Below are 56,449 nucleotides of genomic sequence, written 5' to 3'. Positions count from 1 at the left end.
AGCTCCGGGTCGACCGCGTCGAGCTTCATGGGCGCCTCTCCTCGCATCCGGTCCGCAGCACGCGTCCCGCATCTGGTAAAACGTATTACCACCTGCCTGCGGTACGGTATCCAGCACGTTCCGCACCGCACAAGCCCCCGACCAGACCGCACGCAGGAGACCCGGCCGCCGGGCCCCCGTTCCGAGGAGCGAGAGAGTGAGCAGGTCCACGCGCGCGACAGCCAAGGACGTCGCCCGGGCCAGCGGGGTCTCGCAGACCACGGTGAGCTTCGTTCTCAACGGTGCGGCCGGGCACGTCTCCGAGGAGACACGGGAACGGGTACGGCAGGCCGCGCGCGAACTCGGCTACGTCCCCAACGGCTCGGCGCAGGCGCTGCGCAAGGGGGCGTCCCGCATCGTCCTGCTCAACATCGAGGGAGTCCCCACCGGCAGCAGCCTCGGCAGCTACATCCGGGGTCTCGACGCCGAACTCGCCGTACACCAGCACGTGTTGCTGGTGCTGCACGGCCATCTCTCCTCGCAGGCACTCTCCGACGTGGCGCAGGCCGTCTCCGCCCGCGCGGTGATCGACCTGGGAGACGCGGGCCGCGCGGACGACATCGTCGCCGACGCCGAGACGTCCCTCGACGCGTTCTCCGCACAGGCCGACGTCCCGGTCCGATATCTGGTCGACCGAGGTCACCGGCACCTCGCCACCGTCATGCCGGACACCCCGGAACTCCAGGCCCTGGCCGGTCTGCGAGGGCGGCTCATCCGACAGGCCACGCACGCCGCGGGCCTGCCCGCCTGCCCGGCGCTCGTCCTGCCCGGCGATCTCGACACCGCCGAGGAACGGCTCCGGGCCTTCCGCACCGACCACCCGGACGTCACGGCCGTACTCGCCTACAACGACGACCTCGCGCTCGTCACGCTTGCCGCGATGAGGCGCCTCGGGCTGCACGCACCACAGGACCTCGCCGTCGTCGGGTTCGACGACACCCCGCACGGAGCGCTGTTCTCGCCCGCCCTGACCACCGTGCACATCGACGCGGAGGCCATCGGCCGCGGCGCCGCACGCACCGCGCTGGGCCTGCCGGCGGCGGACACCGCGTCACGACCGGCTCGGGTGATCGTCCGCGAGTCCGCCTAGGGCCTGTTGTGAGGGCCCGGCTTGATCCGTTGTCGCCCAGGGCGTCAAGCCGGGCCGTCCGCCGGCGTGGACGCGACGGCAGTTGACGGACGGCATCCGGTGGCGGACCCGTACCGGTGTCCCCTGGCGTGATGTGCCGGAACGCCACGGGGCCCGGATCGGGTCTACGACCTGTTCCGGCGTCGGCGGTGCGATGGCACCTGGGCCAGGATCGTCACTCGGCTCCCAGCTCGGGCGGACGCGAAGGGCGTGATCACCTGGGACGGCCGACCACGGTCTCGGACGCTCCCGATGCGGTCCGACCACCAACTCCCAGCCATTCCTAGTCGACTCTGACCACGTACTTGCCCCGCACCCCGCCCGCCTCCAGCGCCCGGTGTGCCGCCGCTGTCTCTTCCAGCGGGAAGACCGTGTCCACCACCGGCCGCAGCTTCCCCTCTGTCACCTGGCGGGCGAGGTCGTCGAAGAGCGCACGTTCGGGGTTGCCGCTGAAGAAGCGCACCCGGCCGCGTCCGTGGACGGCGCTGGCCGCGATGTAGCCCAGCGAGGCGGCGGGCCGCGTCAGGTCGAAGGCGATGGCGACCATGCGTCCGCCGGGCTTCAGCATCCGCCGTACGGTACGCAGGTCGGTGCCCGCCGTGTCGAGGACCACGTCGAACAGTCCCAGTTCCGCGGGCAACACCGTCCGCTGGTCGACGGCGTGATGGGCACCGAGCGTCCGGACGAAGTCGAGGTTGGCAGCGCGGGCCAGAGCCGTGACCTCGGCGCCGTACGCCCGTCCGAGCTGGACGGCGGCGTTGCCGACGCCGCCCGCCGCGCCCCGTACGAGCAGCCGTTCGCCGGCGCGCAGTGCGGCCTTGTCGCGGAGGGCAGTGACGGCCGTGGTGGCCACCGGCAGCGCGGCGGCGGCCACGAGGTCCAGTCCGTCCGGGACCCGGCCGAGCCGCTCGGGCCGTACCGTCACGTACTCGGCGGCGCTGCCGAATCCGGAGGTGCGGCCAAGGATGCCCCACACCTGGTCGCCGACCGCTACGCCGGTCGCGCCGGTGCCGAGTGCGGCGATCTCGCCGGTGAAGTCCAGCCCGATGCGCTGCGGGAACTTCCGGCCGGTGAGGAGGCGGGCCCGACCGGAACGGGCCGCCAGTTCGCCGCCGTTCACGCTGAACGCGCGTACGCGCACGAGGACCTCGCCGGGTGCCGGTCCGGGACGTGGCACCCGGCCCACATACAGCACCTCGGGGCCGCCGAAGCGGTCGAACAGTACGGCTTTCATCGTGCGGTCGTCCATCGTTGCGTTCTCACCTTCGCCACCAGTGACCGTGCGGGGGGATCGTGGCGCCGAGCGTAGGCTGGCAAACGGACGAGATCGTCCACTTGGTCGGAGGTGAGAGACAGCGGTGGGGGATTCCTCTCGGATCGCGGGGCAGGACAGTCTGCGGGCGGACGCCCGGCGCAACCAGCGGCGCATCATCGAGGCTGCCCGTATGGTCTTCGCCGAGCACGGCATCGACGCGCCCATGGCGACCGTGGCCCGACGGGCGGGGGTCGGCGTGGCGACGCTGTACCGGCGTTTCCCGACGCGGGACGCCCTGGTGCGGGCCGCGTTCGCGCACCAGATGGACACCTGTGCTCGGGCGCTCACCGAGGCGCTGGCCGACCCCGATCCGTGGCAGGGCTTCCAGCGACTGGTCGAGACGGTCTGCGAACTGCAACGGGAGGAACGGGGCTTCCCGGCCGCGTTCGTCGCGGCCTTTCCGGACAGCACGCGAGAACACGCGCGGGTACGGGAACAGGCCGAGCGGGACTTCATGACCCTGGTCCGCAGGGCTCAGGCAGCGGGCACACTGCGGGCCGACTTCCACCCCTCCGACCTTGCCGTGGCCCTGTTGTCCCACTGCGGGCTGGTCACCGCACTGCCGGGTGACCGTGCGGCGTCCCGGCGTCTGGTGGCGTACTTGCTCCAGTCGTTCCGCGCCGAGGCGGCCCACGGAGCGCTGCCGGCGCCGAGTTCACTGTCGCTGCGCAGTCTTCCGCTCGCGGTCGACGGCCCGCGGGGACAGCGGCCCTCCAGAGCCTGAAACGGAGCGGCGCCTGCCATGTGAGCCGCCCTTCTTCGGGCGGCCGCGCCACTTTCGAACAGGCCCTAGACGTCCTCGTCGAGATGCCGGCGCAGTTCCGCCGTGACGGCCGGGATCTCCCGGCGGAACGCGGCCTGGTCCAGGCCCTCGTCCGCGACCACGGCGAGCAGCGCCCGCTCTCCTACGGCCGTCACGATCACGTGGCCCGTGCTGCAGCGCGCGCTGATCTCGCGGAGGTGGCCGGTGCCGCCCTGATCGGAGAGGCGGTGGCCCAGAGCGAGGGTCGCCGCCGCGACCGCGGCCATGGACTCGGGGTGGGTCTTGGTCGTGTCGCTCGCCACGACGAGCCCGTCGCTGGTGGCCAGCGTGGTCTCGGTGACTCCCATCACGTTGTCCCGCAGGGCGATGAGGAGGTCGGTCACGGGGTCGCTCATGGCGTCTTCTTCCTGTTTGCGTGCAGGCGGTGGGAGAACGAGGCAGGAGGGGAGCCCGGTGGGGACGTGGCTGCGGGAGCGGGAAGGGCGGTTCAGTCGTGGGGCCGGTGGGCCGGCGCGGAGTTGCGGCCGGGGAGGCGACGCGGGAGTGACGCGGAGTCGAGTGCGGAGGTCGGTGCCATGGCGGAAGGGGCTGTCGCGGACGGTGCGATGCGCGCGGCCGTGCTCGGCCGGCCGTTCGGCGAGGGGGTGTGCGGGCGGACGAGACCGAGGTACAGCAGGTGCCGTAGGTCGATCATGACGGCGAAGAGACCCCGGCCGAGGGCGAAGGCGATGTCCCTCGCCGTCCGGCGTCCGTCCGTGGCGGCCAGGACGGCTCGGTGCCGGGCCGGAAGGCTGTCGACGGGTTCGGGGAGGTGCGCGGTGGACGCCGGCTGCATACGGGTGCGGGCCAGAGCGGCGACCGAACCGGGCTCCCCGGCAAGGAAGTTGACACGTCGGGACACTTCGCCGAGGAGCCGCTCGGGGGTGACGCCGGCATTGCGGTACAACGCCGGTACGGGGTCGGTGACTTCCCAGTTGTCGGGTACGGCGAGGGAGAGCGCGAAGGCGGCGTCGAAGAGCGCGCCGAGGCTGATGACCTCCAGCTCGCCGGCGCCCACGAGCCCCCGGTCCACGAGTTCGGCGGCGAGGTGTTCATGGGTGGTGTCGCTGGCGCGGACCGCTGACCACGCCTGCTCATCGATCCGGCCCGATCTGAGCAGCAGTCCCTCGATGCCCGGTGCGCCAGGGGTCTCCATGGCCACCACGAGGCCGTCGCGCACGTGGATCGAGCCGCCGGGGGTGCCGGTCACGACCACGGTGCAGGATCGCTGTTGGGCGCGGAGTGTCGCCAACAGGGCGGGAACGTTGCGGGAGTCGGCGAGCGGTTCCTCGGTACCTTGCGTCATGCCAGCAACTCGTCGGCGTGCAGCCTCAGTTCGCGCAGCGCCGAGCTGAGGTTCGTGCGGTCGCGGTCGACGGTCGCGCACAGCAGCAGGGGATCGCCCTGCCGCGGGAGCCGGATCGTCACGAGATGCCGGGTGGAGGTCGTCACGATGATGCTCTCCAACTCCCCTGACGCGCCTGCCCGAACGAGGCGGGTGCGGGCCAATTCCGCTATTTCGCAGGAGTCCTGACCGGCACTCATATCCCCCGACTCCGCATAGGAGAGGCCGGTGACGGCATCGAGTACCGCGGCTCCGCTGATGCCGGGCGTGGTCAGGGCGCGGCCCAGTGCGGCGTCGAGCGATGACAAAGGTCCCCCCTTCAGTCACTCCGGCGAGCAGACTACTTTATTTGCCAACTATCGCAACTCTGACCAAAGATGGTGTTGTCTGATACCCGCACGGCTCGCATTGAGACCGTTTTCGTGGCGAGATGCCGAATCTCGCCGGGGTGAGGGGAACGAGGCACCACGTGAACATTGAGGCGACACTCAAGGAAGCGATGACTATCGACGGGGCCCTGGGGGCGTCCCTGGTCGACTACGAGAGCGGCATGACGCTGGGGGCGCTGGGCGGCGGGCCGCATCTGGACCTGGAGGTCGCGGGGGCGGGCAACACCGAGGTCGTGCGGGCCAAGCAGCGCACGCTGAAGGCCATCAACGTCGACGACCGGATCGAGGACATCCTGATAACCCTCGGCCAGCAGTACCACCTGATCAGGCCGCTGTCGAGCACACGCGGCTCGCTCTTCCTGTATCTCGCGCTGGACCGCGAGCGCAGCAATCTGGCGCTGGCGAGGCATAACCTCAAGCGGCTCGAGTCCAGCCTGGAGGTATAAACGCCTTGAGGCATATGACAATTGAGTAGTTGTGACGTCGGTCCGGTCTCGGTTGGGCAATATGCACCGAGACCGGCCGGCTCTTGGGGGTGCCGTATTCCCGGACATCAGGTGGCGGTTGAAGCGGCTTAATTGTCTAGTCCACTCATGTCTAGTCCATTATCGAGCTCTCGCTCGGCCGAGCCGTCTTTCCGTTTCGCCGGGCGGACCGGCAGAAGTACCGCGGACGGGTGTTCCGGGTCGTGGAACACCTCCTGGTTCCCGGCGCGGAGAGTCGTGGCCGTCGCCCTGGGTTCGCCGGTGCCCGGATTGCGGTTGTAGCGGGGGAAGGCACCGCTGGACACCTGGACCCGGATGCGGTGACCGCGCCGGAAGCAGTGGGCCGTCGGCCACAGCCGTACCGTCGCGCGGGAGGTCCGGTCGGCGCCGGTCAGACCGACCAGGCCGTCGCACACGTTCGTCGAGCGGCCCCTGGCGTCCACGTCGCACAGCCGGACGAACACATCCGCGTGGGCCAGGCTGGAGCGGAACCAGATCTCGGCGCCGACCTCACCGATCACCTCGACATCCGTGTCCAGTACGGGAGTTGTGTAGGTCAGCACGTCCGGCCGGGCTTCGAGTCCGACGTTGTCGACGGGGCCGCCCTTCACGCCGAGGGCCAGGCGTACCCCGCCGACGGCCGGAGTCGGGTCCGCCGGGTCGTAGCGGTAGCCGTCCGGGGCGGACTCGTCCGGCGGGTCGCTGGACAGGGCGCCGCCCGGGTGGAGGTGGAAGCGCCGCGGTGTGTACCCGGGCGGCGGCCAGGAGGGGAAGTCGCGCCAGGCCTCCTCGCCCATCACGAACAGGCGGACCGGGGCGCGCTCCGCCGGCTGCTCGCCGCGGGCGTGGGCGAGACCGAAGCCGAGGGCCTCGCCGACTGCCGTGACACCCACGCCCCGGGAGGTGTGCGTCCACGGGCCGACCGTGAGCCGGGCCTGTCGTCCGGCCGCCTGGAGGGCCTGGTGGTCCCGGAGTTGGCCGGGCAGGCAGATGTCGTACCAGCCGCCGACCGAACTCACCGGTACGGCGACTTCGGCCACCCGGTGACTGTGGTCGAGCCGCGCCCATCGCGGCGTACCGGCGTCGTGGGCGAGAACGTCCTGGATGTAGGCGGACCGCTGCCCCATGGCGGCGACATCGGCCTCGCCGAGCGGCAGCGTCGACATGGCGCGGCGCACCCGTCCCGCCCCCAGGAGCTGGCGCGGTATCGCCCACCGGCGCTCCTGTCCTGCGACCAGGACGCCCCAGCCGAACGGTGTCTCCAGGGAGAACCCGTCCTCGCGGAGGAACTCCAGGCTGAGCGCCGACTCCGACACCGCCGGGATCATCGCCCTTACCTGCGGCGGCAGTTGGTCGGCCATGGCCCACTGGACGAAGCCGAGGTAGCTCATGCCGTACAGCACCATCGCCCCGCCGAACCAGGGCTGCCCGATCACCCAGTCCACGGTGTCGAGCCCGTCCTCGCGCTCGCCCCGCATCGGGTCGAAGGTGCCGCCGGAGCCGAACGTCCCGCGTGTGCTCTGGATCAGCACCTGGAACCCCCGCTCGGCCAACGGCCGGACCATCGGCCCCGCGGCCATGCCCGCCCTGCCGTAGGGGATCCGCAGGAGCGCGGTCGGCAGGCCGTCGCCACCGGACCTCGGCCTCCAGCGGTCGGCCAGCAGGACGGCCCCGTCCCGCATCGGCACCCGTAGATCGTGGTCGACGGCCACGTCACGGGTGAGGGGCGGGGGAAGACGCAGGAGGCGCTGAGTGAGGTGACTGCCCAGGTTCATAGGTGTCTCCTCCGTCAACTCCGGTGCAGGAGGTCGATGTTACGGCGGGTCAGATCAGTCCGGCCCGTATGGCGTACGAGACGGCGTGCGCGCGATTGCGTGCCCGCAGGCGTTTCATCGCGCCGTAGAGGATGTAGCGCACCGTGCGCTCGGAGTAGGAGAGTTCCGTCGCGATCTCGTCGCACTGTCTTCCCTCGGCTATCAGACGCAGGACGGCCACTTCGCGCGTGCTCAGGGGCGCCCGGTTCCGGGAAGGGGCGGCGGTCTGTGTGGCGTGTGCTGCGTTCCCGTTCTCGCCCGCCACGGCACGCACCGTGCGGACGAAGACGTCCGGGCTGCAGAAGTCCCACCACACCACGGCGCGAACGCCCCGGTGCCGGGCCGCCGACACGTCGGCCTGCCACCGCTCGCTGACGACCACCAGGAAGCGTGCGCCCGGTTGGTCGCTCAGGCTGGGGAGCAGGTCCAGGACGGAGGCGTCCGCCACCTCCACGGCGACCACGATCGCGTCGGCCTCCCGGATCCTGTCCCGCGGCACCTCGCGCAGCCGCGGCTCCATGGCGACGAAGCCGGCCAGTCCGGCGCGGATCAGGGGAGCGGGGGCGTGGATCGCCACGCGCAGGCTCCCGCCGAGTACTTGCTGAGGCATGTGCCCCCCAACTCGCGACTGAGGTCGTCCATGTGGTTCGGGAGGACGATGGTGTCACCGGCGAAGATCACGCATGCGCGCCAGCGGCCCGGCGCGCGTGAGCGGAGGGAAACCTGGCGCGAGTTGCCGAGGCGACCCGAGCGTCACGACGGCTTCGGGCGGAAGATCCCCCCCAACTCCCTGTACGGACCGGCAAGGTTGGCGGTTTCGCCTTTCACCGGAAACAGCGGGCGGGCGACGATGCCGGGGGAAGCGCGTTTTCGCGCCCTTCGGACACCGGTCCGCTTCGCCGTCGGCGTTCCACGCCGACGGCCGGCGCCCCCATGGGCCGGTGCCTGTCTCTGACAACTTCTAGCAACAAAGGTGGCCGCATGATCGCGTCCATTGCCCTGTGCGTGGGGCTCGGCCTGTTCCTGATCGGGGCCGCGCTCTTCCGGCGGAGGCGCAACTCCTCCTCGGCACAGGCCCGTTCAGGGGTGTCGGGCTCCAGCCGCAAGGCGCTCGAAACGGTCGCGCTGGGCCTGCGGGCCGTGGCCGCGGGGCGTCCGCGGGGCGAGCGCCCGCTGCCGGACATCCACGTCGTCGTCCACTCGGGGCAGAAACTGACCCTACGGCTCGCCGAGGCGGACGACGACGCTCCGGCCCCCTGGACCGCGGACGTCTCCGGGAAGGAGTGGTCCGTCGACGCGGCTCGGCTGCGGCGTGGAGCCAACGCGGGAGACGGGCTCGTCCATCCGTACTCCCTGACCGTCACCCTCGGCCTCCACCGGGGCGAGCGCATGCTGGTCGACCTCTCCCGGCTGAGCGGGCCGATCGCCCTGACCGGAGACGACAACGATGTCCTCCTCCTGGCGCAGGCCCTCATCTCCGAAGTGGTCTCGGGGCCGGTCGGGACCCACGCCACGGTCGTCCTGGTGGGCTCGGCGGCGACCCCCTCGGTGACCGACGGACTGGCCGCGCGATCGGCCCGCCTGCACACCGCGACCACCCGGGGCGAGGCACTGGCCGTGGGGGAGAACATGGTGCCCGGACAGCGCGGGGGACCGTCGGCCCTGCAGACCCTGCACATGGGCAGGGACCGCGGCACCGCCGACTCCCGGACCTGCGCCCGCCGGCTCTTCGTGGTCACCGCGGCCCAGTACCGCAACGAGCGGTGGGGCGACACTCCGCTGCGCGGGACCGACGCGCTGCTGGTGCTCGGCTACATCCCCGCCCTGGAATGGAACCTTCAGGTGAAGCCCGACGGCTCCCTGCTCACCGGCCGGCTCGGTGTACCCGTCGACACGCACGCTGCCCGCCTCGACTGACCCGGCGGACAACGCCCTTGGGCCGGCGGCCCGCTCCGTCACGGCCGCCGCGCTCCGCCCGGACCCGGCACGGGACCGCCCGCCCTGGAGGGCGTACCGTTCGGCACCACAACGCGGCGGGCGAGGCTGCCGTCCAGCCAGGCCGCGGCCAGTTCCACCCGGGAGCGGCACCCGGTACGGCGGAAGAGCCCGCTGAGCCGCCGCTCCACGGTCTTCTCGCTCCACGCGAGCCGCGCCGCGATCTGCCGGTTGGTCGCCCCCTCGCTGACCAGCGCGGTCAGCCGGACGTCCTCGTCGCCGAACTCGTCCTTGGCCGGACGCGTCCTCGGCAGGCCGAAGGTCCGCCGACGCGTCATGTGACCGAGCGTCGTACGGGTGGCGCGCCCGATCCCCAGCGACTGCGCGATCCGCGAGGCCTCGGCCAGCCACGGTCCGGACTCGTCGCCGATCTCCATCAGGCACAGACAGCAGAGCAGGCACAGGTACGCGTCGCCCCGTCGGCGTACCGACCGCAGGGCCGCCAGCGCGCTGTCCGCGTCGCCGTGCACCAGGCCGCGCCCGATGAGCACCGCCTCGTGCGTCATGGGGGAACCCACCACCGCGTGCAGCGCCTCCAGTTCGTCCAGCGCCTGGGGCATGGCCTGCGGCAGGCCCGCCACCAGGGCGAAGGAGATGTACCGCAGCAGCACCTTCTCCGTGCCCGCGTGCAGACCCTGCTCGCGAGCCCGTCGTACGTCCCTGAGAGCCGCCGCCAGCGCCTCCTCCCGCTGACCCGACCAGTACCGCACGCCCAGCCTGGCCCAGGCGACCAGCGGATGCGACACGGCCTCCGGAATCAGCTCGATCCAGAACCGGGCGAGGCCCAACTCCCCGCGCGTGCAATGGATTTCGGCGGCGAGGGCCCGGGCGGGCTGTGCCGCGCCGACCGTCGTGTCCCGGGTCCGGCCGCGCGCCTCGATCCGGCGGGCCGACACCAGGGCCTGGTCCCAGTCACCGTCGAGGTAGTCGCGGAGCATGGCGTGGTACCAGGCGGCGGTGCTGTTCCCCGCCCCGGTGTACCGGTCACCGAGCACGGCGGCCAGGGCACCGGCGAGGTCCGCGTGGACGGCCGCGTTCCGCAGCCGGTCCAGGTCCGGTGGGCCGGCCGCATCGGGTGGCAGGGTGCGCAGAGCGGCCGAGAGCCCGTCGTGGCTGCCCGCGGCGGCTGCCAGCAGCCGTACTTCCGGGCCGGACGGCAGCGGCCCGGAGCCCTTCCGCCGCCCGGCGGCCGACGCCCGGTGCGTCTCACCCCGCGGCGGGGACGGCAGTGGACCGAGCCCGAACGGACCGGCCAGTTCCGCGAGTTCGGCCATGGCGGGCAGCGGATCCCGGACGGCGTCGAGGTACGGCAACCGGTGTTCGTGCAGCGTCGCCAGGGCCCATACCTCGGCCACGAAGTCCAGCGAGTCCCGGTCCTGCGCCCCGGCCGGTGCCGTGGTCAGGCGGGCGAGCAGCGGTTCGCCCAGCGCCAGCGCACCGGAGTGGTCGGTGTGACGCAGGCTCAACTCGGCAGACTCGCGCAGCACTTGGGGTGTCCGGTGGTCGTACGGCGGCAGGCGTCGCAGCGCGGACGCGTAGGCGCGCACCGATCGGGGCCAGTCCGTCCTGGCATCCGCACGGGCCGCCGCGAGCAGCACGTCCACCGCGAGGACGTCGTCCAACTCGGCCCCGGCGGCCGTCACATGGTCGGCCAGCCGGGGATAGCAGCTGCCCGCCGTGTCCGCGCCCAGCCGATCCGTCAACGACCTGGTGATCAGGGCGTGCAGCGACGACACGTCATGGTGGGTGGGCAGGGCGCGCAGTGCCGCCGCGAGCGCCGGCACGGCGAACGCCATCCGGCCGTCCTTGTCCACGGTCAGCGTCCCGTCCCTGACCAGCGGGGTGACCGCTCGGTCGACGAGGCCGGCCCGGCGCGGGCCCCCCGGCTTCAGCCGGAGCAGATCGTCCAGCCGCACCTCGGCCTGTAGGACACTGCGGGCCACCGCCGCCGCGGCATCCAGACCGTCGGCGTCCGGCGGGGAACCGGGCCAGCAGAGCCGGCTCAACTCCCTTGCGTCCGTGGCGAGTCGCAGCGCGCGCTCCGGCTCCGTCAGGCACACATGGCCGTCCAGTTCCAGGAGGTCGCCGTGCTCGTCCATCGCGTCGAGCAGCGACAGTACGGCCGCGGGGGTGCCCGCCATCGGGCCCAGCGCGGCCAGCACCGCTGTCACGAGGGCCGGCTCGACCGGGCGGCCGAGCCGCCGTACGACGAGGGCCTCGATGTCCTCGGGCCGCAGCGGCGGGAGTTCGAGCAGCCGGTCGGCCGCGGCCGTCAGCGGGGAGGCGCCGTCGGCGGCGGGGCGGACCGGTCGGCCGGCCATCACCATCGGTACCCCGGCCGGGCGGAAGACGCGCAGCAGCAGGCCGAGGGCGGACGCCGTCGGGCGCGGCATCCGTTCGACGTCGTCGACCACCACCGCGAAGGGGATGCGGGCCGCCGCGTCCGTAAGAATCTCGCTCAGGACGGACAGCAGGGCCAACTCGCCGTCCTGGCCGGTTGATTGGAGCCGGATCCGGCGGACGGCGCCGACCCGGACCGGGCTGCGGCGGTCGTGGAACTTGGCGAGCACCGAATGGACGCCGTCGGCCAGCGCCTCCGCGCCGGGCGCGCTCTCCCCGTCGTGACAGCGCAGCCGTAGGACATGGGCGCCTTCCTCGGCCGCCGCTCGCCGGGCCTGTTCCAACAGGGTGGTCTTGCCCGTCCCCGGACCACCGACGATCAGGAGGGTGCGGGCCGGGGCGCCGGTGGACAACAACGTCCGCGTCATGTCGCGGAGTTCGCTGTCCCTGCCAATGACGAGGTCTCCTTCCTGCACGTCCACTTCCTTCCGGGGTCGGTGTTCCGTGCGTGAACTGCCAACGGGAGCACGCGAGTTGGTGATGGTGTGGGGGGTCGACCGTGTGACGGAAGCGGTCATGTGAATGTGATCATAATGTGGATGCGGGGCTGGTTTCCGAACGTACGGCCGACCGGAGACGCCAGGAACACCCGGGCCGGGTCGATGAAGAGAGCGCGGTGGACCATGACCGTTCCGTCCGGGAACCCGTGGCTCGTGCGCGGTCGGACGGCTGTCGGTGATTGTCCGGTCGGCCGCGAGCGGGAGTTGGACGAGGGCCACGGCCTGCTGACGGACAAGGGAGGGCCGCGACTTGTCCTGGTCCGGGGCGAACGAGGCACCGGGCGCACCGTGTTCATGAACACGATCGCTCAACGACTGCGCGGGAACGGGGAGTTGGTGCGCTCCGTGAGCTGCGTTCCCGGTGACGGCGCGCGGCCCTTCCTGTTGGCGCTGCGGCTCGTCATGGTGCTGGAGGAGCGCCGGCCCGCGGAGGCGTTGCGTGCGGCCGGGCGGCGCGACGAGGTGACGATGGCCGCACTGCTGCGCGCCGCTCTGGCGCGGGCCGTGTCGGTGGTCGTGGTGCTGGACGACCTCCAGTACGCCGACCCCGACTCGCTGGCCCTGCTCGGCAGGATCGACCTCACCGGGGTGGCGTCCGGTGTCCGGCTGTTGGCCTCGGCCGTGGGGTGCGGCGGGAGTGCATCCGGTGCGGGGCGGGTCGTAGACGAGAGCCAGGTCTTACGGCGGGACCGTGTCGGCGGAACCGTGGATGAACTGGCCGCCGCTCAGGGGGCCCGCACCATCGTGCTGACCCGCCTCGGGCCCGAGCAGATCGTCGCCATGGTGGCGCGGCGGTTGGGGGCGACTCCCGACACCGGTCTCGTCCGGCGCGTGCGCGCCCTCACCCACGGGCTGCCCGGGGCGGTCGACGCCCTGCTCACCGGGTGGACACGGCAAGGGGCGATCAAGGTCGCGGACGGCCACGCCTTCGTCGGGGCGCGGACGTCGACGCCGGTGCTGCCGGACGGCGACCGGTTCATGCGGGCGCTGGACGTGCTGGGCGAACCGTGCCGCACGGTGGCGGGCGCCCTCAGTGTCCTGTGCCCCCTCGGCGCGCGGGTCGTGGTGCTGATCGCGGGGTCGGTCGGGCTGTCCGTCAGCGAAGTCCGGGCCGCCGTAAGGGACTTGGCCGGTGCGGGGATCGTCGAGGAGCTGTCCGGGACCGACGGTGGTATGGCAGAGGGGTGGACGTTCGGGGTTCCGCTGGTGGCACATGCCCTCCGTGAGCGGCTCGGGCCGCTGGAGCGCAGTCGGCTGTCGGCGTCCGCCGTGGAGACACTGTGGGCGGACGAGGACGCGGGGGCGAAACCGCCGACGATCGTCGGACTCGACGAGGCGGACGCGGTGGCCTACCGGGCGGACCGGATCGCGGAAGCGGGGACTCTGGTCGAACGGGACCGTGCGGTAAGGGAGTTGACGGCCGCGGCGGAGCGTCTGCATCCCGACTCCGAGGGCAGGGGAGTGCTCCGCTGGTGCCAGGCGGCGGGCCACCTCGTCGAGCGTCCCGCCGACCGGGTCCCGGCCCTTCAGCGGTACGCCGTCGCCGCCTACTTCGCCGGGGACTTCCGGACCGCGCGGACCATCGCCGAGTCGATCCTGCGCGACCGCCCGGACATCCTCGGCCGGCTCGAACTCCAGGAGACCGCGACCCTGTTCACCGTGGCGACGGCCAACGACCTCGACTGGCGGGCACTTTCGCGACTGGCCACGGAACAGTGGTGGGACGAACTGCGATTGCCGATCCTGGCCGCCATCACCGGCCGGGCACTGGCCCTGTGTCTGCTGGCGAGATGGCGTGAGGCGCTTGATCTCCTGGTACGGACCGAACCGGTGTGGAACACCGACGTCCGTGCCGCCGCCAACCCCCGCAGTTTCCGGGCCGCGGCGGAACTGGCGCTGGGCCGGCCGGAGCGGTTCAGACGCTCACTGGCCCTTCCGGAAGCGCCGCACATCGGCCCCGACCACGCTTACACACTGACCGTCGCCAAGTTCGACGAGTTGCTCAACGGCGGTGACCTGCACGCGGGCGAGGCCCTTCTGGCGGCTCAGGGCCTGTCCCCCCAACTCCTGCCCCGACACAGCCAGTTCCTCCGGCACCACCTCCGGGGCGAGTGGGGCGAGGCGCTGGAACCGGCCCGCTGGATGCTGGCGAACAACGGGATCCACACGGCGGCGATCGACCACTACGTGGTTCCCGCGCGGACCGCGGCGATCCTCCTCGCCCGGGGCCGCGTCACGAGCGCCCGCCGCCTGATCGACAGCGTGCGCGCCGAGGGGGAGGGCCCGCCGGAGTACTCACTGGACTCATGTGAAGCGGAGCTGCTGCGGACCCTCGGTGATCCGGCCGGTGCCGAGAAGACACTGCGGCGCGGACTGGAGGCGGCGGAGGCACACGGGCAGATCGCCGGTACCGACGAACTCTGGGCTTGCCTCGCCGAGTTGCTTGCGGACTCGGGGCGCACGGCCGAGGCGGTCACGTGCCTTCAACGCCTGGAACGGATCTCCGACCGGACGGGCTCCGGACAGACACGGCTCAGGTATCTCACGGCATCGGCCCGGGTCCTGCGGCCGGACAGTCCCGTCACCGCCGGGGAGAACGCGCGGGAGGCCGTCGGACTGGCACGCTCGCGCAGTCAGCCGTTCGAGACGGCGGTGACCCTCGTCGCCGCCGTCGGCGCGGGCGGCGGCCCACCCGCACTGCTGCGGGAGGCGTACGAACTCTTCGGTGAGAGCGGTGCCGTACTGGAGCGTTTCCACACCCGGGCCGCCCTGCGCGCGGCCGGGATCACCGTGCCCGGCCGCAGACAAGCCACCGTCGAGAGCGAGCAGTTGCTCGCGACCCTGATCGCCGAAGGCCTGACCAACCGTCAGATCGCCACGGTGCTGCGGCTCACCGAGGACGCGGTCGCCAACCGGCTGTCCCGGCTGTTCGCCCGCACCGGACTGCGGTCCCGCACCGAAGTGGTCACGGCCGTCCTCACCGGCTACGGCGCTGGGCTCGGCACCGAGGCGTAGGCTCCGGCGCTCGGTCGGGCGTGACGCGGAAGCGCGGGAGATCGTACGTCCCCCGCGCTTGGGCAGGAGCCTCACGCACGGTGTCGGGCCGTGGCCGGCTTGCGGCGGTTCGCCATGAGGCCGCCCGCCGCGCCCAGCGAGACCAGGCCCATGCCGGTTGCGGTTGCGAGGCCCTTCACCCCGTCCATGGTCAAGTAACAGACCACGGCCACACCGCCGTTGAACAGGAACAGGAACCACAGTGTCGAGGACTTCGACAGGAACGCCTTGATCTTCGGCTTCTTCGCGATGCGGGAGCCCGCCAGCATCGAGACGGCGATCCCGGCGTAGGTGGCCACGCTCTTCTGCGTGCCGTCGAGGACGGCACCGGAGGCGGTGCTCGCGACGAGGCCGCCCACGAAGAACGACCAGAGCAGCAGATCGGCGACGGCCGACCTCGCGGCGGTGAGCTGGGGCTTCACGGGATTTTCCTTCGTGGTGGGGGACGGTGCGGGACTCTTTCGATCTCTACGGACCACGATTCCGTCGCCCGCCCGCCGTCACGATGGACCGGCCTCCCGAACCCGGGGTGGAGCCCGCTACACGCTTACTCCGGCTGGATGATCGACACGGTCTTGTAGCGCAGGAACTCGTCGATGCCGGCTCGGCCGCCCTCCTTGCCGTATCCGCTGAGGCCCAGACCGCCGAAGGGGGTGTGCGGGAGGTTCTGCCGGGCGCCGTTGACATAGACGCCACCGGCCTTCAGTCGCTCGGCCACCCGGTGGACGCGGGTGAGATTCGTCGACTGGATGTTGGCGCCGAGTCCGTAGGGTGTGCTGTTGGCGAGGGCGACCGCCTCGTCCTCGGTGGAGAACTTGAAGACCAGCAGTACGGGGCCGAAGACTTCCGTCTGTGCGATCTCGTGCTCCGGGTCGACGTCGACGATGATCGTGGGCTCGACGAAGTTCTTGTCGGCGAGGTCGCCGCCGGCCCGGTTGCCGCCGAGGGTGATGCGTCCGGCCCTGTCTCGCCGGGCACGGTCGAGCATCCCGCAGACCCGCTCGACGGCGGCGGCGTTGATGAGCGGCCCCACTTTGACCTCGGGATCGAACGGATCCCCCATTCTGTACGTCGCGGCGACGTCAGTGACCCGCTCGACGATCTCGTCGTAGATGTCCTCGTGCACGATCAGTCGCGTCGGCACCACACAGCCCTGCCCGGCCAGCACCCCGATGCTGTCCCGTACGGCGCGGCTCGCCACCGCCTCCAGGTCTCCGGCGTCCGGGAAGACGATGCTGCCGGTCTTGCCGCCCAACTCCAGTACTGCGGGCTTGAGTTGATCGGCGCAGGCGTGCATGATCCGGCGGGCTGCCACGGGGCCACCGGTGAAACTCACCTTCTCCACCTTGGGGTGGCGCACCAGTGCCTCGCCCGCCTCCGCGCCGCCGCTGAGGATGCTGCACACGCCGTCCGGTACGCCTGCTTCGCGCAGGAGTTGGGCGTACAGGTGCGGTGCGAAGGGGGTGAACTCCGAGGGCTTGACCACCACGCAGTTCCCGGCCGCCAGCGCCGGGATCACCTTCATGCCCAGGGAGACGACGGGGCCGTTCCAGGTGACGATGATCCCGATGACACCGTAGGGCTCGGGTGTCGTGTAGGAGAAGTAGCCGCGGGTGTCGAGCGTCGAGATCAGCTCGCCGGAGAGTTTGTCGCACCAACCGGCGTAGTAGCGCGTCCAGTTGATCGAGTTGTCGACGATCCGCAGGCCGAAGTGGGTCGGGGTACCGCCGTCGAGTGCCTGGAGGTCGACGAACTCCTGACGGTGTTCATCCAGCAGCCCGGCGAACCGTGTCAGGACGTCGCGCCGCGCCTCCGGCGTCCAGCGGCGCCAGGACTCCGCCTGCGCGGCGGCCAGTTCGACGGCCTCGTCGATCTCGGCGGCGCCGGCCAGCGGGATCGCCGCCTGCACCTCGCCCGTGTAGGGGTTGCGATGTTCGAAGACTCCGCCGGATCCGGAGTGAAGAACCTTGTCGCCGTAGCGGAGTTGAACGTGCGGAGCGGTCACGGTCATGGGTGGTGTCTCCCGGGGAACTCTTGGCCGGTAGGTGCGGTGCGGTACCACAGGGCTCAGCGGACGGCGAAGCCCGCGTCGAGGGGCAGTTGGATCCCGGTGATGTAGGCGGCTTCGTCGGACACCAGCCACGCGACCGCGTTGGCGATGTCCTCGGCCCGGAGGATGTCGATCGGCAGGGCGTTCTGCATCTGGCTGATCGGGTTCTTCTCGCCCCTGGCGGCCTGCGCGTGAAGCTCCTCCATGGCCGGGTTCAGCGTCATCCCCGACAACACACCTGTGGGGTGAATGGTGTTGACCCGGATCCGCTCGCCCGCGTACTCGTTGGCGAGCACCTGCATCAGGCCCACCAGGCCCCGTTTCGCCGCCGTGTAGGCCTGGCCGCCAGCCTTGTCGTTCGCGCCGCCCTTGAGCCCGGCCACCGAACTCGTGATGACGATCGAGCCGCCACGTTCTCCGGCCCGGATCGCCGGCAGTACCACCTCGATGGTGCGCCAGACGCCCGTCAGGTTCACCTCGATGACGTCGGTCCAGGTACGGTCGCGGTCGCCGCCGGGGGAGAGCCGGATGATGCCGGCGTTCGCGAGCAGCACGTCGACCCGTCCGAAGCGTTCGACGCCGTGGTCCAGGACCCGGCGCAGATCGTCGTAACTGCGCACGTCTCCCTTCTCTGCGACGATCGCCCCGCCTGCCTCCTCGACGGCTTTCACGGTAGCCCGGAGGTCGTCCTCGGTGGCGTTCGGGTAATCCATCGACTCGATGTCCGCGCAGATGTCGAGTCCGATGATGTCCATGCCCCGGGAGGCGAGTTTCACCGCGTGCGCGCGGCCCTGACCGCGGGCGACACCGGTGATGAAAGCGACCTTCCTGCCTGACTCCATGTCAGCCCCTATCTGTAGGTGACGAGTTGAGGGGGCAGGTGGGAGTGCTCGTTGAAGGTGACGAGCGTGCTGCCCCGGCTGCCCACGACGACCTTCGTGACACCGCTGTTGACCGCCACGCGGTTCAGTGCGGACCACTGCGGCTCACCGCCGCCCAGCAGCGACGCGGCGACCCAACCGATCACTCCGGCACTGGTGAAGACGACGGCGCTCTCGCCCGAGGCCAACTCGGCGACCAGTGTGCGCAAAGCGTTCTCGACCCGCTTGGTGAACGCGGGGAAGGGCTCCGTGTAGTCATGGTCGTGCAGTCCCGAGGACCATCGGGGAATGGCCCGGTCGAGCGGTTTGGCATCAGGTGTGTCCACCGTCCGACGCGCCGCGACGACGTCCTCGTGGTCGAACTCGTTCCACGCTTCGTCGACCTCCGCGGACGTCGACCATTTCGCGGCGCCACGTGTGGAACGGGCGGTCTGCTGTTGTCGGTCGAGACGTCCGGTCAGAATGCGTGTCGCGGAAACACCGTGCCGGGAGAATGCCGTCCCGAGCGTCTCGGACTGGAGTCTGCCGGTGCCGGACAGCCCGTGGTCCGCTTGGCCCGACGCCTGGCCGTGCCGGACGAGGAGGATCACGGCCATGACGGCATCCCCGCCCTGGATGTATGGAGCCGGGCAAGCCGCAGCCCCTCGGCCTGAGTTGATGCCTCGACGTTCCACACGCCACACGAACACCAGCACCGATAGTGATCGCCGTCGGGAACGACGGCCTGGCCGTCGCAGGAACCTCCGCTGTTCGCCACGCTCGCCAGGAATTCGAGCGGCTTCTCCTCCAGCGCACTCTCGTAGTCGTCGTCCATGTTTCACACCTCCTCGGCGGCCATACGGAACACGGGCAGCAGCCAGCCGTCGGTGATGGGATGGAAGTCGACGGTCAACGCCAACCCGATCCGTACGTCCGCCGTTTCGACCCCGACCACATTGGTGACCAGCCGCGCCCCGGGAGCGTCCGGCATCTCCACGACGGCGGGGACCAGGGTCAGATTCGGGAGCCCGGGATAGCCGTGGACCACGGCGAAGCTGTAGACGGTCGCGCGGCCCGACAGCTGGGGCCAGTCGAGCGCGGTCGACTGGCATTCCGGGCAGAAGGGGGTGGGCGGCAGCCGGAAGGTTCCGCAGTCGCCGCACTGGGGTACCACGAGCCGCCGTTGCTTCGCGGCCTGCCAGAACGGTTCGGTCACGGCGTCCGTAGCGATCCGGACGGCGTTCGACGGCAGGGCCGTCGCGAGGCGAGCCCCGGTCACCGGTCGCGTCCCAGGATCAGGCCGCTGACCGGCAGGCTGGCCGGACCGCCGGTGCACAGGGCGAACTCGGCGTCGGCGACCTGGTTGATCGCGGTGCCGCGCATCTGCTCGACGCCCTCGACGATGTGGGTCATCCCGATGACGTACGCCTCGGAGAGCTGGCCGCCGTGCGGGTTCACCGCGACGGTTCCGGGTTTCCGGCGGGGGGAGTAGCGGATCGCGCCACTCTCGACGAACGGGCCGCCGTCGCCCTTGGCGCAGAAGCCGTAGTCCTCCAGTTGCATGAGCACCATCGGCGTGAAGTGGTCGTAGATCAGGGCCACATCGATGTCCTGGGGTGTGATGCCCGCCTGTTTGTAGAGGCGTCCGGCGATCGGCTGGTGACCGGACGAGGTGAAAGTTTCGTCCGGCATGCCGTACCAGGAGAAGGCGCGCCCCCAGTCCCGGGTGCCGCCGTGGGCGACGGCCACCACGGGGACCGGGTTCTGGCGCAGGTCGCGGGCGCGGTCGGTCGAGGTGGTGATGACGGCGACCGCTCCCTCCGTCTCCAGGCAGAAGTCGTAGACGCAGAGCGGTTCGGCGATCATCCGCCCGCTGAAGTACTCCTCGCGGGTGAGGGGAGTCTTCTGGATCGCCTTGGGCCGGTTGAGGGCGTTCTGGCGGGTGGAGATGGCGATCTCGGCGAACGCGTCCCGGGTGGTGCCGTACTGGTGCATGTGACGGCGGGCCAGGACCGACATCAGATGGCCCGGGCCCGCCAGTCCGGACGGCTGGAGGAAGGAGCTGATCGGGGTCACCGGCTTGGCCGCTATCACCGTGCCGAGTCGGTGCTTCTGCTGTTGCAGGGCCATGACCGTGACGACGATCGAGGCGTCACCAGCGACGATGGCCGCGCGGGCGAGACCTATCGCGCCCGCCGAGCCGCCGCCGCCGTTCGTGAGGGACGCCGAGAAGCGGACCTCGGGGATTCCGAGGGTCTCCATGAAGTCGACGGACTCCATCTTGTCGCCGTAGCCGGCACCGGCGCCCGAGTAGAAGGCGAAGCCGTCGATCTCCTTGACGGAGAGTCCGGCGTCGGCGCAGGCGCCGAGGATGGCCTCGCCGGCGAGGTGAGTGATGCTCTTGCCCGCCGACTCGCCCCGCCGGTAGTAGGGCGTGGCGCCGACGCCCACGATCGCGACGTCACGCGGTCCCGAATCCTGCGGCATCGGCTCAGACCTCGCTCGTGGGGACGGGCGGCACCTGCGGGAAGAGGTCGAAGAACGCGCCCTGGGTGATCCGCAGCCGGGTCTCGGCCGAGACCCCGTCGAACAGCGACTTGAGGGTGTCCTGCGTGTGCCCGAAGGTGCCTTCCATGTGTGGGTAGTCGGAGCCGAACATGACGTTCCTGTAGCCCATGGCCTCGAACGCGGCGACCGCCGTCTCGTCGTGCTGGAAGGATGCGTACACCTGGGTCATCAGGGTTTCCTTCGGGTCCCGTTCGAGTTTGGGACGGACCGCCATGTGGTGTTGGCGGTAGCCCTCCAGCATGCGATCGCCCAGGAACGGGATCCAGGTGGCGCCGCCCTCGGAGATGAGCACCTTCAGATCTGGGTGCCGGTCGAGGGCGCCGGAGGCCACCAGTTTCATCGCGGCGCGCTGACCGGAGAAGGTCGTCTCCGCGTAGTTCATGACCGCGCCGCCGGGGCCGCGGTAGACCAGGCCGGCGCCGCCGGTCGTCATGTCCACCGGGTCGGTGCCGATGTGGAAGGCGAGGACCATCCGGGCGCGTTCGGCGGCGTCCCAGAACGGCTCCCAGTCGGTCCGGTGCCAGTCCGGTGCGCTGGGGTGTGGAGTGGTGGGCAGGAAGACGGCGTGGAAGCCCTGCTCTGCGGCCCACTCCAGTTCGCCGATCGCGTCCTCCACGACCAGCGTCGACACCTGGGCGGTAACGACGTAGCGGTCCGAGACCGCCGCGATCTCCTCCAGCGCCCACTCGTTGCTCGCGCGCATGCACGCCTTGAGCAGTTCGGGCGTTCGGAAGGTGGAGGCCCACATGCCCAGCGACGGGAAGATCACCTCGCCCCAGACGCCCTCCTGATCGAGATCACGCAGACGTGCCCGGGCGTCGCGGATGCCCTGCGCCTTCCGGCTCTCCTCCAGGAACTCCCTGGCCACCGAGGTCGGCAGCTTCCGCCGGAACGACTGCCCGTCGACATGCACCGTCTCGTATTCCCCGTCCGGGTCCTTCTCGGACTTCGGAGTCAGGTCGGCAAGCCGTTTGGGCAACCGTGACTCCCATAGATCGCTCGGTTCGAGGAAGTGGGAGTCGCCGGAGTTGGTCCAGATCTTCGGCATCGTGAGTAGTCCTCCGGAAGTAGGGAGGGATGAGGCCTGCGTTGCCAGGTCCGCGCATCGAACTGTTCCATCGACGGGGTCACCTGTCCATACTTTCTAATACATCTCCATTAGTTTTGACGTTGCGTGTGCCGCGCCGCTTCTACGAACATGAGGGCCATGGCACTGGATGAGAAGGCCGCGGGGCGCAGGCGTCGGCACACGACGGGGGAGGCGACCCGTGAGTTGTTGATGACGACGGCTGAGCGGCTCTTCGCTGCCCGTGGGGTCGAGGGCGTGACTCTGCGGGAGATCCAGATGGAGTCGGGTCAGTCGAACTCGTCGGTGATCACGTATCACTTCGGCTCGAAGGCGGGCCTGGTCCGTGATCTGATCGCCTTCCGCTATCGGACCATCGACGCGCGCCGGGCCGTGCTGCTGGAGGAGGCTCGTGCCGATGGTGTGGTCGAGGATCCCCTGGCGGCGGTGTGGCTGGTGGTGCGCCCGCTGATTGAGAGCATCGAGGCCGGCGAGATGTTCGTACCGTTCCTGGCCAGACTGGCACCCGCCACCTCGGACGCGGAGTACTGGCCGCGCCAGATCGAGGACGCCACCGACGTCCTCCAGGAGTTGGTGCCCGAACTGCTCGGCGCGCTGCCCGACCGGGTACGGCGGGGCCGCGAGGTACAGCTCTACAACAGCGTCCTCAACCTCCTGGGCGACCACGCGCGCAACCGGCACCCGATCAGCGACGCACAGCTCAACAACTACATCGACGGCTGGGTGGGCATGCTCACCGCGCCCGTCTCGGCGGTGACGCACGACCTCATGGAGGACGAGGCACGGGCGAGGCACCGACGCGGCTGACCGCGTGTCGCCGGGCCCTTGCCGTGGTCACTCGCACACAACCCGCCACCGGCAGCTGTGCGGCCTGTCCTGGATCCGTCACAGTCCCCATGGCACCCCGCCCGGTTGGAACGAGCCGTCTGACGGGGCGCTGTCGTGTTTCCGACGTGTCTCCACCCGAGAGCCTCAGGCCGATCGCGGCCTGCGACGTCCACTTCGCCCCACGGCGGTCCTTGCCGGGGCGAGCGTGGTCAGGAAGTCACACGACCCGGACACGCCGAGACTCGTCCGCGACTCCTGCGCTCGCCGCCCGGGCAGGTCGAGGCCCGCTCCGACCGCAGCAGCGGAACGGACCTCGGAGACGCTCCTCAAGAGGCTTGCCGCGTCAGTGCGGCGTAGGGGTCCGCAGTCCGTCAGCCGAGGCTGCGGCGTCCGACGACCAGACGACTCGGCTGGTAGGGGACGAAGGCCGCGCCGTCGAGGTCGAGTGCGTCGGCGCTGCGCTGGAGGGCGCCGGGCGTGGCGAGCGTGCCCCAACTGCCCGTGGTGACGCGCTGGTCGATGGCATGGACACCGGCGACGATCTCGGCGGCTGTGAAGTTGCAGTGACCCTGGCGGGCGACGTAGGCCTGCCGTAGCAACGCACCGTCCCCTGCTGACCGTACGCGCGCGGCGAAGGCGGATTCCTGCTGGACGGGGACGAGCTGGTCGGAGGTGGTGTGCAGGTCGAGCAGGGGGACGCCGAGATGCTGGCCGGCGGTGGACGTGGCTTGAAGGTGGGCTACCGCGGCGGGATCGGCGTGCAGGTCGGCGCCTTGGGTGAGGGTGCTCAGGTCGGTGTGGAGGTCGAGCCCGGCCTCGCTGTAGAGCGTGGCCACCTCGGCGGCGTGTTCGGAGTCGTGCAGGAGAGCGGCGTAGTCGACGCCCGCGTTCCCGGAGGCGTTGCCTCCTGCGGACTGCTCGACGGAATAGGGGCCGGTCATGTAGAAGTCCAGCATGCCCTGGGCGAGCCAGGCGTACTGCTGGGCTTCCTGGCCGGCGGCGTCGTCCGTGGCGGGCGGGTCCTGGGCCGGCGCCCAGTCGGGGAGGTTGAGGTAGGCGGCGGCGAGAGCTATGCGTGCGCGGCCCTGCGGGGTGGTTTGGGCAGCCGCGACGGCGGTGTCGAGCTGCTGGGCGGAGAGATAGCCGTCGGCCATGCCGGTGAAGCCGGTGAGTTCGACCTGCTCGTCGGGCAACAGCAGTGAAGCGAGGGCGTATTCGGCGTCGTACTGGTAGTTCCCCAGGTCGACACCACCGGCGACCAGACCGCACAACCCGAGAGCGCCATCGATGAGTCCGGTTCCGTCGCGCGCGATCTGGGCGTTGACCAGCCCACCCATGGACAGCCCGACGGACAGGGTGCGCTCCGGTCGCTGACCTGCTGTCGCGGAGAACGCTCCGATCGTGGCGAACTGGTCGCGCTCGGCGCTGTCCAGGGCCCACCAGGATCCGGCCGGGTCGATGAGGATCCGGCCGTCGCGAAACCCTCGGCGAGCAGTTCCGTGCGAGTGGCGTCCGACGCGGTGGGGGCGTTGTAGCCGTGGCTGAAGAGCAGCAGGGTGCCGTTCCAGTTGTTCGGCACATCGGCGACCCAGGTCGCGCCGTCGGCGAGCGTGCCGGTGAGATGCGCCGCGGCGGCGGGGGTCGTGGCGGCCTTAGCGGCTGGGGCGGCGGTGGAGACAGCGGTGACGCCACAGACCAGGGCGGTGACGCCCATCGTGGCGATGTGCCGCAGGCTGTGCGACATGCGGGTGCTCCCTTTGTGGTGGGGGTACGGGAATCACCAAGCGCTTGGCCGGACCGAACGTAGGGCACTTGTCCGACCACCGTTAAGAAACTGCCCGATGAAGTCGCGGGCATCCCGCACCCGGCACCAAGGTGCGCCGCGTCGCTGTTGCGGCGCCTGCCACCGTGTTGATCCCACGCACCGCCACGGCCGACCGCCTCGACGCAGGCGAGCCGTCGACCCCGGCGCTCCTCCAGAGGCTCATCAGAAGAGCCCCGACCGAATGCAGCCGGCCGGGGCTGGAGAGCCGCGGGAAGTTCTCCGAAAGCGGGCGGTTCGGGCCTGGGGCTGGTCCGCGGCCGTGGTGGGCTTGCGGCGGTTGGCGAGGAGGCCGGCGGCCGCGCCGAGGGAGACGAGGCCCATGCCCGCGGCGGTGGCGATGCCCTTGACGCCGTCCATGGTGAGGTAGCAGAACGCGGCCACGCCGCCGTTGAAGAGGAACAGGAACCAGAGTGTGGAGGACTTCGACAGAAACGCCTTGATCTTCGGCTTCTTCGCGATGCGCGAGCCGGCCAACATCGAGACGGCGATGCCGGCGAAGGTGGCCACGTTCTTCTGCGTGCCGTCCAGGACGGCACCGGAGGCGGTGCCCCGCTCGACGAGTACGCTCACGTGATCACGCGGGCGCTCGTCGTGCGGTCCTCCTCCGCCCACGAAGACACCGAGGACTCCTCCATGGCGGGGCGTTTCGACTCAGTGCTGGACGTGCGTGGCTGGGACGACTTCACCGCCGCCGTACAGACGGTGCTGGACTCCGCACGTCGGGTCCAGATCCTGCGTCCGTCCACCGACATGGCTGTGGACGACGGGATGGCCGTGCTGGTGCAACCCATGCTGCGCGCCGCCATCGGCGGTGTGCTGTTCAGCGCGGACCCGGTGGCGGGCCGCCGCGACCGGATGCTGGTCAGCGCGGTACGCGGTGGCCCGGACCAACTGGCCGACGGCAGTACGCAAGGCGTGCGCTACCAACTGACCCGCTTCGCCCGGCTGGTGCGGACCGAATCCACAGAACCGCCGGGCGCGCGGCTGCTCAGCCGTCGGCACCTCACCCGGCTGGTCGCGCTGGCCAAGAAGACCGAGCGGATCTTCGGCGGCCCGCAGGACATGGAGTTCGGCTCTGGCGCTGATCTTGTGACGGCGTCGGATCAGGGCAGGGGCACGGCAAAGTCGTAATTCCGGAGCGGTTACGTCGCCGATGCGGGCGGTTCGATCAGTGCGGCGATGCACGCAGTGAGCAGGCTCCGCATCTGGTCTTGTTCGCTGGCATCCAGATTGGCCAGCATGTCTTGCTCGACGCGGCGAACCGCGGCGCTGGCCACCTTGAGCTGGCGGCGCCCGCGGGCGGTCAGCTCGGTGGGCAGGACCCTGCCGACGGGTGCCTGTGCCGGGCGGACGACGAGTCCCTGGCGTTCGAGGGCCTGCAGAAGCACGTTCATCGACTGCCGGGTGACGAAGGTGCCGCGGGCAAGCTCGGAGTTGGACAGACCCGGTCGCTGGGCAAGCAGCTCCAGGCAGGAGTAGTGGGTGATCGTCATGCCCAACGGCCTCAGCACGGCCTCCAGGGCTGAGTGCAGGGCGCTCGCGGCCGCCTTCAGCATGTACCCCAGTGATGTGTCCAGCTCGATTCCGGGCTCGCCTTGACTCATGTCAGTAGTCTGACATACATTCCGGCGTGTCAGAAGACTGACATGTCTTGAGGAGGTAAGAATCGTGACCGTTACCGGACCCGACTTCATTTCACTGCAGGTGCGCGACCTGGAGCGCTCTGCCGTTTTCTACGAGCAGTACCTGGGGCTGAAGCGCTCTGACGCAGGACCGCCGCACGCTGTCGTGTTCGACACCAAGCCGATCGCGTTCGCCGTCCGCGACGTCGTCGCGGGCGTCAACCTGGACGCGATCACGCAGCCGGGCCAGGGAATGGCGCTGTGGCTGCACGCCCCCGACGCGCAGGACATCCACGACGCCCTCGCCGCCGCCGGCACGACGATCGTCTCAGCGCCCGTCGACGGGCCGTTCGGCCGCACTTTCACGTTCGCGGACCCCGACGGCTACCAGGTGACCCTCCACGACCGCGGCTGAGACTGGCGTCCTGGTCTTCGGCGCGGCAGGCGCTCCGAGCGGGCTTCTCACAACGGCAGTTATGACACCTGTCACGGCCTACTTCATGACTTTGCCGGGCCCCTGCGGGTCAGGGCGTGAGGAGTACGCGTTTGCGCAGGAAGTCGAGGTTGGCTCGTCCATACCCTTGTCTTTTGAGGAGTTTCGTCCTTGTAACCTGCCCTTCGACCTGGCCTGAGCTCCAGGGGGTGGAGAGCCCGGCGGTGACGGCGTCGATGTCGCGGCTCAGCCCGATGATCAGGGAGTGCAGGGCGGGCAGGTCATCGGCGAGGGCGCGCTCCATCCAGGCGGGCAGTTGATCGCCCCGCAGGTCACGCATCATGGCGGCGAAGTCGCGGACGTGGTGGGTGACGGCGTCGAGTTCGCGACAGCCGGTCCGGATCTCCTTGAGGTCGGCGGCATCATCGGCGGTCAGGTTTCCGGGGTCGGCCATGATCCAGCGGACGATGCGGCGGGGCCGTGGAGCCGAGCGGCGCGCGGGTGGCCCAACGGTGGCGGTCTTGAACGGGCGGAGGTAGCGGCGGACGGTCTGGAGGCTTCCGGCGAAACCAAGGGCCACGATCTCCTGGTGGAGTTGGGCACTGCTGTGACAGCCCTCGATCCACCGCTGGTGCAGGTAGGGCTTGTACTCGTCCAGGATGGTGGAGCGGTTCGTCGCTTTGACCAGCAGCTCGTCGATACTGGTGGCGCGGGCGAAGCGGCGCACGGTGGACCGGTCCAGCTGCAGTGTCCGGCAGATGTCCTCCAGCGTGCTGCCGTCGTCCAGGAGCTGTCGCACGGCTGTGTGGCGTTCCCTGGTCCGGGTCACCAGTCGGCGTTCCCGTCGCCGAACTCCCGCCGGGCCGAGGAGACTCGGGCGACGGCCAGGGCGCCGGGGGCGGTTTCGGCAGTGGCACGGCCTGGGACGGCCGTGGCGAACGTCCCGAGCGCGCTGTCCTGGTGGTTCGCTCCCTCGATCCGGCCCTGGCCCCGCTGCTGCCGGGCCTCGCCGGACTCGTGGCCGAGACCGGCAGCGCGCTGTCCCATCTCGCCGTACTGGCCCGCGAGTTCAAGGTCCCCACCGCTGTCGGCGTGCCTGGCGCGTTGGACCGCTTCCCGGCCGGCGTCCCGCTCACCGTGGACGGCGCCACCGGTGCGGTCACCGCGGGGGACCTCGACGACCCCACGTCCCGCCCCACCGAGAACGAAGAGGAGCCGGCGGCATGAAGAGCGTCCGACTCGTCGGCTACACCTTCGGCGGGCTGTCCGCCGCCTACGCCGGCTACTACATGGTGCTGTACCTCACGCGCTGGGAGTGGCAGCGCGCCCTGATGTCCGGAGTAGTCCTCCTGCTCGTCGTGGAGGTGCTCCTCGCGACGGTCGTCCTGCTGACGCGCTTCTCCCGGATGGAGGACCGGCTGGAAGAGTCCGACGCCCGGGTGGACGAAGTACGGCGGCGCCTGGAGCAGACCCGTACCCCACACCCGAACCAGTTGCGCTGGGTCCGCTCGGTGGACATGCAGGAACTGGACGGCACCCAGCGCACATTCGTGTTCGTGCCCGTGCTGATGGCAGCCGGAGCAGCGCTCTCGGGCATTGCGATGGTCATCCAGAAACTCGCTGGTGCCACCGCCCGGCCGGGCGCGGAACGCCGGCTGGCCGGACGGCTGGCGGCCCTGACGGCCCCGGAACTCGGTCCGCGCGCCGCCCGGAGCGCGCTGGAGGACCGCCCCGCCGTCACCCCGGCGCGCACCGGCCGGAAGGTGGGCGCCGTCACGGCAGCCGTCGGCGGTCTGCTCCTCGCCCCCGTACTGTGGTCCGCTCTGGCCGACGCGACACAGACCCGGCCCGAAGAGGGACCGGGCGCGGAGGCCACGGCCCTGGTCTTCCGGGTGGAGTTCAAGGGCGACGGCGGGGACAAGGCGGTCCAACTCGCGGCCCGGGATCTCTGGGAGACCTGCCGCCGTTCCACCGCGGCCCTGAACGACAAGGCCACCTTGAGTCACCTGGACGGCGGTGTCTACAGCGCGGTGATCAGTCCGGCCCTGCCCCCTCACGACCTGATGCGGTTGCGCGGCTGCATCGAGGACGCGAGTACCAACCGCACCACCGCGACCGTCCTCGGCGAGGGACACGCGAAAACCCGGCGGTGAACTCGGGGACCGGGAGGCCGGCGGCGGGCACGATCCGGCGGAGCCGTAACTCCGGAAGCCACCTGCCGCACCGTGCCCGGTCCGCTGTGTCGAAGCGCCCCGAGGTGGGCCGTGCATCGCACCACGGGCCGGTCCGTCACCGATCGCGGGAGGAAACGCCACGCCCTATCGGCCATCTCAGCTGACCCGCAACCGGATTTCGGCAAGGAGGTCTTCCTCGGAACCGTAGTAATACAGCGTTCTTGGCTGGCCTGCCTGCCCGGCTGTCCGGGGGAAAGGCCGACTTCGGGAGAGCACCCTGTCCGCCCGACCAAGCGGTACGTTGGAGCGCGAAGAGTGGGCTGCACGGGGGCGGTACACCACGCGGCCCGCCCCGACATCCCTGAGCGCGGGAGACTCGTCTCACGGCAGGTCTCTCCAGTGAGGAGCAGTGCATGACCGCGGTAGGGGTCGCCACCGGTGTCGGTCAGGGGACAGGTGAGGCATGCGCGCGACACCTCGCCGACACGGTCGACGTGTTGTTGCTCGCCGACCGGAACGAGGCGGCGGCAGCCGCGGTCGCGAAGGATCTGGCGGGCTCCGGGAAGCGAGCCGTCGTCGAAGCGATCGGCGTGGATGTCACCGACCGCGACTGTTTCGTTCGGTTGGCCGAACGGGTCCGAGAGTTCGGCACGCTGCGGGCCGTCGCCCATGCCGAGTGCGTGGCGCCGGAGGACGCGGACTGGCGCGGGATCATCGAGGTCGACTTCGTCGGGACCGCCCTGCTCGCCGAGGCGCTGGGCCCCCTGGCCACCGCGGGCACGGCCTTCGTGTACTGCGCCTCGGTGTCTCCTCTGATCGCTCACGTCGAACCCGATCCGGTGGCCGAGGCCGTCCTGGAGAACCCGACGCAAGAGGGATTCCTCGATCGGATCCGTGAAGCGATCGGCCCGGCCGTCGAGGATCCGGCGTGGGCATACCCATGGGCCATGTACGGAGTGCAGCGCCTGGCCCGCACGGAGGCGGTGCGGCTCGGGCCGCTGGGTGCACGCGCCTGCTCCGTTTCGCCCGGCGCGATCGACTCCCCGCAGATGCGACTGGAGGCGGCACGGCACGAATCGGTACGGCAACTCATCCAGGCCACACCTCTGGGCCGTACCGGTCGCTATGAGGAGGTCGCCGCCGTCGTCGCGTTCCTGTTGTCGGACGGGGCGAGCTTCGTGACAGGTGTCGACATCAGCGTCGACGGTGGCCTGTTGGCATCCGCGCAGGCCGATTGAGACGGTCGCAGCCCGCGGCGGCCGATCATTGGGGTGGTTGTCACCCGACGGAACACACGGAACACACGGAGGCCGATGTTCCGTGCCTCGGTGCCTGAACGCGGCAGAGCGTCTTACCGGCCCGGCGGTACAAGGGGGTTGCACACTCGGGCGAGTGCGCCCTCGTCGTGCCACTCCGTTTGCGCAATTCACGTTCGTCAGCGAGATGTCCGATGCGTCGCCGGCCGTCTTGTCGCTGGATCGCGGAATCCTGTCCGGGTGTCGCACCGGCTGTCCGACAGACGCCTCGGCTTCATTGGACGGGCCTGAATGGAATGAATAGACCGCTCGGTCATATGTCAGCTGCGTGTCAGCCCCAGGGGACGAATCTGCCAGGCGTTCTATTGTCGAATTATTGACTAGACCGGTCGGTACAGATAACTTGGGGGTCAGCTGGGGGTCGGCCTTCTGGCTACGGACGACGGAGTTCGAAGAGAGGTACCGCCTGTGTTCAAGGAATTTGTCGTGTCCGGCGATTCGCACATCATCGAGCCGGTCGATCTGTTCAAGACCCGCTTGCCCAGGCAGCTGCGTGAGCGCGCGCTGTGGGAAGAGGAGTTCACCCTCGACGAGCCGATCGTGCCGGGCGGGCACACGGAGTTCAAGAAGCTCCACACCATCGGGTTCGACGGCTGGACCATCTCCAAGTACCGCCAGACCGGTGGGGAGACGCCGGACGGCGATCCCGACCACATCATCCGGGACATGGACTTCGACGGCGTCGACGCCTCGGTCATGTTCCCCAACCTCTCGCTGTTCGTCCTGTTCACGGACGACCACGAGCTGTCGATGGCGCACGCGCGCGTGTGGAACGACTACCTCGTCGAGCGCTACCTCCCCTACAAGGACCGGCTGCGTCCCACGGCCGCGATCCCGATCACGGACGTCCCCGCTGCCGTGGCGGAGATCGAGCGGGTCGCGGGGCTGGGACTCGGTGCGATCCTGCTGCCGGAGATCCCGCCGCTGCCGTACTACGCGCGGGAGTACGACCCGATCTGGGCGGCCGCTCAGGCGCACGGTCTGCCGGTCTTCATCCATGTGGCGACCGGCGGGGTGAAGGTCAAGCAGGAGGTCTCCGGGACGGCGCAGACCGTCCGGGGTCTGATGACGTCCATGAACATGGGCAAGGGGAATCTGACGGACGACATGGTGGCGGGCCGGACCATGGGCTTCGCGGCGGGCGCCGGCGTGGCGGGTCCGCAGGGCATCATCGCCAGCCTGGTGGGCGGCGGGGTGTGCGAGCGTTTCCCCGACCTGCACTTCAATCTGATCGAGTACACGGCCGGCTGGCTGGTCTCCTTCATGGGTTACATGGACAAGGCCTGGAAGACGGGGACCGGCCAGGACCCCGACTGGTGGCTCGGTTTCTGGGACGACAACCGTCCGGCGACCGAACAGCCCTCCATGGGGCGGCTGTTCGCGATCAACGACAAGTGGCCCTACCCGCTCAAGCCCACGGAGTACGTCCGGCGGCAGATTCATGTGCAGTTCGCGGACGACCCCACGGCCGTCAAGGCCCGCCACATCACCGGTCTGTCGACGGTGATGTGGGGCAATGACTACCCGCACGCGGAGGGCACCTTCCGCAGCAGCGCGGAGTGCATCGCGGAGAACTTCGAGGGTGTGAACGACGAGGACCGTGCGGCCATCCTGGGCGGCACCCTCGCCGGCGTCGTGCACTTCGACAAGAGCCGGAAACTCGCCCCGGTCACCGAGAACGCCTGACCGCGGCCGAGCCGTCAGTCGTCGTCTTCTCCCGACAGACCCTGCCGACACCGGTGTGTCCGGCGAAGGCGTCGTCAGACGCAAGGTCGAGTGAGGGGACGGGGGCGGGCTCGATTGCGGAGATCGTGGGGCCTGCGGCGATTCGAAGAGTCCGCGCCCCAAGCGGATGGAGACAGGGAGCTGGGGAGCGTCTTGGCCCATGACCTAGGCATGCTGGTGATCCGCTTGGCTCTCGGGCTGATGCTGATAGCCCACGGGACGAACAAGGCCTTCGGGTCCGGCGGACTGAGCGGCACGACCGCATGGTTCGCTTCGCTCGGGCTGCGCCCGGCGTGGCTGCACGCACGGCTCGCCGCAGGCACGGAGATAGTCGCAGGAGTGCTGCTCGGCTTCGGTCTCCTGACGGGTGTGGCCTGTACCGCCTATGTGGGTCTGATGCTCGTCGCCGCCCTCACCGACCACCGAGGCAAGGGCTACTTCGTCTTCAAGGGCGGCTGCGAGTACGTGCTGCTCGTCGGGCTCGTGGCCGTAGGTGTCGCTTCGGTCGGCCCGGGTGCGTGGTCGCTGGACAACGTGCTGGGACTCGACAGTGCTGGTGTGTGGTGGTCCGCGGGTGCGGTGGTGGTGGGCACGGGTGCCGCGCTGGGTCTCCTCGCCACGTTCTACCGGCCGGCCGACAGTGCGGAAGGGCAGACCGACTGAACCCTGCCCCTCTGTCGGTCCGACGCGGCTCGGAGCCAACGCGAGAATTCCTCAACCTGCTTGTTCTGAAGGAGAATTCGATGCCCAAGGGATACGTCGTCCTGACCGAAGCCATCAAGGACAGTGAGGGGATGGCCGCGTACAGCCAGGCCGCGGCGCCCTCCATGGCCCACAGCGGTGCCAGCCCGCTGGTCGTCGACGGACAACCCCGGGTGTTGGAAGGCGAATGGCACGGAAACCGCACCGTCATCCTCGAATTCGAGTCGGTCGAAGCGGCCCAGGCCTGGTACGACTCCGATTCCTACGCCGCGGCCAGGCCCTTGCGGCAGGCCGCGGCCGAGTCGAACGCGGTACTGCTGAGCGGTTTCGAGATGCCTCGTGGCTGAGTTCGAGCTGTCGTGCGGGCTGCCGCCGGGACCTGACTTCGCCGATCTCGCGGTGCTGGCCGAACAACTCGGATACACGCGGGTGTGGATCTACGACTCGGCGCCCCTGTGGGAAGACCCGTTCGTCCACTTGGCGCTCGCCGCTCAACGAACCAGCCGTATCGGGCTGGGTACCGCCGTGCTCATCCCGACGCAACGCGACGTGATGGCGATGGCCTCGGCGATCGCCACCATCGCTCGCCTGTCCGGCGGGCGCTTCCGGCCCTGCTTCGGCACCGGCTTCACCGCCCGCCTGACGGTCGGACAACCGCCCATGAAACTTGGCGAGTTGGGCGACTACGTGCGCGCGCTGCGCCGACTCCTGGCGGGCGGGACGACGCTCGTGAACGGCAAGAGTGTGCGTATGCTCCACGCGGACGGGCTCACGCAGTCGCGCCCTGTGAACGCTCCGCTGTGGCTCAGCGTGTTCGGGCCACGCGGTGCCAAGCTGGCGGCCGAAATCGCCGACGGGATCATAGGACCCTTCCACCCCGACCTCCCCACGGCGACCCTGGTGTCCGGCACCGTCCTGGACATGGGTGAAAACCCGGGCAGCGACCGGGTGCGCCACGCGATCGGACCGTGGCGGGTCCTCGACTGGCACAACGCCTACGCCTACGGCGGTGCCGAGGCCGTGGACGCCCTGCCCGGCGGCCGGCAGTGGCGGGACACGGTGGAGGCGCTCGAACCGGCCGAGTCACGCCATCTGCTGACCTTCGAGGGCCATGTGACTCACCTGCCCGAACGCGACCGCGCTTTGCTGGAGCACATCGATCACACCACCGTGGTCGGTGACCTTCACAGCATCCGACGCGGCGTCGCGCACCTCGTCGGCGAGGGCTTCAGCGAGGTCATCTACACGCCCAGCGGGCCGGACACCGTTCGTGAACTGACGGCCTTCGCCGCCGTCGGAAGCGCGTCCTGACAGCGAAGTCCCCGATGTGCGTGAGCCGGTGGCGGCCGGCGCGATGTCGTCGACGAGTGCGCTGGCCAAGGGTGCGTGACACTGCGGGGCCGGTCAGCTCGCGGCGTAGATCGGCATCCACTCCTCCTCGGGGTCCAGTGGTAGGTCCGGGCAGTCGCGTTTGAATGCCGCCGTCTTCTCCTCCATATCCCTCAGGTCGGTGTCCGGTGCGCCGAAGCCACGCAGCAGGGTGTGGCAGTACTCGCGAGACAACTGCGTCGCGTCCCACTGGCCGCCCGGCTTGACCCACTGGTACGTGTGGTTGTGCAGGTTGAGGAACTGGAGGGTGGCCAGCCGGGGCGGCGTCGTACGGAAGCCGCCATGTCGAGCGGCGTCTTTGAAAAGATCCCTGACCAGCACTTCGAATTCGGCGCGCTGGACAAGCAGGACGCGGATATGGTCATCGGCGAGGCTGCGGTAGTCGTGCTCGTAGACCCAGATGTGGTCGAGTCTGCGGAAGATGATCGTCAGCAGCGACTCGGACAGCAGCCGCAGCCGCAGCAGCGGGACCTCGTCGAGGGCCGCGATCTCCTTGGCGCGGGCCAGCAGCGGGCCGAGCACCCGCGACTGGATCTCGATGAGGACGTTCTCCTTGGAGCCGATGTAGTAGTACAGGGCGCCCTTGGCGAGCCCGACCGCGCGGCCCAGGTCGTTGATGGAGGTCGCGGCGTAGCCCTGTTGCGCGAACAGGGACGCGGCGGTGTCGATGATCTTCCGACGTCTGGCCTCGAAGCCCGGCCCATGACCCGGTGGACGTGACATGACTTCGCTCCCCACCTGATCCGTCGAGGATTGCTTGCATACCTGTGCCCGAATAAGGCCCTCGGTATCATTTCGCTCAGGCTCAATTTGTTTGCTAGACCAGACGGTACATTAAAAGTGTGATTCAGGCCGTCTAGTCCCGTGCGGACCCGGGCGGATATTTCGCGACGGGCATGCCGATTGAGGCGTCACGGCAGAACGCTCCTGTATTCGTCTCCTCGGGAACTGGCTTCTCGGCTGCCAACCGGCGCCTGGTCGGTAGCGCCCTGCTCGCCCCGGGTTCCTATGGGGCGTCCGGCGACCGAACTGCGGCAGTCTTCCTCAAGGAGCGGACGACGTCCGCGTGCCAGTCGGGATCCGATCCGGGCGGGAGCGTGAGCCCGACCCGGTCGGCATAGTCGCCGATGTGTCGGTGGATCGCCTCGGCGAGCCCGTCCGGTTCCGCGACGACCGCGAAGGCGTCGACCACGTCGTCGTCGATGAGTGCACCCATCTCGCTCCATCGGCCTTGGCGCGTCAGTGTCCGCAGTTCGGTCTGTAGCTCGCCCCAGCCGTGCAGTTCGAGCACGGGGCGGTACGACGGGGTGGAGGCGTAGAAGGCGATCTGGTCGCGGACCGCGGTGAGAACCTGCTCCCTCGCGGGTCCGTCCGGTGCGGTGACGACGAACGGGCTGGCCCGCACTTCGAAGCCGCTCCTGTCCCGGCCCCCGGCGGCGAGTCCGCGGTCGATGGCTGGCTGTGTCACCTCCCGCATGTACCGGGCGGTGGTGAAGCTGTGCAGGATGAGCCCGTCGGCGACCTCCGCGGTGGCCTCGGTCATGCGTGGCCCGACCGCCGCGACGAAGACAGCCGGCGGTGGGACGTCGAGGGGACCCGGGTTGAACCTAGGTGGCATCAGGGTGTGTTGGGTGAAGTCGCCGCGGAAGTCCAGCGCGGTCCCTTCCTGCCACGCCTGCCAGATGGCGCGCAGCGCGCCCACGTACTCGCTCATCCGCTCGGCCGGCCGGGACCAGGGCATGGCGAACCTGCGCTCGATGTGGGGGCGCACCTGGGAGCCCAGGCCGAGTTGCAGGCGCCCGCCGGAGAACCGCTGCAGATCCCATGCGGCGACCGCGGTGCTCATCGGGCTGCGGGCGAAGGCCACGAGGATGGACGTTCCCAGGGTGATCCGGCTGGTGGCGTCCGCTGCCAACGCGACCGGGAGGAGCCCGTCGTGGGCCACCTCAGGGACGAGCGCGGAGTCGTAGCCGAGATCCTCCAGCGTGGACGCGCCGGCGCGCGCTTCGGCCAGTCCGCCGTTGAGTCTTCCGTCGACCCGCATGTGGTGTCTCCTCAGCCCCGTAGTTGATCCTGGTTGCGGGCCATCACCGCGCTGCGCCGACCGTCGAGCAGGCCGAGGTCCGGCCGGTTGGTCTTCGAGACCGACTGCTCCACGGCTAGTGCCGCCTCGATCGTCGGCGCGCCGCCCTCCTGGTAGATGTGCTTGAGCGCGCGCATCGTCTCGTGCGGTGTCTCGCTCACGGCGGTGGCGAGTTCGAGCGCGCGGCCGACAAGTGCGTCGTGCGCCACGACTTCGGTGACCAGCCCGATGCGCAGGGCCTGGGCCGCGCCGACGACCTCTCCGGTGAACGACATGCGGCGCGCCCACGCCTGACCGACGACGCCCGGCAGGCGTGCGGTCATCCCACCGGCGGGCAGCACTCCGACACGGGCATGGGTGTCCGCGAAGACCGCGCGCTCGGAGGCCACGAGGAAGTCGCACCCGAGCGCGATCTCCAGCCCGCCCGTGAACGTGGCGCCGTTGACGGCACCGACGACCGGAGTCGCCATCCGCGCCACCTGCTGGACGCAAGGTTCCTCGCGATGTCGGCGGAAGTAGGCCTCCCCTTCACGGGAGGCCTGCTTGAGATCCACACCGGCGCAGAACGCCGGGTCGGCGCCGGTCAGTACGACTGCGTGCACGTCGGGATCGGCGTCCGAGTCGAGTAGTCCCCGGTACAGGGCGCTGATCAACTCGCCGCCGAGGGCGTTGCGCGCCTCGGGCCGGTTCATCGTGAGGACGCGGACCGTGCCGATGTCCTCAACCAGCAGCGTGTCGCTCACGTGGATACCTCCGGCCTGCTGATGGTGGGGAACGCTGCCCCGCGTGAGGTCGGAGTGCGGCTCATCGCGCCTACGCTCCGGCGACGAGTTCCGCCGCGATCCGTCCCGCGTCGAGGATCGAGTCGTTGTAGTGCGCGACCTTGGGATTGGTGACCTCGCCCTTCAAGTAGCGGGCGTAGCCGCCTTCGAGGACGATGGCGAGCTTGAAGTTCGCGAGTACCTGGTAGTAGCGGTAGTGGTCGAGCGGGTTCCCGGTCAACTCCCGGTAGATGTCGACCATCTCGTCCCGGAGCGGCATCCCCGTGTAGTCGACGTACCTGCTGTGGACGTCCTCGGCGCGCGCCGGCCACTGTCTCATAAGCCAGGCCAGATCGAGGACGGGATCACCGACCGTCGCCATCTCCCAGTCGACGATGGCAGCGAGCTCCGGCTCGGGGCCGTGCCGGAACATGACGTTCAGGAACGAGTAGTCGCCGTGCATGATGCCGGGCGACCAGCGCGAAGGGACGTTCTCGCGCAGCCAGCCGCCCGCTTCGGCGAGTCCGGGGATGTCGCGGAAGCGGAATCTGTCCCAGTGCGCGGTCCACCGGCCGACCTGCCGCTCGTGGAAACCGTCCGGCCTGCCGAAACCCGTGAGGCCGCGTGCCTGCCAGTCGACCGCCGACAGAGTCGCGAGACCACGGACGAGTTCGAGGGAGAGCCGGCGGCGAGGTGCGAGACCGTGTTCGGGCGCGAACGGCTCCGGCCAGGACATCGAGGCCGCCGGGGACCAGCCGTCGACCTCCGACATGACATAGAACGTCGCGCCGAGCACGTCGTGATCGGTGCAGAGCGCCAGGGGCGTGGCGTGCGGGACGTCGGTCCCCTCCAGTGCGGTCAGCAGCCGGAACTCGCGTTCCATCGCGGCATTGCGGCCGTCCGGGACGACGCCTGGTGGGCGCCGCAGGATCATTCGGCGCGTGCCGTCGCCCAGCCTTGCCACGATGTTCTGGTTGCCGCCGCTGATCGGGGCGACGACCAGTGCCTCGGGCCGGTCCAGGAGGGACTGGTCGACCAGCCAGGCGGCGAGGCGTTCGCGGTCGAGCTCATCGGCGGTCATGACCTCAGGAACCTCCGGCGTGATGGATTCTATCAACGCGGCGTTGACGAGAAGAGTATCCTCATTCAGAGTTAAGTGGCAATGGTTGTCCGCCGGGCCCCGTGCCGCCGCCGAAAGGAAGCCATGGTCGACTTCTCGATCGAGCCGGAGTTCCAGGAGAAGCTGGACTGGATGTCGGACTTCGTGGCGAACCGCATCCGCCCGTTGGAGTACGTCTACGACTACGACATCGACGCCGCCTATGACGTCGGCAACCGGGGCCTGCGCAAGGTCGTCAGGCAGCTGCAGGACGAGGTCAAGGCCCAGGGAATGTGGGCCGCGCATCTGCCGCCCCATCTCGGCGGTCAGGGGTTCGGGGCCGTCAAACTCACCTACATCAACGAGCACTTCGGCGGCTCGTCGTTCGGGCCTGTCGTCTTCGGGTGCCAGGGGCCGGACAGTGGGAACTCCGAGATCCTCGCGATGTTCGGTACGGACGAACAGAAGAAGACGTACCTTGAGCCTCTGCTGGCCAACGACGTCTTCTCCTGTTACGCGATGACCGAACCGCAGGGCGGCTCCGATCCGACCAACTTCCGTACGCGGGCGGTGCGGGACGGCGACGACTGGGTCATCACGGGCGAGAAGTGGTTCGCCTCCAACGCCAACCACGCCGCCTTCATGATCGTGATGTGCGTGACGGATCCGGAGGCGCCGCCGCACGGTCGCGCGACGATGTTCATCGTTCCCACCGACGCGCCCGGGTTCGAGGTGGTGCGCAACGTCGGACTGTGGGGGGACAGCCCGGGCAGCGGCGGCCATCCCTGGATCCGCTTCAACGGAGTCCGGGTGCCGGACACCGCGCGCCTGGGACCGGTGGGGGAGGGCTTCAAGGTCGCGCAGTCACGGCTCGGCGGCGGTCGGCTCCACCACGCCCAGCGCACCGTGGGCCACGTCAAGCACATGCTCGACCTCATGGGGGAGCGCGCCCTGAGTCGGGAGTCGTACGGCGAGGTGATCGCGCAGAAGCAGGCCGTTCAGCACGACCTGGCGCGGAGCTTCATCGAGTATCAGCAGTTCCGGCTGCTGGTGCTGTACACGGCGTGGATGTTCGACCAGCGTGCCGAACACGGCCGCGAGGGCCGCAAGATGATCTCCGCCGTGAAGGCGGCCATGGCCAAGATCGCGCAGGACGTCACCGTCCGCGCCGTCCATCTGCACGGCTCCATCGGCGTGTCCAACGTGATGCGGTTCGGCCAGTACATGGCCCTCGCCCTGCACGAGGGGATGGCCGACGGAGTCACCGAGCTCCATCTCTCCTCGGTGGCACGGGCGTTGCTGCGCGACTACGAGCCCGCGCAGGGGAACTTCCCGACCGAGGTGCTCTTCGAGCGGAAGGCCTGGGCCGCGCGGCAGCTCCAACCCGTCCTGGACCGGGTGGGGGTGACGTTCGAGGAGAGCCGGGGCACCGTCGACGTACTCCCGGTGTCCCCGCCCTGGCGACCCCCGTCGCTCACGGCGCCGGCCGGGTGACGAGTCCGGAGAGCGCGATGTCCGCCAGGCCGTCGGCGAGGTCCTGGGCCGAGAGCGTCCGGCCGGGCTCGTACCAGCGGAAGGTCCACGCGACGAGACCGATGATCGACTGTGCCACGACCCCCACGGGAAGCGCGGTCGTGAACTCGCCCGACGTGACCGCCTCCTGGACGAATCCCTCGATGAACTCGAACTGGCGCTGGGACAGGTCGATGATCGGTTCCAGGTCGCTCTGCTTCACGCCCTCGAACCGGGACAGATCCTCGTGGACCCAGATGTAGAGGTAGGGGAAGTGGCGGTCGTAGTGCTTCATCAGCACCCTGATTCCGGCCCGTAGCTTGTCGGCCGCCGACTGCTCGGACGTCGACACCTTCGTCAGGTCCTCGTCGCTCTCGACGAGGGCGCGGTGCACCAGGTCCGCGAGCAGTTCCTCCTTGCCTGCCACGTAGTAGTAGATGCTGGCGCGGTCCGTGCCGAGTTCCTCGGCCACGTCGCGCAGCGTCATGTCGTGAAATCCCTTGCGGCGCATCACAGTTGTCGCCGCGAACTCAAGCTCCGCGCGTCTGCGCAGATATGTCTCGCTGGGACGTTTCCGGGCCTTGCTGCGCCGGCGGTCGATGTGACTGCCCGCCTCGGCACCGCTGTTGTCGTCGGCCGTCGCCATACCGTGAATCCTACGGCGTCCGTCGGCTCCCCTTCGATCACCACCGGTCCGGTTCCTCTTCGATCACCACAGGTCGGTGAAGGATCCGAGCGTGGTGGCGAGCGCCGGTGCGTCGGCGAGGGAGCGCAGCATGTCGTTGAGATGGGTGCAGCCGACGATGCCGCTCAACTCGCCGAGAACCCTGGGACGGAGTTCCCCGAGCGGGGCACCGATGAGGCGGGACGTGTGCGGAACGGCGAGCGGGCACTCGTGGTAGGGGAGCACCCGGGGGAGCGGCCGGACCGACCGCAGGGCGAAGTGGGTCGCGTCCGCCTCCGCGCTCAGGACGTACTCGTGGATGGCCTGCCGGCCGCCCTCGGGAAGCGTCGAGGAGTCCTGGAAGAACGCGTCGATGTGGACCGCGGCCCCACTCGCCCACAGATCCAGACGCCGGGCGCGGCGCATGGAGACATCGCGGTGGTCGGCAACCTCGTGCCAGGCCAAGTCGTCGTCGACGGCGTCGAGTTCGACAGCCCGCTCTCGACGCTGCTCCCACCGGAGCGTGCCGTCGGGCGCCAGCGCGCTCGAACCCTCTTGGTATCCGGCGCACACCCCGGCCATGACTCTGCGCCGGACGTCCTCCTTGCCGGCCAGATAGCGCTCGATGCCGTACCACGGCCGGAAGGCCGCGCCGGAGACCAGCGTGGCACCGGGAAGATCGTCGAGCAGGAGGTGGAGCGGTGTCGCGGCGGACACCTCCGAGGCCGCCGCCTCGGCGAGGCGCGCACGGTGTCCGCCCATGCCGGAGTGGCCCAAGAGGCCTTCGAGCAGGGGCAGTTCGGGTGTCGTGGAGATCTCCGTGATCAGCCGCCGGGGATCGAGGACGACCCGCATCCGGGCCTCGGCGACGACCGAGGCGGTTCCGTCGGCCGACGTCACCAGATCGCGGGCCCGGCCGTCGAGGACCGTCTCGCCGCCCATCCCGTCGGACCAGGTGGCGTCGATCGTGCTGGTGCGGCGTATCGACCCCCGACGACGAGGGGGAGCCGAGCTGCCCGGCCCGTGAGGCGCCAGTTCCGCGGGTACGTCGAGTCCCATCAGCCCTCGTTTCCGGCCGTCACTTCACCGCACGACCTGTGCGTCGCGCAGAGCGGCGATCCGGGCTTCGTCGTAGCCGAGCCCGCGCAGCAGGGCGTCGGTGTGCTGGCCCAGGGTGCAGCCCGCCTCCGGCCTTGTCGTGGATCGGGAGAAGCGGTTCAGCGGTGCGAGGCGACGGTGCTCGTCGAAGATGGGACTGACCGCGTCGACGGCGTAGCCCGCGTCGTAGAATTCGTCGCCCTGCATGTGCCGTTCGGCCGGTTCCTGGGTCACGGCGACACAGCCGACGTCCTGCGCCGTGAGGTCCGCCTCCCACTCGGCCTTCGTCCGGGTGGCGAAGACCTTGGCGAGCACCTCCGCGAGCGCGTCGTCGTTGGCGGCACGCGCCCGGCTCGTGGCGAACCGCTCGTCCGCCAGATCGCCGGGGTCGCCGAGCCCGGCGACCAGAGGAGCCCACTCCCGCTCCGCCGGCGCGGCGAGGAAGAGCCAGCCGTCCGAGGCCGGATACATCCGGTACAGGGCGCTGATCCCTCGGAAGTCGGCGTCGACACGGGGCTGTGCGGGACGCCCCGCGTAGCTGGTGTTGTGTGCGATGAGCGCCTGCGTGCTCGTGCCCAGCATCGTGGCGGCGATGTCGGTCAGTTCGATGCCGCGACGCTTCGCGTAGATCCCGAGGAGTAGGGCGGAGGCGACCCCGAGGGCGGCCATTCCGTCCGACTGGACCGCCGGGACCGTCCCGCCGGCGTACAACTTGCGTGCTTGGTCCAGCAGTTGGTCACGATCTCCCGTGGGACGGCCGACCACCTGCGCGTCGGTCGCGGAAACCCCCGACGCCGCGCCGATGGACGGCGCGTAGGCGGGCTTGGAACCGTACGGTCCGTCGATGCCGTAGCCAGGAGCGTTCACGTACACCAGATCCGGGTTCACCGCCTTCAGCGAGGCCTCGTCGACACCGATCCGGGCCGCGACGCCCGCCCGGTAGCACTGGAGTACCACGTCGACCTGGCCGACCAAGTCCCGCAGGATCCGGAGTCCTTCGGGGGTTCGCAAGTCGATGGCGATGCTCTCCTTCCCCTGGAGAGCCTTCGCGCCACCCGCCTCGGGGAACGCCATGATGCCCCGGATCAGATCGCCGTCGAGCGGCTCGACCTTGATGACCCGCGCACCGAGATCGGCGAGGAGGGTGGCGCCGTACGGTCCGGCGTACATGACGCCGAGTTCGAGCACGGTGACGCCGGTGAGAGGGTGTCCTGAACGGCCGGGACGACCGACGGAGTCGGAGAGACCTCGATGTGAGGCCGCTTCCCCGGCAGCGAGCCGACGCAGCTCCCGGGTGTGCTCGCCGAGTTGGGGTGCGCGGCGAATCCTGCTGAGCGGTCGGCCGCCCGCGTGGACCAGGGTCGACGGCTGGCGGACCGGGCCGAGGTCCGGATCGTCCACGACGACCACGCGGCCCTCGTGCACCAACTGCGGGTGGTCGAGCGCCTCGTCCGGGGCGCGGAACTGTTCGCCGAAGACGTCGGGATTGCGGGCGAACGCCTCGTCCCATTCCGTCAGCGTCCGCTGCCCGACCTTCGAGATCATCTTGTTCCACCACTCGAACCGGAGCTCGGGTGTCGGAAGCATCGGAAAACCGTCCCATTTCGGGTCGGTGAGTTCGGCGCTCAGGCCGAGTTCGTCCAACCAGGCCTTCATGAGCCGTGGCGCGGTCTGCGCGAACTGCAGCCAAGTACCGTCCGCCGTCGCGGCGATGAGCATCGCGTACAGCAACTTGGTCTGGGGGCGGCCCTGTTGGTCGAAGGCGGCACCCATCGGCTGGAACGCGTCCGGGAAGCGGCCGAGCACCAACTCGTAGAACCAGTTGTACGGGTCGTACGCGCCGACTCCGGTCACCAGATCGGACTCCACCACCTGGCCCAGGCCGCTCTCCTCCCGTTCGAGGAGCGCGGCGAGGATGCCGTGGACCGCTGCCTGCGCGGCTGCGAAGGAGGCGTAGGGAGTGGTGACGTAGGCGGGATCCGGGCCGGTGGTGAGTTGGTGCTTGGAGTGGAGGACGCCGCTCTTGGCGAGGATCAGCGCCTCGTAGCCCTTGCGGTCGGCCCACGGTCCGTGGGTTCCCCAGCCGGTGATGAGTGCCGTGACCAGGCTCGGGTACCGGGCCGCCAACTGCTCCGCGGTGAAGCCGAGCCGCTGCGCGGCGGCCGGACGCATCGTGGTGACGGCGACATCGGCCCTCGCGAGGAGGCCGTCCAGGGTCATGCGATCGGTGTCGTCGTGCAGGTCGAGTGTGATGCTCCGCTTTCCGCGCAGCAGGCCGGGCCAGCCCGGGTTCGCGCGGAGCCGGTTTCCCTCGGGCGGCTCGACGAGAATGACGTCCGCTCCCGCGTCCGCGAGGAACTGCGTGGCCTGGGCGCCGGGCAGCGTCGTCGAGAGATCGATGACGACGATGCCGTGGAGCGGGCCTTCGCCGAGGCTGTCGTCGTTCCGGTCGGGCATTCTCAACTCCCTTGGACAGAGCGGGTTGACAGCACTTTCAGCTGAACCGGGTCGTCGCGAGAATGCCGCCGTCGACCAGCAGGTCGGTCCCGGTGATGTACGACGCCCGGTCGGACGCGAGGAATTCGATGGCGTCGGCGGTCTCGGCCATCGTGCCCTCACGGCCGAGCGGCGACTGGCGCAGCATGGCCAACTTGACCTCGCGGTGCGGCCCTTCCAACTCCAGCGCGCCCATGGGTGTGGCGATCGGGCCCGGCGACATCGAGACGATGCGAGCGCCCTTCGTCCCCCACGCCGCCGCACGCCTGCGGCACATCCGGAGCAGCGCGAACTTGGTGAGCCGGTAGGCCTGGAGCGGAGTCCGCTCCGGCACCAGCTTCTCCAGCCGCTCGACGAAGTCCGGGACCAGCGGGTCGTCGAGCACCGCGGTGATCTCCGGATCCGGCGGTTCGGCGAGATGCCCGGCGGAGGAGGACACGAAGACCGCGGCCGTACCCGGCACGGCCTGTTCAAGACTCATCCGCTCGATCAGCCGCGCCCCGACGAGGTTCACCCTGAGCAGGGTGCGCCAGTCACCCATCGACGGGGACAGCGCCGCGACATGCGCGATCGCCCGCAACCGTCCACGCGCCGCGACCAGTTGCCCGAGTTCCGCGACCGAGTCCGGCTCCGCGATGTCGCACCGCGTCACCACCGCGTCGATCCCGTCCTCCCGCAACGCGGCCTCCCGCGCCGGGTTCCTGGCGGCGGACAGGCTCGCCAGCACCAGCCGGTGGGACTGTCCCAGACGGCGCGCCGCCGACATCCCGATACCGCCCCCGCCGATCACCAACGCGACGGGCAGATCCGGGCGTTCGCTCGTCCCGGTCCTCAACTCGACGTCAGGCCGCATGACATGCCTCTTCTCCGGAGCGAGGGTTCATCACGTCAGCGCGAACTCGGCGGAGCCGTCGACCACGAGCGCCCCGTCGTCCCTGCGCAGCTGGATCGCCAGCTCCAGCCGTCGCTCGTCGTCGTGCTCGAAGAGCCGTACGACCTCGGCCGACGCGATCAGCCGGTCCCCGCGGTAGACCGCTTGGGTGAAGCGGGTGCGGAAGCGCCGTACGCTCTCCTCGCCGAAGTGGTCGGTGCAGTAGGCGGCGAGCCAGCCGGCGCCGAGCATCCCCGCGCTGAAGGCGGCGGGATAGCCGACGGAGCGCGCGAGTTCGTCGTCGTGGTGCATCGGGTTCATGTCGCCGCTCGCGCCCTGGTAGCGCACGATGTCGGTCATCGTGACCGGCCCGAAGGTGCGCTCCGGAAGCCGGGTTCCCTGTGCGAGGTCGATCACGATGCCTCCTTGCGCACATAGGCGGAGGTGTACCGGCACTCGGCGCGCAGGAGTCCCTGGTCGTCGTGGAAGGAGACGATGAAACGGACCAGCACCATCGGTCCCTGTCGGCCCTGTTTGATCCGCACGTCGTGGAGGCGTTCGGAGTTGTGCAGTGTTTCGCCCGCCCGCGGTACGGGGCTGTGGAAGAAGTACTCCTGCTCCAGCGAGAGCAGGTTCCGTATGTCGGGTTCGATCCCGACCGTTGCGCACGCTTTCGCGACCTCGGGTGCGCGGACCGTCTCACCGATGGTGCTCCAGTAGATCACCGTTGCCAGGAAGGTCGGCGGAATCGGGGCGTTCTGGTCGTCGAGGTAGGCGGGGCGGGCCGCCGCTGTGGCGGTGGCGTACTCCCGCACTTTGCCCCACTCGATGGGCATGATCGCCATGTGTGCTCCTTGCCGGAGTAGGTCCGCATCGAACTATTTCGCTGACGGAACCGACCGTCAATACTTTCTAAGAATTGTTCATTACCTTTTGCGGTCCGGGTCAGGGCTGGCCGGGATTGAGGACGATGAACAGCCCCTCCGCCTCCGCGCACAGCACCCCGTCGTGACGGATCTCGGCCCGCAGGACGCGCTTGCGGCCCTCCTCGCTAACGAACCAGCCGTGCACGTCGAGTTCCGCCCCGATCGGGGTGATCGACCGGTAGTCGGTGTGCAGATAGGCGGTGCGGGCCCGGGTGCGACCGGCTGAGCCCGACAGGCGGCCCAGAACCTCGTCGAAGAGCAACGGAATGGCGCCGCCGTGGACCGCTCCGTTCCCGCCGAGGAAGTACCGGCCGAAGCGGACCGTGCCCCGGACACTGAACCGGTCGGCCTCGCGGACCCGCAGGGCCGGTGCCATCGTTTGACCGCGGCCGGGCATGTCGTCCCGGTGCCCGAAGACCTGCTCGCGCTCGGGAACGGCCGCGTCCGCGAGCCGCTCGCACCAGGCGCCGAGGTCGTCCGACAGCGCGGCCACCGTGCTGGGGTCCAGTCGCGCCGCCGCAACGTAGTCCAGGAAGCCGCGCAGGCGCGCGATCATCTCCCCGTACCCGTCTGCCGACTCGCCGCCCGGTCCGGCAGGTCGGCTCCATGACTCGATCTCCGGGAGTCGCTCCGGCTCGGTGATGCCCAGCCCCAGCCTCGGGTTGTCGGACCGACTATTGCCGGGAAGCCCGGGCGTCCTCACGCCGACACGCGTTGCGCGCGGGCCCCGACCGGATGCGGGCCCGGTCCCTGCTGCAGCTCCCCGGCCGCGTCCTCACTGTTCGTCATGTTCGCCTTTCGTCCGTTCCGTCCCCGTGTCGCGGGACCCGCGATGATCCCTTCGTACCCGATGGACCTAATGGGTATCCTCATTAGAAGGAATCGAGACGACGGTCACGAGACGGGCTCCGGTGCCTGCTCGCCGAGGTAGGCGCGCTCCAAGAGATCGGGATCGGCCGCGAGCCTCGCGGCGGACCCGCTCAACACCGTTTCCCCGTGCACCAGGACCACCGCCCGGTCCGCCACGTCGAGGGCCAGCCGGACATGCTGCTCGACCAGCACGACCGCCGTGCCCCTGTCCTCGGCGATCCGCCGGACGACCGGCAGCAGTTCCTCGACGATCACCGGGGCCAGCCCCATGCTCAACTCGTCGACGAGCAGCACCCGGGGGTCCTGGATCATGGCCCGGCCCAGCGCCAGCATCTGCTGCTCCCCGCCGGAGAGCATCCCGGCCGCGACCTTCAGCCGTTTTCCCAGTGCCGGAAAGAAGTCGAGCACCTGGTCCACGGAGCTGCCCCGACGCCGCCGGGCGAGCGTCAGGTTGTCCCGCACGGTGAGCTGGGTGAACAGCGCCCGGTCGTCGGGTACGAGGACCAGTCCCCGTCGGGCGACCTCACGCGCCCGCCCGCCACGGATCTCCCGGCCGTCGAGGGTGACGGACCCGTCGAGGCGAGGCAGCAGCCCGGCGAGGGTCATCAACAGGGTTGTCTTTCCCGCCCCGTTGGGCCCCAGCAGGGCCGTGACCTCGCCGGGGAGCAGGGTGAGGTCGAAGCCGCGTACCACCGGGCGTCCCTTGGAGTAGCCCGCGTCCACGGCCTCGCACGTCAGCAGTTCCCGCCCGGTCACTGGACGACCTCCCCGTGTACCTGGTCCGTATCGACGTGCGTCGCACCGAGGTAGGCGGTGGCGACCCGTGGATCTGCCTTGATCTCGGCGGGAGTTCCGTCCGCGATGACCTTTCCGATGTCCAGGACGACGATGCGGTCGCACACGTCGAGCACCAGCCCCATGTCGTGGTCGATGAGCAGGACCGTCACGCCGTCGGCCCGTACGGCCCGCAGCCGGTCGCCCAGCCAGCGGCTCTCGGTGCTGTCCAGGCCGGCCGCGGGCTCGTCGAGCAGCAGCATCCGGGGTCGTCCTGCCAGGGCGCGCGCGATGGAGACCAACTGCCGTCTGCCCTGGGACAGTTCACGCGCCGGCTGGGCCCGGAAGCGGCTCAGGTGCAGCGTCTCGAACAGGCGGTTCCGCAGCTCCACCCCCTGCACGGTGCCGACATGGTCGCCGCCGTGCAGGGCCGCCGCCTCCCCGACCAGTACGTTCTCCTCCACGCTGAGGTCCTCGTAGAGCTCGATCCCCTGGAAGGTGCGTCCGAGGCCCGCCCGGCCCCGCTGGTGCGGCTTCAGCGAGGAGATCACCCGGCCGTCGAACTCGACTGTTCCCGTACTGCGGCTGTATCCGCTGATCGCGTCGAGGAGAGTGGTCTTCCCGGCGCCGTTCGGCCCGATCACGCCCACGATCTCGCCCGAGCGCACCTCGAAGGAGACCGCGTCCACGGCCACCACACCGCCGTAGCGCACCCCCACATCGCGCACCGCGAGGACCACCTCGCCCGGATCGGGGACCGGTGGGCGGGCGGCCGGTGCGGTCTCGGTGAGACCGTCGGTGTCCGCGTCGTCGGCGGTGGCCGGGCGGCGCCCGCGCCGTAGCCGGGCCGTCAGTTCGTGCGCCGGGCCGACGACGCCCTCGGGGTTCGTGATCACGGTGAGGACGAGGCCGATGCCCATGATCACGTCGTACCACTCGCCGATGGACAGGGCCCGGTCCAGGAGGACGGGCAGCAGACCGCCGGCTCCCATCACCCCGGCGACCAGACCGCCGGACAACGAGGTGATGCCGGCCAGGTAAGCGGTCGCGAACAGGCCGAGACCGCCGATCGCGGTGAACATCTCGGCGTCGGCGACGGTCTGTTGGTAGCCGAGCAGGGCGCCCCCGAGCCCGGCGACGAACGCCCCGATCGCGAAGGCGACGATCTTCGTACGCGCGACGTCGATCCCCGCGGCCGCGGCCGACCGCTCGTTGGCGCGCACGGCGAGCATCGCGGCGCCGAGCCTGCTGCGGCGCAGCCACGCCACACCCAGGCCGACGAGCAGCAGCACCACCAGACACAGCAACGCGAACGGGATGCGCGGATAGTCGTCGCCCGATCCGATCCCCAGGTCGATCCCGAACAGGCGGGGCGAGGGCACCTTCGAGCCGCCCAGGCCGCCGTTGAACTGGGTGTTGCGGAACCAGAAGGCCTCCAGAGCCACCGCGAGCGCGACCGTGACCACCGCCGCCGGCAGGCCGCGGATCCGCAGCGCGGGCAGCCCGATCACCACCCCGATCACCGTCGCCGCCAAGGCCGCCAGCAACGGGGCGAGCGGAAAGGGGACACCCCATTCGACGCTCAGCCTGCTCAGGCTGAACGCGCCGACCCCGGCCAGGGTCAGCTGCGCCAGCGAGATCTGCCCGGCGAACCCGGTGACGACCACCAGCGACAGCGAGATCACCGCCAGGGTCAGCGAGGTGATCACCGCCGCGCGGATGCTTCCGGTGGTGGCGAAGAGGACGATGACACCGAGGGCCGTACTCACGACGGCCGGGATCAGGATGCGGTCGGGCCGTGGCGCCCGGCCCAAGGCTTGTTGGATCAGCGAGCCACGGGTGGGCAGCGGCCGGCCGCGGACCACGAGGTAGGCCAGGATGACGGCCAGCGGCACCAGTTGGGCCAGTCCGGCCTGGGGCAGCCACGACCATTTCCCTTGCAGGAATTGCAGTTCCGACTGGAGCATCCCGATGACCAGACCGGCTCCCACGGCCGGGATCAGCGCGGTGAAGTTGCCGACCAGGGCCGCCGCCAGGGCCGGCACGATGAACAGCGTGTAGGAGACCGGGACCAGCGGCACGATGGGCGCGATCAGGATGCCGGACAGACCGGCGACGGCCGAGCTGAGCGCCCAGTTCGCCACGGCGATCCGCTCCGGCGACAACCCGCTGACCAGCGCGCCCTTCTCCGACTCCGCCGCCGCCCGAGCCGTCAGACCGAACCGGGTCAGCCGGAACACCAGCGCCAGGACGACGGTCAGTACGACGATCACCGCCGCGAACCACAGCCGGTCGCCGGGGATGAGCGAACCGCCCCAGGACACCGGGTCGTTGGGCAGGATGGCCTTGACCGACACGGCCCCCGTACCCACCGACGCGGCGAGCACGGCCTGGATCACCAGCATCACCCCGATCGAGGCGACGGCCTTCGCCACCGGCGGCGCGGTCCGCAGCGGCCGGAACACCAGCCCGTACAGCACGACCCCCAACAGGGCGGCCAGGACAAGGGAGATGACCACCGCAGGGAAGAGACCGAGCGGACCGCCGAGCCCGATCTTCTTCGGCACACCCGGCAGCGGCACCAGCAACTCGCCCTGGCGCAGGAACGCGTAGGTGTACGCGCTGTACAACGCGATCGCCCCGGTGGCGAAGTTGACCACCCCGGAACTGCGGAAGGTGAGCACCAGGGCCAGCGCGAGCGCGCCGAACACCGCACCGCTTCCCAGGCCCAGCAACAGAAACACGACGTACTGGCTCATCGGTGAGACCGCCCTCTCCGGCTGCTGTGACTACCGCGCGAACAACGGGCTGGGATCGACGACCTGCATGTGCCCCAACTTGCCGTCGGACACCGTGCCGGTGACCTCCTTGGCTGAGCAGGCCGACGGCAGTCCCGGTACCGCCTTGGAGTCGCAGGTGAAGGTGATGCCGTGGCCGGCGGGAAGTACGACGTTCTTCGCCGAGTGCAGCGCGGAGGTGATCGTCTTCGACGAGACCGTGCCTGTCAGGCCGTGCAGGGCTCGTACCAGACCGAGGACGCCCTGGTACCCGATCGCCGCGTACCCCTGGGTCGGTGTACCGGGGCTGTATTCCTTCATCACCTGGCGGTAGAGCTGGGCCTCGATGTCGTCGCTCGCCACGTCGAAGCTGCTGAACACCTGCAGTCCGTCCATGCCCGCGCCCACCGCGTCGACGACTTCGGGGGCCACACACGACTGGACACTCATCCGCGCGATGCCGGCCCCGAGTGTGCCCATCGCCTGGAGCACGGAGGTGCACACGGTCGACTCCCCTACGACGGCGACGGCGTCGGGCTTGTTCCGCAGCGCGGCACTCACCTGGGGAGACGCATCCGGTGTGCCCGCCGCTATCGTGACGATCTGCAGGCCGACACCGGCCTTGGCGAAGACCGGCTTGCCGATGGCCTCGATGCCGCTGACCGCGGCGGGCGCGTCGATCACGAACGCGGCGACCTTCTTGTAGCCCTTCTCCTTCGCGTACGCGGCCATCGACGTCATGGTCGTCGGGAAACCGCCGGTCCAGGAGAAGGCGTTGGGGGTGGTGCCCTCGGAGTTGCTGGCGGCGATGGAGGTCGTCCAGGGGATGCCGGCCTTCGTCACGATCGGCACCATGGAGTCGCCCAGACCGCTGCTGGTCAGGACCACCGCGTCGACCTTCTGCTCGACCATCTGGTTCGCGCAGTCCCGTGCCGTCGCTGGTTCTTCCTTGGTCTTGCAGATCACGAACTCGATCGGCCTGCCCGCGATTCCGCCGAGGTCGGCGTTGGCGTACTTCCGGGCGGCTTCGGCGGCCTCCCTGTTCTCGGGCTGGCTTGTGGTGGCGCCGCCCTCGTTGGTGATGAGGCCGATCCTGACCGGCGCGCCGGTGGCTTTTGTGCCCGGGAACGCGCTCGCCAGGGCGGCGGGTATTTCCGTGCTGGCAGCGGTGGTCGAACCACCCCCACTGCCGCCGCAGCCCGCGAGAAGGACCGCGGTCGAGACCAGCGCGACCGAGGCGCGCGACCGGGGTGAGGAGAGGGCTCGACTGACCGACTCGATCATGTCTGTGTCCCAACGTATCGGCGAGTGCCCGGCACTCGCTGCGATCAGCGACAGGCAACGCCGTGGGCCGAAGCCGCGGCGACGCCGCCGTCCGAGAGGGTGAAGAGTGAGCCGCGGGTGGAGGTCGAACGGCACGATGGCCGGGCGCCGCGGCAGACCATTGCCGGCCGGTGTGCGAGGACTTCACGACCGGCGACGAGACGGACCCTGCTCCGATGGGGAGGAAGGGGCAGCCGATCCCCGGAAGCAGCGGCTCGCAAGCAAGAAGAGTATCCGCAATTGAGTCACGCTGGAATGGGTCGTACGGGACTTGTCCATGCAGTCGGCCCCTCATCCGGCATTGTGCCAGGAATGAGGGGCCGAAATGTGTGAGCGTGCTGGTCAGTGATCGCGATGGACCCAGCCCGCGTCGTGCCAGTAGGTCTCAAGGTTCTCCATCGGCTCCGGCCAGGTCTCGACGTAGGTGACGCCCTCCGGTCCGGCCGTCATGAGATAGGGGGTTCCGGCCTCGCTGATCCAGAACTCGCCCGGACCGATGGTCCGGCTGCCCTCCTCCCCGTCCTTGCCCCAGGTGACGTGGAACGCGCCGCCGAAGACGATGATCAACTCGTCGAGGTTGTGGTGGTGGCGGGGGACCGCGAAGCCCGGTGCGCACCGCAGGCCGTTCAGGTTGAACGACGGGTCCACCTTCGTCGACCACCACATGTTCCCTTTGAAGGTCTGCTCCATGTCGACCGGAGCGTCGGCCAGGAGACCGCCCTCGTGCCACAGATACGTGGGAGCGGACTGGTCGACCGGCAGTTCGATCCAGCCCTCGTCCGACAGCAGATTGAAGAACTCGATTCCCATGCCCCGATAGTGGGGACCGGGCCGGGACGTGTCATGCGTGAATCCCGATGAGCGGAACCTCTCCACGACACCGCATCCGGGCGTGCGTACGGTCGCCGCGTGACTCTTACATTCGGTGATCTGGTGGAAGACGCGGACTGGGTTCCGATGGGCCTGGAGCAGCAGGGCCATCCCCAGTACTTCTGGAACGACGGCGGCCTGCTGCGGGACGCGCCCGTGGACTTCGCGGCGACGTTCGACGGGGCGATGTGGGTGACCACGAAGCCCATCGACGTACCGCACTTCAACCGCAACCCGCTGCGCGTACGGCCCGACTTCACGGTGCCCCGGCACCATCACAACGTCGACGAGATGCTGTTCGTCTTCGCCGGTGAGTACCACATCGAGCACTACGAGGCGGGCGAGCCGCAGACCGTGCGGGTGGGGCCGGGGGACGTCTTCCTCAGCCGGGCCGGCACGCCGTACACGATGACGGCGGGGCCCGAGGGTGTCACCTACATCGAGACCTGGCCCAAGCCGGTGCGGGAGCTGGAGACGTACTGGCACGACGTCGGCTGGGTCCGGCGGTAGGTGCTCGACATGATCGTGTCCCGGCCCCTGGGGGCCGGGACCACGGATCGGACGGGTCAGTCGGTCCAGAGGAACCGGTCGGCGACCCGGTGGTGGTTGTAGACGGTCATCTCCTGCTCCTCGCTCAGCCGGTGCCCGTCGAAGCTGGGGGAGTGCATGCCCACAGTCACCTCCTTGGCGTTCATCAGGTCCTGCGTGAAGATCTCGCCGAGGTCGGCCTCACGGAAGTCCTCGAAGAACTGGGGCTGGAAGTCCCGCTTCTTGCCGTAGTCGGCGACGGGGACCTGGTCCAGGCTGAAGATCTCGAACAGACAGCTGTCCGGGTCCAGGCCGTTCGGCCGCGCCCGGTAGCCGAAGACCGAACCCTGGTTGGGCAGCAGGATCGTGTTCGGGAACACGTTCCACGCCGTACCGGCCTCCGCCCACTGCTGGGGCGTGATCTCCGGCCAGTCGTAGCCCTCGGCGAGCGACAACTCCTTGTACAGCTGGAGGTAGTACTGACCGGCGGTCATCCCCTCCGGCACCTCCGCCGTCTTCAGCGCCTCGGCGGCCCGCCAGCTCCGCTCGTTCTCCAGGCCCCGCATGTCGTCGGCGATGTACTGCACGCTCAGCGCCACGCTGAGCCGTTCGTCGGTCACGCCCCCCGTGCCCCGGTTGGCCGGGTCCTTGGCGGTGTCCTTCTTCTTCGGGCCGACACTCGAATAGTGGGCGTGCCGCTCGTACACCGTCGTGGGCGCCCACATCCGGTTCTCGAGTTCCTTCATCGAGGCGATGTTCGTGTTCGACTTGTCGAAGCGGTAGAGCTGCGGATGCGTCCCCGCCACGTGATAGGCCTCGAGGAATCCGTCCAGCGCGGTCTTCCAATTGCACGGCAGCAGCACGCTCTTGTGCCATCGGTAGCGCATGTTCTCGAACTGGAACGGCGCGAAGATCCGCGGGATCGGGTCGAGGTATTCGAGGAGCGGTTTCGCGTCGGGGTCCATGTTGATGAACACGAACCCGCCCCACTGCTCCGCCCGTACCTGGACCAGGCCCAGGTCGTCGTCGGAACGCGGCACGAACTCCTCACGGTCGAGCACCAGCCTGATCGAACCGTCCAGGTTCCAACGCCAGCCGTGGAACGGGCAGATGAGCGAGCCGACCCGGCCCCGGCCCCGCGCCAGCCGTGTACCGCGATGCCGGCACGCGTTGAAATAGGCGCGGATCGAGTCCTTGCCCTCCCGCACGATCAGGATCGAATGACCACCGATCTCGTACTCGACGAAATTCCCGACGCCCGGCAGTTCCTCCAGACGGCAGGCCAGCAACCATGCCCGCGTGAACACCTTCTCCAGTTCCAACTTGAGGAACTCGGCATCCAGATAACGGCCCTTGGGCACGAACGCACGGGACAGCCGGTACTTCTCCGGGACCTTCTCGGCGGGCACATCGCCCTCGAACCACGGAACCCGACGGTCCACTCGGGGCTCAACCACTGCAGACACCGATCACCACTCCTCCACTCGACATGCGTGTACGGCTCCAGGCGGCCGCAAGGTGACGTCAGCCGGCGTCGGGGCCGGCGACCTCGGTCCCGTCGGCGCGCCGCACCACGTGGATGCAGTTGCCCGGGCACTCGTCGGCGGCGTCGATCACATCGAGACGCAGCCGCTCCGCCACATCGGCCTGCGCGCCCTCGGGCGTCAGCAGTTCCCCGTCGGCGGCGTTCTTGACGTAGGCCAGTCCGTCGCCACCGAACTCGAAGACATCGGGGGCGTACTGGGTGCACAGACCGTCACCCGTGCACAGTTTCTGATCGATCCACACCCGCACCTCATCGCTCACGCGTGTCACCCTCCTCGTCCCCGTGGACGCCGTGCCGTCATCGCGGTGGCGGTGAGAACGACTCTCCACTCGGCGTCCGGGGCCGTCCAACGGCCGTCCCATCAGCCGGGACCTGCGCGGACGGCGCTGCTCGGAGCCGTCCTACACTCAGCCGGCCGACCGTCCCGCCGAGCCGGGTCCCCGTCCGTCGTGCCCGTCGCCGTACCGCCGTCCGCGCGCCACAGCGCCGGAGTGCGCCCCGTCCACTCTCCCCAGGAGGCCGGCCCGTGGCCGAGACCGTGACCACAGACATCCTCATCGTCGGCGCCGGCCCGATCGGGCTCTACGGCGCCTACTGCGCGGGCTTCCGCGGACTGCGGACCGTCCTGGTCGACGCGTTGCCGCAGTGCGGCGGCCAGATCACCGCCCTCTACCCGGAGAAGGAGATCCGCGACATCGCCGCCGTCCCCGGCACCCGTGGCCGCGACGTCGTCACCGCCCTCAAGGACCAGGCCGACGCGTTCGGCCCGGCCTACCTCCTCGGCCGCCAGGCCGTCGACCTCACCCACACACCCGACGGGCGCCCCCAGGTCACCCTCGCCGACGGCACCACCGTCGACGCCGGAGCGGTCGTACTGACCGCCGGGATCGGCACGTTCACCCCGCGCACCCTCCCGGCCGGGGAGGAGTTCCTCGGGCGCGGGCTGAGCTACTTCGTCCCGGACCCGGCGGAGCACGCCGACCGTGACGTCCTCGTCGTCGGCGGCGGCGACAGCGCCGTCGACTGGGCCCTCGCCCTGCACCCGATCGCCCGCTCGGTGACCCTCGTGCACCGGCGCGGCACGTTCCGGGCCCACGCGGCCAGCGTGCGCGAACTGCACGCCTGCGGAGTCGACATCGTCACCAACGCCCAGGTCGAGACCCTCGCCGGCGACGACCTGCTGCGCCAGGCACACCTGCGGGTCGACGGGGAGGAGGAGGCCCGGGTGCTGAAGGTCGACGCGGTCGTGGCAGCCCTCGGCTTCATCAGCAACCTCGGACCACTGGCCGACTGGGGCGTCGAACTGGAGCGGCGCACGATCGTCGTCGACACCCGGATGCGTACGACGGTCGACCGGGTCTACGCGGCCGGCGACGTCACGGCGTACCCCGGCAAGGTGCGTCTGATGTCCGTCGGTTTCGGGGAGGTGGCGACCGCGGTCAACAACGCGGCCGTCGCCCTGGACCCCGCGCTGTCCCTGTTTCCCGGTCACTCGACCGAGTCCGCCTGAACGCCCGGCTCCCTCTCGAAGAGCCTTTCTCCGAGAGGGAGTTGAGGAGGTCCGGGCCTACCGGCTCTCGTCGGCCATGTCGACGGCGGCGATGTAGGAGAACGCCATCGACGAACCCACGGGACCGCCCGCGCCCGGGTAGATCCGGCCGGACATCGGGGCCATCGTGTTCCCCGACGCGTACAGACCGGAGATCACCGAACCGTCGGGCCGCAGCACGCGCGCGTGCTCGTCCGTCTTCAGGCCCCCCTTGGTCCCCAGGTCGGACAGCACGATCGTGGCCGCGTAGAAGGGCGGTTCGTCGATCACGCCCAGGCAGGGGTTTGGCCCGTCGGTGTGCGCCCCCGCCATGTGCGTGATCATCAGGTCCCAGGGATCCTCACCGCGGCCGAACTGCTCGTCCTTGCCGTTGCGGGCGTACCCGTTGAACTGCTCGACGCTTTCGGTCAGCGCACCCGCGGGCAGGCCGATCAGCCCCGCCAGTTCCTCCAGCGTGTCCGCCCGCTTCAGCACACCGGCGGCGAGGAACTTCTCGACGTCGAACCAGCCGGGCACCTGCGGTGCGACCGGCAGCCCCGCGAACGCCCGCTTGTTGTCGAGCTGGCGCCGGTCGAACACCCAGTGCGTGGGCAGGTGCGACACGTGCGAGGACCGGTGCGCCTTGAGCATCTCGTGACCTGCGCGGTCGTAGGGGAGACGTTCGTTGAGGTAGCGCTGTCCGGCGGCGTTGACCCAGATGCCGCTCCACACCGATGTGTAGAACACCGGGCGGGTGTCGGGTACGACGAGGCCCGGCGCGAACCACGACTCGTCGAGCAGGTCCGTCGCGGCGCCGATATCGATGCCCGCGGTGAGGGCGTCGCCGGTGTTGCCCTCGCAGCCCTGGGTCCACTCG

Annotated in this window: 57 protein-coding genes (2 of these 57 cut by a window edge); 19 read left to right on the top strand and 38 right to left on the bottom strand. The window is 69.8% G+C overall.

Annotation, left to right across the window (positions count from 1 at the left end):
* Nucleotides 1-29 carry the start of an alpha/beta hydrolase gene (locus tag OG504_RS02705; RefSeq protein WP_405988217.1) on the bottom strand. 919 nt of this gene lie to the left of the window's left edge, so the window shows 29 of its 948 coding nt (coding positions 1-29); the start codon lies at nt 27-29; its stop codon lies off the left edge, out of view.
* Between the two features lie 167 nt (nt 30-196).
* Between OG504_RS02705 and OG504_RS02700 the strand changes: the two genes are divergently transcribed.
* Nucleotides 197-1,129: a LacI family DNA-binding transcriptional regulator gene (locus OG504_RS02700; protein ID WP_405988216.1), complete on the top strand. Its 933-nt coding sequence runs from the start codon at nt 197-199 to the stop codon at nt 1,127-1,129.
* An 82-nt stretch (nt 1,130-1,211) separates the two neighbouring features.
* Nucleotides 1,212-1,382, top strand: coding sequence for a hypothetical protein (locus OG504_RS02695; protein ID WP_405988215.1), 171 nt, complete (start codon nt 1,212-1,214; stop codon nt 1,380-1,382).
* Nucleotides 1,383-1,451: 69 nt separating this feature from the next.
* Here the strand turns inward: OG504_RS02695 and OG504_RS02690 are convergent, their stop codons facing one another.
* Nucleotides 1,452-2,417, bottom strand: coding sequence for an NAD(P)-dependent alcohol dehydrogenase (locus OG504_RS02690; protein ID WP_405988214.1), 966 nt, complete (start codon nt 2,415-2,417; stop codon nt 1,452-1,454).
* 109 nt (nt 2,418-2,526) lie between these two features.
* On the opposite strand from OG504_RS02690, the gene OG504_RS02685 reads away from it, so the two are divergent.
* On the top strand, nt 2,527-3,207 hold the full coding sequence (locus OG504_RS02685; protein WP_405988213.1) for a TetR/AcrR family transcriptional regulator: 681 nt from the start codon (nt 2,527-2,529) through the stop codon (nt 3,205-3,207).
* Between the two features lie 65 nt (nt 3,208-3,272).
* Here the strand turns inward: OG504_RS02685 and OG504_RS02680 are convergent, their stop codons facing one another.
* The 3 genes from OG504_RS02680 to OG504_RS02670 all read right to left on the bottom strand — a co-directional run bounded on the left by OG504_RS02680 (nt 3,273) and on the right by OG504_RS02670 (nt 4,938).
* Nucleotides 3,273-3,641, bottom strand: a complete 369-nt coding sequence (locus OG504_RS02680) for a roadblock/LC7 domain-containing protein (RefSeq protein ID WP_405988212.1) — start codon at nt 3,639-3,641, stop codon at nt 3,273-3,275.
* A 92-nt stretch (nt 3,642-3,733) separates the two neighbouring features.
* A complete protein-coding gene (locus OG504_RS02675; protein WP_405988211.1) occupies nt 3,734-4,591 on the bottom strand; it encodes a hypothetical protein in 858 nt (285 codons plus the stop codon).
* The gene (locus tag OG504_RS02670; protein ID WP_405988210.1) at nt 4,588-4,938 is read right to left on the bottom strand and encodes a hypothetical protein; all 351 of its coding nucleotides are present in this window, start codon (nt 4,936-4,938) and stop codon (nt 4,588-4,590) included. The genes OG504_RS02675 and OG504_RS02670 overlap by 4 nt, the downstream gene beginning before the upstream one ends.
* 161 nt (nt 4,939-5,099) lie before the next feature.
* Here OG504_RS02670 and OG504_RS02665 point away from each other — a divergent pair, with 161 nt between their 5' ends.
* A complete protein-coding gene (locus tag OG504_RS02665) occupies nt 5,100-5,465 on the top strand; it encodes a hypothetical protein (protein WP_405988209.1) in 366 nt (121 codons plus the stop codon).
* A gap of 128 nt (nt 5,466-5,593) precedes the next feature.
* On the opposite strand, the gene OG504_RS02660 is transcribed toward OG504_RS02665, so the two are convergent.
* Both OG504_RS02660 and OG504_RS02655 read right to left on the bottom strand, forming a co-directional pair.
* The gene (locus OG504_RS02660) at nt 5,594-7,279 is read right to left on the bottom strand and encodes a CocE/NonD family hydrolase (RefSeq protein WP_405988208.1); all 1,686 of its coding nucleotides are present in this window, start codon (nt 7,277-7,279) and stop codon (nt 5,594-5,596) included.
* A 49-nt stretch (nt 7,280-7,328) separates the two neighbouring features.
* Complete coding sequence (locus OG504_RS02655) at nt 7,329-7,928, bottom strand: response regulator transcription factor (RefSeq protein ID WP_405988207.1); 600 nt, start codon at nt 7,926-7,928, stop codon at nt 7,329-7,331.
* 371 nt (nt 7,929-8,299) lie between these two features.
* Here OG504_RS02655 and OG504_RS02650 point away from each other — a divergent pair, with 371 nt between their 5' ends.
* Nucleotides 8,300-9,235 (top strand): hypothetical protein, encoded by a 936-nt coding sequence (locus OG504_RS02650; protein ID WP_405988206.1) that lies wholly within the window; start codon nt 8,300-8,302, stop codon nt 9,233-9,235.
* A gap of 38 nt (nt 9,236-9,273) precedes the next feature.
* Here OG504_RS02650 and OG504_RS02645 read toward each other — a convergent pair whose 3' ends face one another.
* Entirely contained in the window at nt 9,274-12,129 is a 2,856-nt protein-coding gene (locus OG504_RS02645; protein ID WP_405988205.1) for an AAA family ATPase, read from the bottom strand.
* Nucleotides 12,130-12,336: 207 nt separating this feature from the next.
* Here OG504_RS02645 and OG504_RS02640 point away from each other — a divergent pair, with 207 nt between their 5' ends.
* Nucleotides 12,337-15,228, top strand: coding sequence for an AAA family ATPase (locus OG504_RS02640; RefSeq protein WP_405988204.1), 2,892 nt, complete (start codon nt 12,337-12,339; stop codon nt 15,226-15,228).
* 71 nt (nt 15,229-15,299) lie between these two features.
* On the opposite strand, the gene OG504_RS02635 is transcribed toward OG504_RS02640, so the two are convergent.
* From OG504_RS02635 to OG504_RS02600, 8 genes are all read right to left on the bottom strand, one after another.
* Nucleotides 15,300-15,689, bottom strand: a complete 390-nt coding sequence (locus OG504_RS02635; RefSeq protein ID WP_405988203.1) for a hypothetical protein — start codon at nt 15,687-15,689, stop codon at nt 15,300-15,302.
* A gap of 125 nt (nt 15,690-15,814) precedes the next feature.
* Nucleotides 15,815-17,278 (bottom strand): aldehyde dehydrogenase family protein, encoded by a 1,464-nt coding sequence (locus OG504_RS02630; protein ID WP_405988202.1) that lies wholly within the window; start codon nt 17,276-17,278, stop codon nt 15,815-15,817.
* A gap of 56 nt (nt 17,279-17,334) precedes the next feature.
* Nucleotides 17,335-18,159: a mycofactocin-coupled SDR family oxidoreductase gene (locus tag OG504_RS02625; protein ID WP_405988201.1), complete on the bottom strand. Its 825-nt coding sequence runs from the start codon at nt 18,157-18,159 to the stop codon at nt 17,335-17,337.
* 8 nt (nt 18,160-18,167) lie between these two features.
* Nucleotides 18,168-18,794 (bottom strand): histidine phosphatase family protein, encoded by a 627-nt coding sequence (locus OG504_RS02620; protein ID WP_405988200.1) that lies wholly within the window; start codon nt 18,792-18,794, stop codon nt 18,168-18,170.
* Complete coding sequence (locus OG504_RS02615) at nt 18,785-19,012, bottom strand: hypothetical protein (RefSeq protein WP_405988199.1); 228 nt, start codon at nt 19,010-19,012, stop codon at nt 18,785-18,787. Before OG504_RS02615 ends, OG504_RS02620 begins: the two co-directional genes overlap by 10 nt.
* Nucleotides 19,013-19,015: 3 nt before the next feature.
* A complete protein-coding gene (locus OG504_RS02610; RefSeq protein WP_405988198.1) occupies nt 19,016-19,456 on the bottom strand; it encodes a Zn-ribbon domain-containing OB-fold protein in 441 nt (146 codons plus the stop codon).
* Nucleotides 19,453-20,664 (bottom strand): thiolase C-terminal domain-containing protein, encoded by a 1,212-nt coding sequence (locus OG504_RS02605; RefSeq protein ID WP_405988197.1) that lies wholly within the window; start codon nt 20,662-20,664, stop codon nt 19,453-19,455. Before OG504_RS02605 ends, OG504_RS02610 begins: the two co-directional genes overlap by 4 nt.
* A 4-nt stretch (nt 20,665-20,668) precedes the next feature.
* Nucleotides 20,669-21,793, bottom strand: coding sequence for an amidohydrolase family protein (locus tag OG504_RS02600; RefSeq protein WP_405988196.1), 1,125 nt, complete (start codon nt 21,791-21,793; stop codon nt 20,669-20,671).
* 159 nt (nt 21,794-21,952) lie between these two features.
* On the opposite strand from OG504_RS02600, the gene OG504_RS02595 reads away from it, so the two are divergent.
* Complete coding sequence (locus OG504_RS02595; RefSeq protein ID WP_405988195.1) at nt 21,953-22,639, top strand: TetR/AcrR family transcriptional regulator; 687 nt, start codon at nt 21,953-21,955, stop codon at nt 22,637-22,639.
* Nucleotides 22,640-23,031: 392 nt separating this feature from the next.
* Here OG504_RS02595 and OG504_RS02590 read toward each other — a convergent pair whose 3' ends face one another.
* Entirely contained in the window at nt 23,032-23,997 is a 966-nt protein-coding gene (locus OG504_RS02590) for an alpha/beta hydrolase (RefSeq protein ID WP_405988194.1), read from the bottom strand.
* A 650-nt stretch (nt 23,998-24,647) separates the two neighbouring features.
* Nucleotides 24,648-25,055: a hypothetical protein gene (locus tag OG504_RS02585; RefSeq protein ID WP_405988193.1), complete on the bottom strand. Its 408-nt coding sequence runs from the start codon at nt 25,053-25,055 to the stop codon at nt 24,648-24,650.
* On the opposite strand from OG504_RS02585, the gene OG504_RS02580 reads away from it, so the two are divergent.
* Nucleotides 25,056-25,616, top strand: a complete 561-nt coding sequence (locus OG504_RS02580) for a PEP/pyruvate-binding domain-containing protein (protein WP_405988192.1) — start codon at nt 25,056-25,058, stop codon at nt 25,614-25,616.
* Between the two features lie 11 nt (nt 25,617-25,627).
* Here the strand turns inward: OG504_RS02580 and OG504_RS02575 are convergent, their stop codons facing one another.
* Complete coding sequence (locus OG504_RS02575; protein ID WP_405988191.1) at nt 25,628-26,089, bottom strand: MarR family winged helix-turn-helix transcriptional regulator; 462 nt, start codon at nt 26,087-26,089, stop codon at nt 25,628-25,630.
* A gap of 64 nt (nt 26,090-26,153) precedes the next feature.
* On the opposite strand from OG504_RS02575, the gene OG504_RS02570 reads away from it, so the two are divergent.
* The gene (locus OG504_RS02570; RefSeq protein WP_365222484.1) at nt 26,154-26,522 is read left to right on the top strand and encodes a VOC family protein; all 369 of its coding nucleotides are present in this window, start codon (nt 26,154-26,156) and stop codon (nt 26,520-26,522) included.
* 109 nt (nt 26,523-26,631) lie between these two features.
* Here the strand turns inward: OG504_RS02570 and OG504_RS02565 are convergent, their stop codons facing one another.
* The gene (locus OG504_RS02565) at nt 26,632-26,994 is read right to left on the bottom strand and encodes a transposase (protein ID WP_405996237.1); all 363 of its coding nucleotides are present in this window, start codon (nt 26,992-26,994) and stop codon (nt 26,632-26,634) included.
* A gap of 293 nt (nt 26,995-27,287) precedes the next feature.
* Between OG504_RS02565 and OG504_RS02560 the strand changes: the two genes are divergently transcribed.
* The 7 genes from OG504_RS02560 (at nt 27,288) to OG504_RS02530 (ending at nt 33,768) form a co-directional block, all read left to right on the top strand.
* On the top strand, nt 27,288-27,767 hold the full coding sequence (locus OG504_RS02560) for a PEP-utilizing enzyme (protein ID WP_405988190.1): 480 nt from the start codon (nt 27,288-27,290) through the stop codon (nt 27,765-27,767).
* Nucleotides 27,764-28,693, top strand: a complete 930-nt coding sequence (locus tag OG504_RS02555; protein WP_405988189.1) for a hypothetical protein — start codon at nt 27,764-27,766, stop codon at nt 28,691-28,693. Before OG504_RS02560 ends, OG504_RS02555 begins: the two co-directional genes overlap by 4 nt.
* A gap of 434 nt (nt 28,694-29,127) precedes the next feature.
* The gene (locus tag OG504_RS02550; RefSeq protein ID WP_405988188.1) at nt 29,128-29,952 is read left to right on the top strand and encodes an SDR family oxidoreductase; all 825 of its coding nucleotides are present in this window, start codon (nt 29,128-29,130) and stop codon (nt 29,950-29,952) included.
* Nucleotides 29,953-30,456: 504 nt separating this feature from the next.
* The gene (locus OG504_RS02545) at nt 30,457-31,716 is read left to right on the top strand and encodes an amidohydrolase family protein (RefSeq protein ID WP_405988187.1); all 1,260 of its coding nucleotides are present in this window, start codon (nt 30,457-30,459) and stop codon (nt 31,714-31,716) included.
* Between the two features lie 210 nt (nt 31,717-31,926).
* Nucleotides 31,927-32,418, top strand: coding sequence for a DoxX family protein (locus OG504_RS02540; RefSeq protein ID WP_405988186.1), 492 nt, complete (start codon nt 31,927-31,929; stop codon nt 32,416-32,418).
* An 80-nt stretch (nt 32,419-32,498) separates the two neighbouring features.
* Entirely contained in the window at nt 32,499-32,804 is a 306-nt protein-coding gene (locus OG504_RS02535; protein ID WP_405988185.1) for a DUF1330 domain-containing protein, read from the top strand.
* Nucleotides 32,797-33,768, top strand: a complete 972-nt coding sequence (locus tag OG504_RS02530) for an LLM class flavin-dependent oxidoreductase (RefSeq protein ID WP_405988184.1) — start codon at nt 32,797-32,799, stop codon at nt 33,766-33,768. Before OG504_RS02535 ends, OG504_RS02530 begins: the two co-directional genes overlap by 8 nt.
* 93 nt (nt 33,769-33,861) lie before the next feature.
* On the opposite strand, the gene OG504_RS02525 is transcribed toward OG504_RS02530, so the two are convergent.
* The 4 genes from OG504_RS02525 to OG504_RS02510 form a co-directional block, all read right to left on the bottom strand.
* Nucleotides 33,862-34,569: a TetR/AcrR family transcriptional regulator gene (locus OG504_RS02525; RefSeq protein ID WP_405988183.1), complete on the bottom strand. Its 708-nt coding sequence runs from the start codon at nt 34,567-34,569 to the stop codon at nt 33,862-33,864.
* 283 nt (nt 34,570-34,852) lie between these two features.
* Nucleotides 34,853-35,890, bottom strand: a complete 1,038-nt coding sequence (locus OG504_RS02520) for a TIGR03617 family F420-dependent LLM class oxidoreductase (RefSeq protein WP_405988182.1) — start codon at nt 35,888-35,890, stop codon at nt 34,853-34,855.
* 11 nt (nt 35,891-35,901) lie between these two features.
* Entirely contained in the window at nt 35,902-36,672 is a 771-nt protein-coding gene (locus tag OG504_RS02515) for an enoyl-CoA hydratase (protein ID WP_405988181.1), read from the bottom strand.
* A 70-nt stretch (nt 36,673-36,742) separates the two neighbouring features.
* Nucleotides 36,743-37,771: a phosphotransferase family protein gene (locus OG504_RS02510; RefSeq protein WP_405988180.1), complete on the bottom strand. Its 1,029-nt coding sequence runs from the start codon at nt 37,769-37,771 to the stop codon at nt 36,743-36,745.
* 123 nt (nt 37,772-37,894) lie between these two features.
* Here OG504_RS02510 and OG504_RS02505 point away from each other — a divergent pair, with 123 nt between their 5' ends.
* Nucleotides 37,895-39,283: an acyl-CoA dehydrogenase family protein gene (locus OG504_RS02505; protein ID WP_405988179.1), complete on the top strand. Its 1,389-nt coding sequence runs from the start codon at nt 37,895-37,897 to the stop codon at nt 39,281-39,283.
* Here the strand turns inward: OG504_RS02505 and OG504_RS02500 are convergent.
* The 11 genes from OG504_RS02500 to OG504_RS02450 form a co-directional block, all read right to left on the bottom strand.
* The gene (locus tag OG504_RS02500; RefSeq protein ID WP_405988178.1) at nt 39,264-39,947 is read right to left on the bottom strand and encodes a TetR/AcrR family transcriptional regulator; all 684 of its coding nucleotides are present in this window, start codon (nt 39,945-39,947) and stop codon (nt 39,264-39,266) included. The genes OG504_RS02505 and OG504_RS02500 overlap by 20 nt on opposite strands.
* A gap of 63 nt (nt 39,948-40,010) precedes the next feature.
* Nucleotides 40,011-41,024, bottom strand: a complete 1,014-nt coding sequence (locus OG504_RS02495) for a DUF2889 domain-containing protein (protein WP_405988177.1) — start codon at nt 41,022-41,024, stop codon at nt 40,011-40,013.
* Nucleotides 41,025-41,048: 24 nt separating this feature from the next.
* A complete protein-coding gene (locus OG504_RS02490; protein WP_405988176.1) occupies nt 41,049-43,520 on the bottom strand; it encodes a CaiB/BaiF CoA transferase family protein in 2,472 nt (823 codons plus the stop codon).
* Between the two features lie 37 nt (nt 43,521-43,557).
* Nucleotides 43,558-44,412: an SDR family oxidoreductase gene (locus tag OG504_RS02485; RefSeq protein WP_405988175.1), complete on the bottom strand. Its 855-nt coding sequence runs from the start codon at nt 44,410-44,412 to the stop codon at nt 43,558-43,560.
* A 30-nt stretch (nt 44,413-44,442) separates the two neighbouring features.
* On the bottom strand, nt 44,443-44,847 hold the full coding sequence (locus OG504_RS02480; protein ID WP_405988174.1) for a MaoC/PaaZ C-terminal domain-containing protein: 405 nt from the start codon (nt 44,845-44,847) through the stop codon (nt 44,443-44,445).
* Nucleotides 44,844-45,275, bottom strand: a complete 432-nt coding sequence (locus tag OG504_RS02475) for a MaoC family dehydratase N-terminal domain-containing protein (RefSeq protein WP_405988173.1) — start codon at nt 45,273-45,275, stop codon at nt 44,844-44,846. The genes OG504_RS02480 and OG504_RS02475 overlap by 4 nt, the downstream gene beginning before the upstream one ends.
* 100 nt (nt 45,276-45,375) lie before the next feature.
* Nucleotides 45,376-46,059, bottom strand: coding sequence for a PaaI family thioesterase (locus OG504_RS02470; RefSeq protein ID WP_405988172.1), 684 nt, complete (start codon nt 46,057-46,059; stop codon nt 45,376-45,378).
* Nucleotides 46,060-46,250: 191 nt separating this feature from the next.
* On the bottom strand, nt 46,251-46,982 hold the full coding sequence (locus tag OG504_RS02465) for an ABC transporter ATP-binding protein (protein ID WP_405988171.1): 732 nt from the start codon (nt 46,980-46,982) through the stop codon (nt 46,251-46,253).
* Nucleotides 46,979-49,759 (bottom strand): ABC transporter permease subunit, encoded by a 2,781-nt coding sequence (locus OG504_RS02460; RefSeq protein ID WP_405988170.1) that lies wholly within the window; start codon nt 49,757-49,759, stop codon nt 46,979-46,981. The genes OG504_RS02465 and OG504_RS02460 overlap by 4 nt, the downstream gene beginning before the upstream one ends.
* A gap of 30 nt (nt 49,760-49,789) precedes the next feature.
* Nucleotides 49,790-51,061 carry an ABC transporter substrate-binding protein gene (locus tag OG504_RS02455; RefSeq protein WP_405988169.1) on the bottom strand — a complete coding sequence of 424 codons (1,272 nt, stop codon included), beginning with the start codon at nt 51,059-51,061 and terminating at the stop codon, nt 49,790-49,792.
* Between the two features lie 381 nt (nt 51,062-51,442).
* The gene (locus tag OG504_RS02450; RefSeq protein WP_405988168.1) at nt 51,443-51,910 is read right to left on the bottom strand and encodes a hypothetical protein; all 468 of its coding nucleotides are present in this window, start codon (nt 51,908-51,910) and stop codon (nt 51,443-51,445) included.
* A gap of 99 nt (nt 51,911-52,009) precedes the next feature.
* Between OG504_RS02450 and OG504_RS02445 the strand changes: the two genes are divergently transcribed.
* Nucleotides 52,010-52,480, top strand: coding sequence for a cupin domain-containing protein (locus OG504_RS02445; protein WP_405988167.1), 471 nt, complete (start codon nt 52,010-52,012; stop codon nt 52,478-52,480).
* Nucleotides 52,481-52,536: 56 nt separating this feature from the next.
* Here OG504_RS02445 and OG504_RS02440 read toward each other — a convergent pair whose 3' ends face one another.
* Complete coding sequence (locus OG504_RS02440) at nt 52,537-53,964, bottom strand: SRPBCC family protein (protein WP_405988166.1); 1,428 nt, start codon at nt 53,962-53,964, stop codon at nt 52,537-52,539.
* A 58-nt stretch (nt 53,965-54,022) separates the two neighbouring features.
* The gene (locus OG504_RS02435) at nt 54,023-54,304 is read right to left on the bottom strand and encodes a ferredoxin (RefSeq protein ID WP_405988165.1); all 282 of its coding nucleotides are present in this window, start codon (nt 54,302-54,304) and stop codon (nt 54,023-54,025) included.
* A gap of 266 nt (nt 54,305-54,570) precedes the next feature.
* Here OG504_RS02435 and OG504_RS02430 point away from each other — a divergent pair, with 266 nt between their 5' ends.
* Nucleotides 54,571-55,554, top strand: coding sequence for an NAD(P)/FAD-dependent oxidoreductase (locus tag OG504_RS02430; protein WP_405988164.1), 984 nt, complete (start codon nt 54,571-54,573; stop codon nt 55,552-55,554).
* A 57-nt stretch (nt 55,555-55,611) separates the two neighbouring features.
* On the opposite strand, the gene OG504_RS02425 is transcribed toward OG504_RS02430, so the two are convergent.
* Nucleotides 55,612-56,449: the 3' portion of an FAD-dependent oxidoreductase gene (locus OG504_RS02425; RefSeq protein WP_405988163.1), read on the bottom strand. 752 nt of this gene lie beyond the right edge of the window; only the last 838 of its 1,590 coding nucleotides appear in the window; the start codon falls outside the window, past its right edge; the stop codon is at nt 55,612-55,614.

It is taken from the genome of Streptomyces sp. NBC_00986 (assembly GCF_045162565.1).
Classification (GTDB): domain Bacteria; phylum Actinomycetota; class Actinomycetes; order Streptomycetales; family Streptomycetaceae; genus Streptomyces.
The sequence above is the reverse complement of the archived record's forward strand: the minus strand, read 5'-3'. Positions and strand labels throughout refer to the sequence as shown.

Bases quoted from the DNA above. Each gene is read 5' to 3' on its own strand.
- OG504_RS02550 (WP_405988188.1), top strand. From the start codon at position 29,128: ATGACCGCGGTAGGGGTCGCCACCGGTGTCGGTCAGGGGACAGGTGAG.
- OG504_RS02620 (WP_405988200.1), bottom strand. From the start codon at position 18,794: ATGGCCGTGATCCTCCTCGTCCGGCACGGCCAGGCGTCGGGCCAAGCG.
- OG504_RS02575 (WP_405988191.1), bottom strand. From the start codon at position 26,089: ATGAGTCAAGGCGAGCCCGGAATCGAGCTGGACACATCACTGGGGTAC.
- OG504_RS02520 (WP_405988182.1), bottom strand. From the start codon at position 35,890: ATGCGGGTCGACGGAAGACTCAACGGCGGACTGGCCGAAGCGCGCGCC.
- OG504_RS02475 (WP_405988173.1), bottom strand. From the start codon at position 45,275: ATGGCGATCATGCCCATCGAGTGGGGCAAAGTGCGGGAGTACGCCACC.
- OG504_RS02630 (WP_405988202.1), bottom strand. From the start codon at position 17,278: ATGACCGTGACCGCTCCGCACGTTCAACTCCGCTACGGCGACAAGGTT.
- OG504_RS02660 (WP_405988208.1), bottom strand. From the start codon at position 7,279: ATGAACCTGGGCAGTCACCTCACTCAGCGCCTCCTGCGTCTTCCCCCG.
- OG504_RS02460 (WP_405988170.1), bottom strand. From the start codon at position 49,759: ATGAGCCAGTACGTCGTGTTTCTGTTGCTGGGCCTGGGAAGCGGTGCG.
- OG504_RS02500 (WP_405988178.1), bottom strand. From the start codon at position 39,947: ATGGCGACGGCCGACGACAACAGCGGTGCCGAGGCGGGCAGTCACATC.
- OG504_RS02615 (WP_405988199.1), bottom strand. From the start codon at position 19,012: ATGGACGACGACTACGAGAGTGCGCTGGAGGAGAAGCCGCTCGAATTC.
- OG504_RS02595 (WP_405988195.1), top strand. From the start codon at position 21,953: ATGGCACTGGATGAGAAGGCCGCGGGGCGCAGGCGTCGGCACACGACG.
- OG504_RS02540 (WP_405988186.1), top strand. From the start codon at position 31,927: ATGCTGGTGATCCGCTTGGCTCTCGGGCTGATGCTGATAGCCCACGGG.
- OG504_RS02625 (WP_405988201.1), bottom strand. From the start codon at position 18,159: ATGGAGTCAGGCAGGAAGGTCGCTTTCATCACCGGTGTCGCCCGCGGT.
- OG504_RS02600 (WP_405988196.1), bottom strand. From the start codon at position 21,793: ATGCCGAAGATCTGGACCAACTCCGGCGACTCCCACTTCCTCGAACCG.
- OG504_RS02485 (WP_405988175.1), bottom strand. From the start codon at position 44,412: ATGCGGCCTGACGTCGAGTTGAGGACCGGGACGAGCGAACGCCCGGAT.
- OG504_RS02455 (WP_405988169.1), bottom strand. From the start codon at position 51,061: ATGATCGAGTCGGTCAGTCGAGCCCTCTCCTCACCCCGGTCGCGCGCC.
- OG504_RS02535 (WP_405988185.1), top strand. From the start codon at position 32,499: ATGCCCAAGGGATACGTCGTCCTGACCGAAGCCATCAAGGACAGTGAG.
- OG504_RS02510 (WP_405988180.1), bottom strand. From the start codon at position 37,771: ATGACCGCCGATGAGCTCGACCGCGAACGCCTCGCCGCCTGGCTGGTC.
- OG504_RS02590 (WP_405988194.1), bottom strand. From the start codon at position 23,997: ATGGGTGGGCTGGTCAACGCCCAGATCGCGCGCGACGGAACCGGACTC.
- OG504_RS02495 (WP_405988177.1), bottom strand. From the start codon at position 41,024: ATGGGACTCGACGTACCCGCGGAACTGGCGCCTCACGGGCCGGGCAGC.
- OG504_RS02605 (WP_405988197.1), bottom strand. From the start codon at position 20,664: ATGCCGCAGGATTCGGGACCGCGTGACGTCGCGATCGTGGGCGTCGGC.
- OG504_RS02680 (WP_405988212.1), bottom strand. From the start codon at position 3,641: ATGAGCGACCCCGTGACCGACCTCCTCATCGCCCTGCGGGACAACGTG.
- OG504_RS02525 (WP_405988183.1), bottom strand. From the start codon at position 34,569: ATGTCACGTCCACCGGGTCATGGGCCGGGCTTCGAGGCCAGACGTCGG.
- OG504_RS02505 (WP_405988179.1), top strand. From the start codon at position 37,895: ATGGTCGACTTCTCGATCGAGCCGGAGTTCCAGGAGAAGCTGGACTGG.
- OG504_RS02690 (WP_405988214.1), bottom strand. From the start codon at position 2,417: ATGGACGACCGCACGATGAAAGCCGTACTGTTCGACCGCTTCGGCGGC.
- OG504_RS02640 (WP_405988204.1), top strand. From the start codon at position 12,337: ATGACCGTTCCGTCCGGGAACCCGTGGCTCGTGCGCGGTCGGACGGCT.
- OG504_RS02650 (WP_405988206.1), top strand. From the start codon at position 8,300: ATGATCGCGTCCATTGCCCTGTGCGTGGGGCTCGGCCTGTTCCTGATC.
- OG504_RS02565 (WP_405996237.1), bottom strand. From the start codon at position 26,994: ATGGCCGACCCCGGAAACCTGACCGCCGATGATGCCGCCGACCTCAAG.
- OG504_RS02675 (WP_405988211.1), bottom strand. From the start codon at position 4,591: ATGACGCAAGGTACCGAGGAACCGCTCGCCGACTCCCGCAACGTTCCC.
- OG504_RS02655 (WP_405988207.1), bottom strand. From the start codon at position 7,928: ATGCCTCAGCAAGTACTCGGCGGGAGCCTGCGCGTGGCGATCCACGCC.
- OG504_RS02490 (WP_405988176.1), bottom strand. From the start codon at position 43,520: ATGCCCGACCGGAACGACGACAGCCTCGGCGAAGGCCCGCTCCACGGC.
- OG504_RS02450 (WP_405988168.1), bottom strand. From the start codon at position 51,910: ATGGGAATCGAGTTCTTCAATCTGCTGTCGGACGAGGGCTGGATCGAA.
- OG504_RS02555 (WP_405988189.1), top strand. From the start codon at position 27,764: ATGAAGAGCGTCCGACTCGTCGGCTACACCTTCGGCGGGCTGTCCGCC.